This window comes from Kitasatospora sp. UYEF31, from assembly GCF_057291755.1.
Genome location: NZ_JBXAWK010000005.1, coordinates 1 through 55,912, shown reverse-complemented (window position 1 = coordinate 55,912; position 55,912 = coordinate 1). Strand labels below are relative to the sequence as shown.

The window sequence follows — 55,912 nt, the reverse complement described above, 5'->3', positions numbered from 1 at the left end:
ATGCTGCGCCTGGGCGCCCGCGAGCGCCACGAGTTCGACTGGTTCCCCGAACACCCGCCGGTCCGCGCGGGCGACGAGGACCTGGTGACGATACAGACGCGGCGCATCGTCCTCGAAGCCGCGTTGAGCGCCGCCGTGGCCCGCGAACCCAGTGTCGAAACCCGCCGGGGAGACCCCGTCGAAGGCCTCGTCGTCGACGAGAACGGGCCGGTCCCCAGGGTCAAAGGCGTTCGTACGGTTTACACCCGGCAGCCCGCCGAACTCGTCATCGACGCCGGAGGGCGGCGCTCCCCGGTCGCCGGGTGGCTGGCCGAAGCCGGCTGCCGTGACGCCGTCGTGGAGAGCCGTCGTACGGGGATCGCCTACTTCTGCCGCTGGTACCGAGTGCTACCCGGCGGTCCGCAGGACCCCGGGCACGTGAAGGCCGGCTCGGTGGCACCGTTTGCCGTCGGTGGGGTCTTCCCGTCGGACAACGGCGTTTTCGCGGTGGCACTCATCGTGTCCACCAGCGACCCGACCCGCGTTGCCCTGCGCGACCCGGAGGTGTTCGAAGCCGTCGCCCGGAGCTTCCCCGCAGCCGCGGCGTGGCTGGCGCTGGAACACGAAGTGCTCTCCGCGGTACAACCCATGGCCGGTCTGGAGAACCGCTGGACGTCGTACACGGACGACCAAGGTCCCATCGTCACCGGCCTCGTGGGCATCGGGGACACGATCACGCACACCAACCCCACCCTCGGCCAGGGAGCGGCCCTGGCACTGCGAGCCGCCCAACGAGTGGCCGCCCACGCTGCCGGTGCCGCAGCGGATCCGGAGGCGTTCGTCCGGGATTACCACGAGTGGACCGTACGGAATCTGCGCCCGTGGTTCGACATTCAGGTCGCTGTTGACAGTACGTATGAGGCCCGGCTCAGCGCGGCGATCGCCAAGCCGCCGGAACCTCTCACAGGTTCGGCGTGGCAGCAGGCGGTTCTGTCCGCCGCCGCGTACGACGACCCGGTGATCATGCGGGCCCGCGCACAGGTCCGGCATCTCCTGGTGACCCCGGATCAGGCGTACGGCACGGAGGAGATCAAGACCCACGTCCAGCGTTGGCTGACGGAACACCCGGACTTCACGCCGGTGTTCGACGGGCCGGACCGGGGCGAGTGGGAGTCGGTCGCCGCGCGCGACCAGGTTGCGGGGGCGCGGGAAGGGGGACCGGACCAGTGCGGTGTCCGGTGACCGTAACGCCGGAATTTGCCCGAACACCGTGTCAGAACAATGTGAAGATCTCCGCCAGCGCGGTCGGCCGCTGGTCCACCGGCAGGTGGTCCACAAAATGCAGTGGGCACCCCAATGCCGCAGCTCCGCCGTCCGCAGCGCGGTCGTCGCCGACCATCAGGACCTCGGCCGGCGCCAGGCCCAGTTGGTCACACGCGGACTGGAAGATCGTGGGATCGGGCTTGTGCGCGCCGAACTCGTACGAGAGCACGCACACGTCGATCAGCGAATCCACGTTGTGACCACGCAGAACCGCGCGCAGATCCCACCCGATGTTGCTCACCACGGCGACGGGCACGCCCCGGCTGCGCAGTTCCTTGAGTGTGCTCTCGGTGTCCGGGTAGGGCCGCCAGGAGGCGGCCGTCATGTGCCGGTCGTACAGCGCCTCGGCGAGTGCGGGAGAAGCCAGCGCCTCCCGGCCCAGTGCCGTGTACACGGCGCGGTGCTGATCTGAAGTCAAATCCCTTTCCTGCCATGGGATTTCAAGGTGCTGTGGCAGATGTGCCGGGGCTGGGCCGCCCGGTAGCGCACCGGCTGACTCCAAGCGGGCTACGCAGCCGGTGAGTTCGTCCTCCGCCATGTCCGGCCCAGTTTCGGCCAGTACCGCGCGCAGCCATTCCTCCGTCGACTCGATGCGGAAGAGCGTCCCGGAGAAGTCGAACATCACGCCTTTGACCATGGGAGTGATCCTTACATTCGGGTTGACCGTACGTAAGGCATCTTCTCAGCCAGGCGCGGGGAAGGCAGACTTGACCGGCTGGATCCAACCGCAGGTCAGGGGTTGGCAGGCCGGTTGTCAGGGGCTCCCGCGTCGGTAGGGGTAGTTGCGCGGAACCGGTCACCGCCGCACGATAGCGCCTCTTCGGGAGTACGGGAACAGGCTGCCCGACGGCCGCTCTTCGGGAGTACGGGAACAGGCTGCCCGACGGCCGGAAGCCGGGACGTCGCTCCGGAAACGCGCGGCCCGAAGCAGCTGACGGGCAGTCATCCCGCCCGTCAGCCTGCTCATTTCAGCGGCGGGACATATAGAGGTCGAGTGCCTTGTGCAGCACCTTGTTGAGCGGGAAGTCCCACTCGCCCAGATACTCGGCGGCCTGGCCGCCGGTACCGACCTTGAACCGGAGCAGGCCGAGATGGTGGTTGCCCTCCGCCAGAGTGTCGGTGATGCCCCGCAGGTCGTAGACGCTGGCGCCCATTTCGTGCGCGTCACGCATCATCTGCCACTGGATGGCGTTGCTCGGCTGGAGTTCGCGCTTGCGGCTGGTCGACGCGCCGTAGGAGTACCAGACGTGGTCCCCGACGGTGAGCATCGTCGCTGCCGACAACACCTCGCCGTCCTGCTCGGCCAGGTAGAGCCGCATGCGGTTCGGGTCCTCGGCGGTCAGCGCGGTCCACATGCGCTGGAAGTACGGCAACGGCCGGGGGATGAAGTGGTCGCGCTTCGCAGTCTCGACGTAGAGGTCGTAGAAGACCGGCAGATTCCAGTAGTCGCCCTGCACCACCTTCACCCCGGACTTCTCGGCCTTCTTGATATTGCGGCGCCACTGCTGGTTCAGGCCCAGTCGAATATCTTCCAACGACCTTCCCGCGAGCGGGACTTGGAAGACGTAGCGGGGCTGGCCCGCGGCGAACCCGTCCTCGTCGTCGGTCTCCGGCTGCTGCCATCCCATCCGGCGGAGCCGGTCGGCGATGTCGAAGGCGCGGGGTTCGAGTGAGGTGGAATCGACATCGCGCAGCCGGTTCGCCTCCGGGTCGGCGATGGCGGCCTTGACCGTCTCGGCGTCCCAGCGGCGGCCGATGACCGGCGGGCCGATCTTGACTGAGAAGGCACTGTGCGTCTTGAGATAGGCGAGCATCGGCTGCAGCCACTGTTCGAGATCCGGTGCGTACCAGTCGATGACCGGCCCCTCGGGCAGGTAGGCGAGGTACCGCTTGAGCTTCGGCACCGGCCGGTAGAGGACCAGTCCCACACCGACGAGTTTGCGGTCCTCGTCGAACCACCCGAGGTTTTCCGAGCGCCAGTCCGGCTTCACATCGCCCCAGGACGGGACTTGCATGTGGCTGGCCGACCCCCGGGCCGTGACGAAGGCCAGATGTTCCTCACGGCTGATTTCTCGGACGCGGTAGCGCACGGGCGGTCCTCACTTTGGTACGTACGGTTCGGCGGTAAGTCTGGCACTGCCGCCGGTTTGCGGTTTTGATCTTGGGTGAGGGCCGCCGCCGGCGGCGGAGTTCACCGCCCGGGGCGACCCTGGAGGACGAACTCGAAAGCGCCGATCCGCTCAAGCCGGCGCAGGAACTCCGCCGCGGGGTAGAACTCCGCGGGTGCGTGCACGCCGGGCTTGAGCGGGACCGTGGCGTCGAGGATGTCCTCAGCGGCCTCCACCGTGGCCAGCACGGCCGCGCGCCACAGGTGCTCACCGCGCACGTGGGCGTGCCGGATGCCGGAGGCCGCCTCAGCCCGGACCGCGATGGTGAAGCTGTTGCGGCTCCGGGTCTCGTCGTCGACGTGTTCGTTTTCGAAGATCTGCGGTTCGGCGAAGGTCGTGGCGGTGATCCGGGCCTCGACCTTCCGCACCGGGACGTGCCGGGGCACGGTGACCGGTTCACAGACGGGGAACGGCGCCAGCATCTCCTGCTCTCCGAGCGGCGGCGGGAAGGTGAAGCGTTCGATGCGCATCTCCTCAAGCCCGTCGTGCAGGACGCCGTCGGTGTATCCGATCCGCTGGGGTTCGGAGATGAGCAGGTCGTAGGTACGGTGCGCGCCGGACGTCATCATCCAGCCGGAGACGGCGTAGCCGACGGTGATCGACTCGATGTCGTCCAGGCCGTCCGCCACTGCTCCGGCAAGCAGGTCGCCGAGGCCGCCGTAGAGGCTGAACGCGGGCAGCATGACCACTCCGGCGGCTTGGGCCGGGGCCTGGAACTCCTCGAACACGCGCTTGACGTGGTGGTTCTCCACGGCGTGGTCGAGGTAGTGGCAGCCGCCCGCCACTGCGGCGGCGGCCAGCGGAACGCCGGTCTCGGCGAAGGGGCCCGCGCACTGGATCAGCAGCCCGGCCTTTCCGGCGAGGGCGCGCAGTGCCTGCGGGTCGTCCACGGTGGCGGGGTGCACCTGCGCTGCGGGTACGCCCAGTTCTTCGGCGACCCGGTGCAGGGCCGGGCCGTCGCGGCCGGAGAGGAGGACCTCCCGGCCCCGGGTGAGGAGTTCGGCGGCGACCAGTCGGCCGGTGTGGCCGGTGGCGCCGTAGATCGCGACTAGCGGTCGGGACATGATTACTCACTTCCATACCGAGGGTATGCAATCGCTGTGAATTGAACATACGTACCGTCGGTATGCTCGTCAAGTACCTTTCAGGGAGGCAGATATGACGGCCCGTCGGACCCAGTCGGAACGATCCGGGACAACAGCGGAGCAGTTGCTCGCGGCAGCTGAGCGATTGTTCGGCCGCGACGGATACGCGGCTACCTCGCTGGAAGCGGTGGCCGGGGCCGCGGGAGTCACCAAGGGGGCTGCCTACCACCACTTCAGCGGCGGGAAGACGGCCCTGTTCCGCGCGGTCTTCCTGCGCCAACAGGGGCGGGTGGCCGAGGAGTTGGAGCGTTGCGCGGCGACTGCGCCGGATCCTGTGACCGCTCTGCGGCTGGGCTGTCTGACCTTCCTGCGGCGCTGCCTGGACCCGGACTTCCGCCGGATCACCCTGCTCGACGGACCTTCGGTGCTGGGCTGGGAGGGCGTGCGTGAGCTGCAAGGTCCGCACACGCTGCGCGTGCTGCAACAGGGCCTGCGGGACGCGGCGGGTGCGGCCGGGGCGCGTCCGGAGGCTGAGGAGACACTGGCGCTCCGCGGTCAATTGGTGTTCGGGGTGCTGTGCGAGGCGGGAATGGTCCTGGCCCGCTCGCCCGACCCGGAGGCGGCGCTGCCCCGACTGGTGGGTGAGGCGGAGCGGCTGCTGGCGTCGGTGACCACCTGACAGGGCAGGCCGTCGCCTGGCACCACTCGGCCTGACCCACGTGCAGTTCGTGTTGCTCGCCTGCGCGTGGTGGCTGAACAACCAGGGTGAACATCCCGACCAGTTGACCGTCGCCCGTCAGGCGGGCACGGGTGTCACGATGACCTCCCAGGTGCTGTGCGCCTTGGCGGACTCCTTTGTACTAGTACGAAATCTGCTGTCGGACACCTACGCGTCAGACACGGACGCGGCGGATCGTACGGGCGTACACCAGACGGCCGAACAGCGTCCAGATGATCCGGCCCGGCAGTGGCAGACCGCCGAGGATCACCGCCCGCTCGTCCGCGTCCGCGTCCTCCAGGACCATGCCCAGGAGCAGGATCAGTTCCGGCTTCGGCGTGGTCTCCACGAAGTGCTCGCCCATCGCGTTCCACTCGGCGGCGGTCAGGTGCCGCGCGGCCAGCGGGAGGAGACCAACTCGGCGAGCAGCCGCGATTCCCGACGCAGTGCCCGGTGCACGACGACCCTCTCGTGGGTGTCGAACGCGGCAGCTGTAGTTCGTGAGGTGTAGGACGTCGTCGCTGGTCGGTGTGGCGGGTGGGGTGCCTGCGGGCATGGGTGCGGCCGCCCGCATCGTGATCGTTTGTGAAGACGAATCAAGAGGTGGTGGCCGCGCAGGCCACGGTAGTACCCGCCTTGTGGGGCGAGTCCTTCGAGGCCCTGATGGGCCGGATCGCGGGGTGCTTCTCACGCCGGGAGACGCGACTGACCTGCCGGAACGGCGAGCGGCTCTACGACTGGGCGATGATCGACGTGAACGCCGACGACACCCCGCCCGGACGCCCCGACGGGCACAGCCAGGTCCTCATCCGACGCCACCGCCGCACCGGCACCCTCTCCTTCTACCGCACCTGGCACCCCGACCCGCAACCGATATCGGTGCTGATCAGCTCGGTCTGCCGCCGGTGGCGCGTCGAAGAGGACTTCCAGGGAGCCAAGCGCCTAGCCCACCTCGACACAGGCCACCCCACCGCCAACCAGACAAGCACCAACCGCGCCCGCCGTCACCACCCCCGACAAGATCACCAACAGAGTCACCGGTGTTGGCACGGACCCCGTCACAGGATCTCCGGCTGCAGCACAAGCACACAGAGTGAGGCGAGTTTAACCAATTGTGTCATTCGTGTGAATCTACTAGAAAGGCCAGTCGATCAGTCAATTTCTTGAGGGTTTTGGTGACTGCCCTCGACGAGACCTGGCGGATGTACTTGCGCTATTCCGCATTAATAACAAGTGAACGACGTACGGAAGGGGCAGAGGGGGCCGCCAATGACCGCTCAGACCTGTCCCACCCGTGCCCCTCAGGACCTCAATGAGCCGTCCCCGGCGGGATCGGCGGCAGTCGGCTGCTCCCGGACGGGACGCTTGAGGTGGCCGGCTCCCGGCCACGCTGATTCTTCCGCGGGTGCCGCCACGGAACTGATCCGGGGGCGGCTCGCGCGGATCCTGCTTGTTATCCCCGAATGGTTTGCCCGTGCGGTGTCCCGCACCAGCAGTCTATTCGGGCGCCCACACTGTTTTGACAAAGGAGTCATCATGACCGCGTACGCCGTAGAGAAGGGTATCCAGGACTTGGAACGCACCTGGATGGACGAGGCCATCGGCCTTGCCACCGTCAGCGTGAAGAACGGCGGCGGTCCGTTCGGCGCGCTGATCGCCAGGGGTGGGGAAATTGTTGCGATCGGCAACAACAACGTCACTTCACAGCTGGACCCGACCGCGCACGGCGAGGTGAGCGCGATCCGTGCAGCCTGCCAGAAGCTGGGCAGCTTCTCCCTCGAGGGCTGTGTCCTGGTCACCTCGTGCGAGCCCTGCCCGATGTGTCTCTCCTCCGCGCTGTGGGCGCGAGTCGACCAGATCATCTTCGCCGCCGACCGGGACGACGCCGCGGTGGCCGGTTTCGACGACCGCAAGTTCTACGACCTGTTCGAGAAGCAGCCCGCGGAGCTCTGGCCGATGGCGATCAAGCGGGTGGACATGCCGAACCGTACGGCGCCCTTCGACGCGTGGCTGGCCAAGTCCGACCGCATCGACTACTGACAACCCGGTTCACCGCGCACGGGCGCGCCGGTTGAACCGAACCAGCAGACCGCTGACCCACGTCTGTAAAGCCTCAGGACTCACTCTTCCGTGACCTGGGGCTTTTGGTTTCCCCCGGGTGTCCAGGACCGCCGGCTCTTCACCGTCGCGATCTGAAGGGGGCCGGGCCCAGCCGTGCCGAAGGGGCGTCCGGGAACCGGTCATGCCGAAGGGGTGCCCCGCATGCGTGCGTTCGCACGAGATACAGGACACCCCTGGCAATCCGGGGGAGAATCAGTTCCCGTCGGCCTCGAAGGTGAGCAGCAGGTCGGCGGCGACGCTCACGGCGATCGTCGCGGGGTCCTTCCCGGTGATGTCGGCCAGTCCGATCGGGGTCTTGATCCGATCGATGGTGGCGTCGTCGTGGCCGCCCTCGGTCCGGAGGCGCTTGCGGAACCGTACCCACTTCGCCGCCGACCCGATCAGCCCGATGGAGCCGAGGTGGGTGGTGCGCAGGGCCGCGTCGCACAGGGCGGCGTCCTCGGCGTGATCATGAGTCATGATCAGGATATGGGTGCCGGGCGGCAGCCCTTCCAGCACTTCCTCGGGCAGCAGCGGCGTGTGATGCACATGCATCTGCGCCGCCGAGTCCGCCAGCACGTCGAGCCGCCCCTTGGTCAGCATCTCGGAGCGAGTGTCGACCAGATGGAGGTCGAGGTCCTGACGGGACAGGATTCGCGCCAGTTCCAGCCCGACGTGTCCCACGCCGAACACCGCGACCGCCCGTACCACCGGCAGGGGTTCGAGGAGCACCGAGACCGTGCCTCCGCAGCACTGCACGCCGTGTTGGTTGGCGACTTTGTCGTTCAGGGCGAAATCCATCAGCTCGGGCTCGGGCTTGGACGCGACGATCATCTCCCGGGCCCGATCGATCGTGACGGCCTCGATATTGCCGCCGCCGATCGAACCCCAGGTCTCGCTGCGCCCCACCACCAGTTTCGCACCGGCTTCGCGCGGGGCGTGGCCGCGCACGGCCGCGACGGTTACCAGCACGCCGGACTCCCGGCGTGCCCGCAACCGCGCGACCGCGGAGACCCATGCCATGTCAGGCACCGCTCAGCACTGCTGTTTCGGTTCGCGCCTGGCCGTTCACAGCGTGGCCGCCCGCGGCGAATTCGTCGCGGGCGGGGCCGTCCTGGGAGGCAGCACCCCGGCGGGCCTCCTCGATCGCCCAGTACACCGCTTCCGGCGTCGCGGGCGAGGCGAGCTCGATGCTGACTCCGCCCGGCCCGAACGCGGCGGCAGCCTGTCGCAGCGCCTCTCGCACCGAGAACGCCAGCATCAGCGGAGGCTCACCCACCGCCTTGGAGCCGTAGACCGCGCCCTCCTCGGTGGCGTTCTCCAGAAGCGTGACGTTGAACTCCTCGGGCATCTCCGAGAAGCTCGGCAGCTTGTAGGTGCTCGCGGCCTGAGTCAGCAGCCGGCCACGGTTCGGGCCGTCGGTGGAGTCCCAACGCATGTCCTCGAGCGTCAGCCAGCCCGCTCCCTGCACGAAACCGCCCTCGACCTGGCCGATGTCAATCATCGGGGACAGGCTGTCGCCGACGTCCTGCACGATGTCGACCCGCCGGATGCGGTACGCACCGGTGAAGCCGTCCACCTCGACCTCGGCCGCGGCGGCGCCGTGGGAGAAGTACTTGAACGGCGAGCCCTTGAACGCCTTGGCGTCCCAGTGCAGTCCCTCGGTCCGGTAGAAACCGGCAGCCGACAGCTGGACCCGCTGGAAGTACGCGGTGCGCACCAGGTCGTCCCAGGCCAGCACCTTGTCGCTGCCCAGGGCACGCGCGACCCCGTCGACGATGCGTACGTCCGAGCCGTTCGACCCCAGCTGCGAGGAGGCCACCGGCAGCAGCCGCTCGCGCAGCTGCTCACAGGCGTTCTTCACTGCGGCGCCGTTGAGGTCCGCTCCGGCACTGGCAGCGGTGGCGGAGGTATTGGGCACCTTGTCGGTCCGCGTCGGAGCCAGCCGGACCTTGTGCAGCGGGATGCCCAGGGTGGTCGCGGCCACCTGCAGCATCTTGGTGTGCAGGCCCTGGCCCATCTCGGTGCCGCCGTGGTTGATCAGGACGGAGCCGTCCTTGTAGATCAGCACCAGCGCGCCGCCCTGATTGAAAGCGGTGAGGTTGAACGAGATGCCGAACTTGACGCCGGTGACCGCGAGGGCCCGCTTGGTGTGCGGGTGCGCGGTGTTGAAGGCTGCGATCTCGCGCTTACGATCGGCGACGCCGCCGTTCTCCAGGGTCTTGCGCCAGACGGCGCGGATCCGCTCGTGCTGGACGACCGGCTGCCCGTACGGGGTCGCCTGACCCTCCTGGTAGAAGTTGCGCTCCCGCAGCACCATCGGGTCCAGGCCGAGCAGCGGCGCGCACCGGCCCATGATGTCCTCGATGACCAGCATGCCCTGCGGTCCGCCGAAGCCGCGGAAAGCGGTGTTGGAGACCTTGTTGGTCTTGGCGATGCGACCGGCGATACGGGTGTTGGGCAGCCAGTACGTGTTGTCGATGTGGCACAGCGCACGGGCCACCACCGGCTCGGAGAGGTCGAGGCTCCAGCCGCCGTCCCCCGTCAGGGTGGCGTCCAGTGCCCGGATCCGGCCGTCGGCGTCGAAGCCGATCTTCCACTGGGCGTGGAACCCGTGGCGCTTGCCCGACATGGTCAGGTCCTGCGTCCGGTTGAGCCGCACCCGGACAGGCCGGCCGGTCAGCTTGGCGCCGAGCGCGGCGACGGCCGCGAATCCGTGCGGCTGCATCTCCTTGCCTCCGAAGCCGCCGCCCATCCGCAGGCACTGCACGGTGACCTCGTGGCTGCGCAGACCGAGCACATGTGCGACGATCTCCTGCGTCTCCGAGGGGTGCTGGGTGCTGCTTTGGACGAACACCTGCTCGCCCTCGTCGATGTGGGCCAGCGCCGCGTGCGTCTCCAGGTAGAAGTGCTCCTGGTCGGAGAACTGGAACTCACCGGTGAACACGTGCGCGGAGTCGGCGAAGCCCGCGTCGACGTCGCCGGTCACCATCAGGGGCCGGGCGCCGTGGAAACTCTCGGCCGCGATCGCGTCCTGCAGGGTGACCACGGAGGGCAGCTCGTCGAGGTCCACCTCGACGGCCGCCGCACCCAGCCGGGCCGCCTCCAGGGTCTCACCGAGCACCCAGGCGACCGCGTGGCCGTAGAACATAACCTTGTCGGGGAACACCGGCTCGTCGTGCTTCATGCCGGCGTCGTTGACACCGGGCACGTCGGCACCCGTCAGCACGCGGACCACTCCCGGCACGGCGAGCGCGGGCTCGGTGCGCAGCGCGGTGATCCTGCCGTGGGCCTTCATGACCTGGACCGGATAGGCGTGCAGCAGGTCCTTGGCACGGTAGACCAGATCATCGGTGTACAGCGCGTGACCGGTGACGTGCTGGGTGGCACTCTCGTGCGGCATCGAGACGCCGACAACGGGCTTCTCGGGGCGTTGGGACAAATGACTCATGACGACACCGCCTCAGTGGTTTGCGCGTACAGCTTCAGCAGGCTCTGCCCCAGCATCGCGGAGCGGTAGCGGGAGCTGGCGCGATGATCACTCATCGGCGTTCCCTCTACCCGCAGCACGCGGGCCGCGGCCTCGACGGTCTCCGTCGACCACGGCTTGCCCTCCAGGGCCGCTTCGGTGGCGAGGGAACGGATCGGGGTGGCGGCCACGCCGCCCAGGCCGATCCGTGCCTTGCGGACGATCCCGCCCTCGATGTCGAATGCGAAGGCGACCGCCACGCTGGAGATGTCGTCGAAGCGACGCTTGGCGATCTTGTGGAAGGCCGTGACCGGCGACTGCGGCAGCGGGATGCGTACCGAGCGGATCAGCTCGCCGGGACGCCGCACGCTCTGCCGGTAGCCGGTGAAGTAGTCGGCCAGCTGGACCTCGCGCTCGCCGTCGGTGCCGACGAGGATCAGCGACGCCTCCAGTGCGAGCAGCACCGGCGGGCTGTCACCGATGGGGGAGCCGGTACCCAGATTGCCGCCGAGGGTCGCGCCGTTGCGGATGAGCCGGGACGCGAACTGCGGGATCAGCTCCGCCAGCAACGGGACGTCGCCGTCGAGACGGCGTTCGATCTCGGTGAGCGTCAGCGCCGCACCGATCTCGATGTAGTCGGACTCGACCCGCAGCTCCCGCAGCTCGGGCAGCCGGTCGATGCCGACCACGCAGTCCGCCCGGCGGGACCGGATGTTGACCTCGACGCCCCAGTCGGTGGAGCCGGCGACCACTACCGCGTCGGGCCGCTCGCGCAGCAGCTCCAGCGTTTCGGCCAGGGTGTTCTTCCGCAGGAACGCGCTGTCGTCCTGGACGTACTCGGTGGCGACCGCTGCGGGCGGGGACTCCTCACGACGGTGCGCCAACGGGTCCTCGTCCGTGGGCACACCGACGGCGAACGCGGCATCGCGAATCGGGCGGTAGCCGGTGCACCGGCACAGGTTTCCGCTCAGCGCGTGCAGATCGAAACCGTTCGGACCGTGCTCGGCGTCGGCGCTGTCGCCCGCGTCCGCACCGCCGTCCGGCTCCGCGTGCCCGCGGCGGTTGGGTCGGTAGTACTCGGAAGCCATGCTGCAGACGAATCCCGGGGTGCAGTAACCGCACTGGGAGCCGCCGCGGACCGCCATCTCCTCCTGCACCGGGTGCAGGGTGTCCGGTGTGCCGGCTTCGTTGGCGGTGGCGAGGCCCTCGGAGGTGATGATCTCCTGGCCGTCGAGAGCGGCGGCCGGAACCAGGCAGGCGTTGACCGCCACCCAGTCGGTGGGCTTGTCCACCCCGGGGCGGGCCACCAGGACCGAACAGGCGCCGCACTCACCCTCGGCGCAGCCCTCCTTGGTTCCGGTAAGGCCACGCTCGCGCAGGAAGTCCAGGGCTGTGGTGTGCGGCGGAGCCGGCGAAATCGGAGTTTCTTTCCCGTTGACCGTGATCTGCGCCGCTACCATGACAGGCCTTCAATTCGGTGCGTGATCGGTCGATTCATCATGTTCGCCAATTTTCAGGCAGCTTTCTGTGTTTCAGATGCGCCAGGTGCGAGGAGCGGGCGCAGCAGGGCACGCGACAGCGACGTGCCGGCAGGTGGTGACGGGAAACCTGTGATGTGCCACGAACGGGCACATCAGAACGGCGTGATCAGCAGCCGTGCGCGATCCGACCGGGGACCCAGACTGTGCATTGGGCGAGGCGACCGAGGTCAGAGCTGGTGTTCATCTGAGGATCGCCTCCTTCTGGTAGTTGTGGATAGACGACTGCCGAAAATTAGTGGCTCGCGACCACCGAGGTCAAGAGGCCGGTCTCCGCCGCTTGAGAACCGACCGGATTCAACCGGATTCAAGGCGGGGCGCCCCGGCAGAGTGGCCAAGCCCACCTGAGCTGCGGTTTTCGCGATGCGCAGTGCTCATTGACCATTATCCGGGCGGCCTGATTTTCGTAGAAACATATGAACTGCGGGTCTCGAGCTGCTGATACTTCGTGTTTTTCGACGCCTGGCTGAAACCCGCCTGCTGGCGATGTACTCCTTGGGCAAGCCGAACCAGCGAACTGGAAAAGCCTTGTCTGAGAAACTGCCTGCCCGTCAGATCGAGATCTCCTGGCCCAACTTCGGCATCACGGTCACCGCCGACCTTGACGACCGCAACCCGGCACTCGCCGACGCCCTGTGGGGGTCCCTGCCCTACCAGAGCCTCCAGGGACACGCCCTCATCGCGGGAGAACACCTCTACCGCGTAGCGCCGATACCCACCCTGCCGCACACCCCCACGCCACCCGTATCCCCGACCGGCGCGAGACCCCCAACGGCATCGTGTTCTGCTCCGGCTTGCAGCACCTGGGCATCAAGTACGGCACCCTGACCGAGCCGATGCCCGCCGCCCCCGTTGGCCAGATCCGTGAGACAGACATGCCCGCCCTGCTGTTCGTCAACGGCGAGACCCGGCCACTGGGTTACGCCGCCTACGGCGGACTCGTCCCCGCCACCTGAACCCCACACCGCAGCCCCCCTCGCCCTGAAGCGGCTCGGGTTCATGGTGCTGTTCACCGACATCCCGCCCTCCCCGCACCACGAGTTGCCCATGACGATGCACGCCACATCCGGCCTGCGGATCCGCTCATGGAAGGACCGCATCCTCCTCGCCGACCCCGGCTTCGCCGACATCAAGGACATCATCAACACCCGGGTCAAGCACCGCGAATCCTTCCGCCCGTTCGCTCCCTTTGTCCTCGAAGAGCAGGCGCCGAAGATCTTCGAGATGGGGCGTAAGACCAGCTCCCCGTACATGACGTTCGTCTTCGCGGTGCTGCGCCTGGCAGCGGTCGTCGGCCGGGAAAACGAGGTCCGCCGTACACGACGGTATTGACCCACGTTTCTGGTGCGGAAGTGCACCCCTTGCCGGGTCTGTCGCACTCCTAGATTGGTCTTCACCAGCCGGAACGAACAACTCGCAGGAGTCACCATGACCACCACCCCGCAGTTCCCCGTCCTCGTCCGCGCCGACGAAGCGGAAGCCCTCCAGGACGGCGCGCTGAGCCTGATCACCCTGCTCGCCGACTCCAGCGCCACCGGCGGCGCGCTCACCGCGAACCGGGCGACGTTCCAGAAGGGTTCGCCGGGTGCCCCGGCGCACTTCCACACCAAGGCCACCGAGATGTTCTTCGTCCTCAGCGGCTCGATGCGCATCCTGCTCGACGACCAGGTGCTGACCCTGGGTCAGGGCGACTTCCTCACCGTCCCGCCGACGGTGCCGCACGCCTTCGCGCCGTCCCCGGGTGAGGAGGCCGAGATGCTGGTGGTGTTCACACCGGGCATGCGGCGGTTCGACTACTACCGGCTCCTGGAGCAGGTGTACCGCGGCGAGGCCACGGTCCAGGACATCAAGGACAGCTCGCAGCAGTACGACAACCACTACTTCAACAGCCCTGTGTGGCAGCGGGAGTTGACGCAGCGCTGACCCGGTTCACTGTGCACCGCAGGGGTGCGGGGGGTAGCGTCCGAAGTGCCGTTCCCCGCCCTGCGGCACACCTGCCGTGGACCAGCTTCCGGAGGCAGAACGATGTCCGAAGTCACGTCTGTGTACGCGCCCGGCACGCCCTGCTGGATCGACCTGACGGTCCCCGACCAGCAGGCCGCCCTCGACTTCTACCGCGAACTCTTCGGCTGGCAGGGCGAAGTCGGACCGCCGGAGCACAGCGGCTACGCCCAGTGCTTCCTGGACGGCAAGCCCGTCGCGGGCATCATGTCGTCGCAGGGGATGGAGGGGCCGGTTCTGCCGCCGGCCTGGACGACCTACCTGGCGTCCGCGGATGCGGACGCCACCGCGAAGACGATCACCGACCACGGCGGGACGATCCTGTACCCGGCGATGGACGTCCCCACGCTCGGCCGGATGCTCGTCGCCGCCGACCCGACCGGCGCGGTCTTCAACGTGTGGCAGGCGCGGGAGTTCATCGGCGCCCAGGTGGTGAACGAGAAGAGCGCGTGGATCTGGAGCGAGGTCCTCACCCCGGACATCGCCGCGTCCGACACGTTCTACTCGGCGCTCGGCCTGCGTGCCGAACCCATGGAGGGTGCTCCCGGGGCCTTCATGCTGGCTGTCGAGGGCCGTACGGTCGGCAGCCTGGCGGACATCGGCACCTCCGCGCCGGGGATGTCGCCGCAGTGGCTGACGTACTTCGCGGTGGAGGACCCGGACAGCACCGTTGACGCGCTGATGCGGGCGGGCGGCTCGGTCAGCAAGGCACCGTTCGACATGCTGGCCGGACGGATGGCCGTGGTGCGGGACCCGCAGGGCGCTACGTTCGCGGTCATCAACCCGGCCAGCACGAGCTGACAGCACCCGGCGGCCGGGGCGGGCGCGTGGCCCCGGCCGCCACTGGGGGTGAACAATCCGATCGGTTAGTTGACAGATTCGAAAGCTAACGGGCCTCTTGCGATCTTGATCACACCCATCAGAATCACAAAAGCGCCAGCTGGCGCAAATTTCGCAGGAACTCCAAGAGGGCTCTCGAACGGCCCCCTGACGGCTCCCGTGACGTTGCCGACCGGGTGAACTCCGTACGGCACACGCGCTGACTCCACGGCACATCACCCGACCAATGGGATTGTGCGATAACCGCCGTCTGGTTTCTGGAGTCTGCATGCAGTGGAGTCGTCTGATCCGGGTCGTCCTCGCCGTGACGGTGGTGGCCGCCAGCGTTACGGTCGCGCCCGCGGCCCTCGCGGCGAAAACCGCAGACGACGCAGAAGTCGGCATCCGCAAGCGGGTCTCCGGGGCGACGATGCCCCTGGAGCCGGGCGTCACGTTCAACTACGAACTCACCGCCAGCTGCTCGTCGTTGACGACGGCGTGCGTCAACCCGGTGATCGAGGACGTGCTGCCGGCCGGGTTCGACGTCACGTCGCTCCCGCAGACCACCGCGCAGCGGAAGGTCACCTACGACCCAGCCACCCGCAAGGTCACGATCGCCTTCCGTGAGCCGCTGCCGAGCCCACCGGCCCCCACCGGTGCGGTCGGGCTGCCGGCCGGGGCCAGTCGCAACCTGGCGATCGGCATGCGGCTGCCGCAGGAGACCACGATCGCCGATGGGGCGAAACTCACCAACACCGCGACCATCGACGCCGACAACGCGGCTCCGGCGACGGACAGCGCGGATGTGACCGTACGGATTCCCCGGGTGATCAGGCCCACCGCGACGAAGAAGTGGACGGAGAGTTCCGCCGTCGCCGAATCCGACGCGGTGAGCACCGTGACCCTGGGCGTGCGCAACGGCTCCTCGACCTCGGCCGCGGTGGGCAAGCTGGTGGTGTCGGATACGACGCCGGCGACGTTCGAGCATTTTGATGTCACGTCCGTCGGTCCGGTGAAGCGGTTCCCCAAAGGGGCCGACCGGGTACGTGTCCTGGTCTGCACCAAGCCGCCGGGGTCTGTGTGCTCGGCGGCCGAGCTCATCCCCGGGCCACCCAGCCCGGGGCCCGGGATCAACCCCCCGCCGGGAGTCGCCATCGGGTCTGTGACCGGGGTGTACTTCGTGTTCTCCGCCGCTGACGGCAGCCCGCTGCCGTACGACCCGACCGGCGGTGAGGTAGACCTCGGGCTCAAGCTGCGCGACACGATCCGGACGACCGGCAAGCCGTACTCCCCGAGTGCCCGGGAGAAGGTGGAGAACTGCGCGGTGCCCGCTGCGCGGGACCCCGGCGCGGGGGATCTGTCCGGCGAACCGGCTTGTGCCACGTTCGACGTCCTGCCGCACATCGCGTCCGTGCGGGGCACGAAGTCCTTCTTCTCCGACAAGGACGGGGACTTCAGCGCTGACGGTGTGGCGGTCATCGGGACCAAGCCGCGCGTGTCGATGTCGATCACGGCGCGCAACACCTCCCCGTTCGCGGTCTCGACGCTCACGATCACCGAGCCTTCGCCGTCCGCCCGCAGCGAGTTCGACAAGGTCGACGCCGCGAAAATGGGCATCGAATTCCCGCAGGGGGCGACCTCAGGGACTGTGACAGTCGTGTGCCGGGACGGCAGCAAGCCGCCGCCGCGGACCTTCGCGCCCCCGCCGGTACGGCAGAGCCTGGGTTCCACCGGCTGCCCGGGCGGTGTGCTGCCCGCGAGTGTCTCCGTCACCTTCCAGGGGACCAAGGCGGCCGGTGGCGGTGCCATCGTGCCGAACGCGATCGCCGGTCTGGGGGTGCTCGGCACGCTCAACGACAAGGCCGATGACGCGGACGTCAGTGACGGGATCGCCAACTGCGCTTCGGTCGGCGCGACCAGCCCGATCGACGGCGCGGGCGCGGGCGGCGGGCTCGCCTGTGACGACCTGCGGGTGCAGCGGCCCACCGAGGACGTCCGGGGGTCGAAGCAGGTGAGCCAGAAGGAGATTCCACCGGACCAGCCGGTGACCTTCACCCTCGACCTGGCCAACGCGGGGAACACACCGATGCGCCAGCCGGCCATCACCGACCCGAGCGATCCGCGCGCGGCGGGCAACCCGTTCAACACGGTCCGGCTAACTGCGTTGAGCATCAAGTACCGGGCCCCCGCGGGTCTTCCAGTGATCCTGGAGGTGTGGGACCCGACAGCAGCCAACTGGGTGGCGTACAACGCCGCGGACGCCGCGCTGCTTGAGCGGGCCAAGGGCGTCCGGGCCCGGCTCGACGGTGATCTGCCGCCCGACGGCCGGATCATGGTCGAGCTGACGGTGCGCCGGCGCGACGGTGTCGCGGACGACGTGGCGTTCACCAACTGCGCGCAGATCACGTCGGCCGGCCGGCCGGTCGGCGGTCAGCACTGCGGGGACGGGGCGATCACCACCAAGCCGGCCCGCGCGGGCGGATCCGTACGCAAGAACATGTCGCCGTCCACGATCGCGCGGCCCATCACCGGGGTGCCGCCGCAGAGCGTGAGAGTGGACATCGCCGCCGCCAACACCGGCAACCTCAACCTGCGGCAGCTGGTCGTCACTGACTTCGACGCGGACTTCTTCGACGCGGTCGACTTCCAGTCCATCGCCGGGGTCAGCTTCCCGCCGGGGGCCGACCGGGTGCGGGTGGACGCGTGCACCACGGCGTGCGGGACCGGGGTGTGGATCAACGGCACCGCCGGTGGCCGCGATAGGCCGGGCCTGCCCGCGGGGGTGACCCCGGCAGGGGTACGCGGTCTGCGTTTTACATTCACCAACGCCGACGGCGACCACCGGCTCCTTCCAAGCGCCAACCATCCCTCCTCCGGTCCCTGCCCGTCGGCGACCGTCTGCTTCAAGGTCACGCCGCGTGTCGAACTGCGGTCCAGGCCGGGGACGCCCATCCCGGATGAACTGGCGGACACCGCGTCGGCCGGGGGAGAGAGCAGGCTCCAGCCGGCCGGCACCGTCTTCCCGTTCGGGGACAGCACCGCCACGCTGAAGATCAAGGAGGGCACTGCGCAGCTGGCCGTCTCCAAGTCGCCCGACTCGCGGATCGGGCCCGGGGAGGTCGCGCCGTTCACCCTGACGATCAAGAATTCGGGTACGGGACCGGTCCCGGCGTTGGTCGTCGCTGACCCGATCACGGACCGGCTGCGGTTCGATGAGACTTTCGCGGGCGATCGCGGTCTGCCGTTCAAGGTGGTCTCGACCGTCCCCGCGGGCACTCCGAAGGCGCCGGATCCGGTGTACGAGCCGGTGCGGGACGCGGACGGACGGATCGTCAAACTCGGGTGGAAGTTCCCGGGTTGGACGTTGCTTCCCGGTGCTGTTGTCACTATCGAGTACCAGGTGAAGCTGGCTCCCGGGGTGCCCGGGAACTCGGTGCTGCAGAACGTGGTCGGGGTGAGTTCGGAGTCCAGGCCCGATGTCACGTGTGTGGCGGACTCGTCGCGGGACGGCGAGGCAGTCGATGATCCGGCGTTCGGCAAGGGTCGTTACTGCACGTCGCGGGCTGAAGTCACGACGCTGCCCGGGTCGGCGTTCGAGAACTCGAAGTGGGTGACCGGCAACGCGTCACTGGCCTTCTACAACACGGTGACCGGTCAGTACGTGGCGCTGAACGCGCCCGGTTGCCCGATCCTGCGGTACCGGGGGAATACGTACACGCAGTACCCGTGCACGGCTCTGGTGCAGCCGGGGGAGAACTTCGAGTTCCTGATCCGGGTGGTGAACACCGGGACGGATCCGGGTAAGCAGGCCCGCCTTCTTGATGTGCTGCCGTACCTGGGCGACACCGGAGTGCTGCTCGGTGACCAGAAGCGCGGTACCGAGTGGCGACCGCGGCCGCTGCTGACGGGTCCGCCCGTACTGGAAGGTCCCGGTGTTCTGACGAACAGGTTCGCGACGGTGACGAGTCCGTGTTCCAACCTCGTTCCGACGCCGCGCCGGGACTGTGCGCCCGGTGACTGGGCGTCAGCTTTCACGAAAGACGCGAGTGCGGTGGAGATGAAGATCGACTTCTCGCCGCTGCTGCCGCCGGCCGGGGAGGTCTACGTCCGGCTGCCGATGTCGTCGCCGGTGGACCTGCGGGTGCCGGGGGATCCGTCGATCGCCTGGAACTCGTTCGCGGCGTCCGAGACCGTCGATCGCAACGGCAAGGTTGAGAGTCTGCCCGTCACCGAGCCGCCCAAGGTCGGTGTCGGCATGCGGTTCGGCAACCTGCGGATCGACAAGGCCGCAGTCAATCCGCCGGCCGGTGTCGAGCTCGGCCCGTACGAGGTGGCCTTCCGGTGCACGGTGACACCGCAGGGCGGTACGCCTGAGATCGTCCGCGAGGGTACGGCCACGGTGACGCTGTACACGCCGATGGCCCTCATCGGGGTGCCCGCGGGGGCCCGCTGCCTGGTGTGGGAGACAGACTCCAAGGGAGCGCAGAGCAGCAACCTCGGTGAGGCGAACGCGCTGGTGCGGACCATCACCCCGGCCAGTCCCAGCGAAAGGGGGGAGTTCGGGACCATCACCAATACGTACACCCAGGTTTCCCTCACGATCGACAAGGTGGTCACCGGGCCCGCCGCTGACGTCGGCCGTCCGGGTCCGTTCACCGTACGCGTGGCCTGCACGTTCAACGGCGCGCCCATCGTCGGATACCCGAAGGATCTGCGCTTCGAAGGACCCGGCGGGCAGTCGCTCGACGGTCTCCCGAAGGGGACCGTCTGCACCGTGACCGAGCCGGACGCGGGCGGGGCGACGAGCAAGGACATCACTGTGAAAAATTCGTCCTCGCTGTATTCCGCGGTTGTTGATTCCGTGCTGGGCAAGCGGGTCGGGGTGACGGTGACCAACGACTTCCAGACCGGTGGTCTGAAGGTCGTCAAGAAGATCAGGGGCCCGGGCGCGAAATTCGCCGACCGTACGTTCCGGTTCCGCGTCGCGTGCGACTTCAACGGGCGCAAGGACGTGGTCGTACGGACCTTCGACCTGCGCGCGCCGACTCTGGAAGGGGTTGTGGGCGGCCTTCCGGCCGGTGCGGCGTGCACGGTCAGCGAGGTGGAGACCGGCGGGGCCGACGCGCCACCGCCGCCGGTGGGCCCGGTGACCATCGAGGCAGGGAAGACCGACACGGTGATCGCGGACTTCACCAACACGTTCTCCGTCGGGTCGCTGTCGCTGCGCAAGATCGTCGACGGCGCGGCGGCCAACGACCCGGAGGTGCGCGCCAAGGACTTCACCTTCCGGGTGACGTGCGTCCGGGAGGGTGAAGCACAGTCAGGCGGCGCCCTGGTGGCGTTCGTGGTCCGGCAGCGCTACAGCATCAAGGCCGGGGAGACGCTGAACATCCCGACGGCGCTGCCGATCGGCGCGCGGTGCTGGGCGGAGGAGACGGACAACGGAGGAGCGGACACCGTGGCGGTCGACCACGGCTATCACGGCGGTGCGGTGATCGTCACCACTGCGGTGCCCGCAGTCAGCATTACGGCGAAGAACACCTTCGACAGTGGCCGGCTCACGGTGACGAAGAAGGTGGTGGGGACCGGTGGCGGTACTTACAAATTTGCGGTCGGGTGCGTGACCGTCGATGCCACCGGTAAGGATACTCCCGTCGAACTGGCCGATGTAGACCGGGCTTTCGAGCTCAAGGCCGGTGCGAGCCGGACGATCGTGGTGCCGGTCGGCGCGGTCTGCACGGTTCGTGAGGTGGACCCGCCGCCGGGTGCCGTCGTACAGCTCGAGGACACGGACGGAGTGCCGGGCGACGGCATGGTCCGGGTCGGATACCGGGAAACCGTGACGGTGACGAACACGTTCAAGCCGGTCGATCCGATTGTGCCGCCGATTGTTCCGCCGGTCGATCCGATTGTGCCGCCGGTCGTTCCACCGGTCGTTCCGCCGGTGGTCCCGCCCAGCCCCGGTCCGGGGCCCAAACCTGAACCGACTCACCCGGGTGGCGGCAAGGTCGTTCCGCCGCGCCCCGGGGCGCGTGGCTCGTCGAAACTCGCCGAATCCGGCCTGGCGGTCGCCACGTGGATCCTGCTCTCCGCTGCCGGGGGGTCGCTCGTGCTGGGTCTGACGGTTCTCCGGACGCGGCGGCGCAACGGCTGAGCCGCGTTGGGCGCCGCCCTCGACGGGCTGTTCCCCGGACGGGTGACGCGGAGTCGCGGGCGGGGCGGCTCCGAGTTGTAGAGTTCACCGCCTGGTTCACGCCGGGCAGCACACGGAGGGCCCTGGCGTGCACCGGGGCCCTCTTTCCATGGACCCACAACGAAGTCCCCAGCCCGGGGGCACCTCGTCATGGTCGCCGAGCGGGAGGCGCGGCGCTCCGGCTGGACCGGCTTGATCAACTACATTCAAGGCATGTCACGGCGGCGCTTCGCGCGGATCTGGTTCGGCTTCACCGCACTCGTGGTGACCGTCGGCTTGATCGTGCAGGTCATCGTCAGCGCGGGATTGCAGGGCACCGTGTTCCACACGACGTTCAGCCGCGTCGTGAACGTCTTCTGCTACTTCACCGTGCAGTCGAACGTGCTTGTCGCCGTGACCTGCGGTCTCCTGGCACTCCGGCTGGACCGCAGTTCCACCGTCTTCCGGGTGCTGCGCCTGATGGGCGTCCTCGGAATCACCGTGACGTTCCTTGTCTTCCACATCGCACTGTCCGGGTTGCAAGACCTCACCGGCAAGGCGAAGTTCGCCGACTTCCTGCTGCACACAGCCTCTCCGGTATTGTGCGTCGTGGGCTGGCTGCTGTTCGGGCCACGTGGTTATACGACATGGCGAACTGCCGTGTGGACGCTGGTTTTTCCGTTGCTCTGGCTCGTCTTCGCGCTGATCCGGGGGGCCGCGATCACCTGGTACGCGTACCCGTTCATGGACGCCCACGGCCTGGGTTACCTGCGGGTGGCTGCGAACTGCCTCGTTGTGGTGGTGCTGTTCCTCGCGCTGGCCGCCGGGATGCTCGCCGCCGACCGGAAACTCACCGCGCGGGGCGCAGTCCAAGCTTGATGTCAGGTGGCGTCCTGGAGGTCGGCCCAGACCCGGTGGAGTCCGGACGGCGGTCCTCCGTCACCCCGCGCCCGGGTCAGCGCGGTCCCGATCATCAGTCCCCGGCAGGATTCTGACGAGGCCTAGGCCGCCGGTTCCTGACGGGGTGTGGCGGAGGGCGTTCGTGGCGAGTTCGCGCAAGACGATCTCCGTGTCGTCGGCGAGCGCGTGTCCAGCGAGGATCGTACGGATGAACAGGCGCGCGGCGGGGACACTGTCGAGCAGACCGGGAAACGTGCGCGTGGTGGTGCTGGCCATGGACGGTAGCCCCCTGAGTTCCTGGGTGCGCGCCCGAAGCAGTGCCTGCTGGTGTGCCATGAGTGACAACGCAGAGTATTAGCTAACAATGCAGCTTGAATCTGATAATACAGCTCGTCAAGTCGTACGGGCACAATGTCAGTCGACGTCGGCTCAGTCGACGTTCCCTCAGGAGGAGGACAGCCGGTGGCCGCACGCGAACACGGGTACCAGAAAGTCGCCGCCGATCTACGCCGCCAGATCCTGGGCGGCACCCTCGCGCCGGGTGCGGTTGTGCCCTCCCGCGCGCAGATCGCCCAACGGTACGAAGTCTCCCCGGTGCTCGCCGCCCAGGCCGTCGACCTGCTGAAAGCCGAAGGGCTCATCGACACCCGCCCGGGTGCGGGCGCGTACGTCCGGCTCCGCGGGGCGATCCGCCGGCTGACCGACGCGCGGTACCGGCAGCCCGACTCGCCCTTCGCCTCCGGCGCGGTGGCCGCCGGCGCCGTCCCGGACTGGGACTTCACCTCGCACAAGGTCAGCGCCCCGTCAGAAGTCGCCGTCCGGCTGGGTGTTGAGCCCGGGGCGCCCTGCACACGCACGACGTACATCTTCCGTGCCGACGACCAGCCGGTGCAGCTCTCCACGTCGTGGGAGCCGCTGTCCATCACCGCGGACACTCCCGTGCTCCTGCCGGAACGCGGCCCGCTGGCCGGGCGGGGCGTCGTCGCGCGGATGGCTGAGATCGGCATACGGGTGACGCATGTTGAGGAGGAGGTCTCCGCACGGGTACCCACCGCGGATGAGTCCGTCACGCTGCGGATGGCCTCGGCGCTACCGGTTCTGGTGATTGAACGCACCCACTACGCGGGGGAGTTGGCGGTGGAGACGGCGAAGCTGGTGCTGCCGTCGGACCGGAACCGGATTGTGCACCGGATCGCGCTGTAGCGGGGGCGCCGACCGGCTGGTCTCGCTGGTGCTACTGCTGCGCCAGCGCGGCCGGCTGACCGCGGACACGCTGGCCCGCGAGCTGGGGGTGTCCACCCGCACCGTGCTGCGCGACATCGAGGCGCTCTCCGTGGCCGGCGTCCCGGTCTACGCCGAACGCGGCCGGCACGGCGGTTTCGCGTTGTTGCCCGGTTTCCGGACCGAGCTCACCGGACTGAACCACGACGAGGCCCTTGCCCTGCTGACCGCCGGATCAGCGCGCGGCGAGCAGGTGTTCGGGCTCAGCGCGGCGCTGGCTTCGGCCATGCGTAAGGCAGCCCTTCCCCCGCTGTCGCCGCCCCGCACCGCTGACCGCCGGCGACCCGGCCGTGGGGGTCAGGGTGCGGACCGTGCGCACGGCAGGCTCAGTTGCTCAGCCGCCGTACCTTCAGCACGTTGTCCGTGCGGGTCGTCGGCTCCCCGTCGGGCCCGTTCTGGATCCGCTCGTGTTCGTCGCTGAGCAGCACCTCCCACTGCCCGTCCGGGAGGTTGAGCGAGTCGAGGACTTCGTCCGGGGTGGGGAAGTGCGTCTGGTGGTGCGGGTTCTGCTCCCAGGCGGGGAATCCCGCATGCCCGACGATCAGGAGCACACCGCCGGGGGCGACGGCCGCGGCGGCGGCCCGCAGGATCTCCTCGCGTGGCAGCTCGGCGCGGGAGTGCAGGAACTGGGCGGAGACGAGGTCGAAGGGCCCGGTGGGGAAGGTCTCTCCGAGGTCGTGCCGCTGCCAGTCGACGCTGTCGACGACTTTGGCCTGCGCCGCGTGCTTGGCCGCCCTGTCGAGGGCGACGCGGGAGATGTCGGTGGCGGTGACCCGCCAGCCTTGCTGCGCGAGCCAGATCGCGTCGGCTCCTTCGCCGCAGCCCAGGTCCAGGGCCCGGCCGGGCTTCAGCCCGGTGACCTCCCGGACCAGGATGACGTTGGGGTTGCCGCTCCAGATCTTGTCGCTCTCGCTGTAGCGGGCGTCCCAGAACTCTTTGTTCGTGGCGGTGTCGTCGGTCATGGGTGTGTCCTCACCTGTGCTTCGGGGTCACGTGGAGTACTTCCTTCTGAGGAGATGGTCCGCCCGCACCCTGCAACTTGACAAACTTTGTTGCCGGTACAGCAAATAAGTGAATGGCTGACACTGACTTCACGACCGTGCTGACCGCCGTGGGCCCGCGCCTGCGGGCGCTGCGCAGTGACCGCGGCATCACCCTGGCGCAGCTGAGCGAGACGACGGGGGTCTCCTTGAGCACCCTTTCCCGCCTGGAGTCCGGGCAGCGCAAGCCCACGCTGGAGCTGCTGTTCCCCCTGGCCAAGGCGTACGGCGTGCAGTTGGACGAATTGGTGGGCGCACCGCCGACCGGCGATCCGCGGGTCCACGCGCAGCCGTTCAGCAGGAACGGCAGGACCTTTGTGCCGCTGACGCGCAATCTCACGGGGCTGTCTGCGTACAAGTTGGTCATCCCTGGCGAGCCGGTGGGGGACCGTGTGCTGGAGCAGCGGACGCATGAGGGCTACGAGTGGCTGTACGTCCTGTCCGGCCGGTTGCGGCTGGTGCTGGGTGAGCACGACCTTGTCCTCGGACCGGGGGAGGCGGCCGAGTTCGACACCCGTACCCCGCACGTCTTCTTCAGCGCGGGCCCGGAGCCGGTGGAGATCCTCAGCCTGTTCGGGCCGCAGGGTGAGCGGCTGCACGTGCGGGCCCGGCCGACGGGTAAGTGATCAGGTTCCCTCTGCTTGCGTGCTGCGCAAGCAGGCGGAGTCTGGAATCTGGAGTCAGGGCCGGTCTCGCCCCGTCCCCGTCCCCGGCGCCCTCACCCCGTCCCGTCCCCGGCCGATCAGCCGATCAGTAGCCGACGGTGAACCGCTCGTGGACGAAGGAACCGTCTTCGAGCGCGTCGAGGACGGCGGAGGCGTAGTCGCCCACACTGATCCGGCTCTCCCCGTTCTGGTCGGTGATCGGGGTGTCGCGCGCCTCGGCACGGTAGGTCCCGGTCTTCTCGCCGGGGACCAGGTGGACCGGGGGCGGGCTGACGTAGGACCACCGGACGGAGGTGTCGGCCGTGCGCAGGATCTCCAGGGCTTCGCCCTGGTCCCTGGCGGTCTCCAGGTACTGCGGAGGGAAGTCGGGGGAGTCGACGATCCGCCGGCCCGGGGCGTACTCCAGGCTTCCGCCGCCGCCGAGGAAGACCAGCCGCGGGACGTCGGTCAGTGCCTCCAGCAGGGCCTGGGCACCGCGCGGCACAGACCCCACCCGCACCCTCCCGGCCGAACTCGCCGATGCCGCCACCGACCTGCTCACCGGTCCGTCGATCCGTGCGGTCCAGCCGATGCGAGGGGCCGGGGTGCCAGCTGCTGTTCCTGCCCCTCAACCCCCGTCGGCGCTGGTGCTCACCGGCGCTGTGCGGAAACCGGGTCCGGGTCGCCCGCTCCTACCAGCGCCATAAGACCGGCGGGCCGGGGCCGGCTCAGGTTTGAACCTGGTGGGCGGGGATCCGCGCACTTTCCCCGCCCCGCAGCCGGGCAACGCGATTACCGTTGACGCATGACCGGAAAATCAGGCTTCGACCTCATGGGAAACGCCCCCGCGCGGTACGAGCAGTACGTCGCACCTGTCATGGCTCCCTTCGTCGAGGCGGTCTTGGACGCTGTCCAGTTGCACCCCGGCGACGCGCTGCTCGACATCGCGTGCGGCACCGGCTTCGCAACCCGCGCCGCAGCCGTCCGCGTCGGGCCCGCCGGCCGGGTCTCGGGTGCGGACAGCAACCCCGGTATGCTCGCCGCCGCCGCGGCGGCCTACCCGCTGACGGAACAGCCCCCCATCGGGTGGCAGACCGCCGCCGCTGATGAACTCCCGTACGCGACAGCGTCTTTCGATGCGGTCGTCTGCCAGCAGGGCATGCAGTTCTTCCCCGACCTGGACGCGGCGGTCGCCGAAGCGGCCAGGGTGACCCGCCCCGGCGGCCGGATCGCCGCGACCACCTGGGCGCCGTTCAGCCGCTCCCCGTACCTCGAGGCGCAGTACCACGCCATCGACGCCGTCGCGGGCCCCGCCGTTTCCGATTCCAACGCCGCCGCCTTCGCCTGCACCGCGGAGCGCCTGTCCGGGGCATTCCGCGCCGCCGGGCTGCGTGAGGTGACCGTCGGTGAAGTCACCGCCGGGGTCCGGTTGCCCCGGCTGGCGGACTTCGCCCCGGCTTTCCTGTCCGCACTGCCCTGGGGTCAGGCGATCGCCGCCACCCACCCCGGCGGCATCGCCCTGGCGGGCCACCTGATCTGCAAGGCACTGGCGGCGCGCACCGGACCCGACGGCACGGCGACGGTTCCCTTCACCGCGGTCCTGGTCACGGCCACCCGTTGAGCTGGCTGGTCCGGCCGACGGGTGCGTCCGGAGGGAACCTGATCAAGAAACGGCCGTCCGCCTACGCCACCAGCACCGCCGGTCGTACCGCACCCGCGCTCCCGAACCGCGCCACCGCCTTGTCCGTCGCCACTTCCAGGCGCCTGGCCCGTTCCGCGTGGCTGTCCAGGGAGATCTGCACCGGCGCGTCCGCCGCCGACAGCAGGTCCTCGGCGCGCAGCGACACCGCCCGCACCCTGGCCCGTTGCAGGCCGAGCCGGTCGTACAGCCCGCTCACCGCCCGGACCAGCACCGGCGTGTGGCAGCTGGGTTCCGGCAGCGTCCGGCTCCGGGTGGTCGTCGAACGGTCGGCGTAACGGACCGTCAGGACCAGTGAGCGCGCGGCCTGGTCCTGCGTCCGCAGGCGCAGTCCGAGCTCCTCCGCCAGGGACAGCAGCGCGCGGTGGTGCTGGGCGGGGTCGAGGGTGTCCTGCGCGAACCGCCGTTCCGCGCCGCAGGACTGCGCCGGTGCGTGCGGCACCACCGGGCGGGGATCACAGCCCGTCGCATACTGGCTGATCCGGCGCCCGGCCGTCGCGCCGAGCAGGCGCTGCACGGTGGGCAGCGGGGTGTCCGCGAGCTGGCCGATCGTCTGGAGGCCGTGCCGCTGCAGCGTCTTCGCGGTGGCCGGGCCGACGCCGAAGAGTCCGGCGACGGGTCGGGGCCGGAGAAAGACCATGACGTCGTACGGATCGTCAGTTACCCGGGCGATGCCCCCGGGCGCGGTGCCGAGGGCCGCCATGGCGGCGAGCATGCGGTTGCCGGCGATACCCACGGTGGTGTTGACCCCGTACAGGGCCAGCACCCGCAGGCGCAGCAGCTGGGCGAGTTCGTACGGAGTGCGGCCGAAGTAGGCCAGCGCTCCGGTGACGTCCAGGTCGGCGGCGTCCGGCGGCAGGGCCTGCACCAGCGGGGTGATGTCGTGCAGGAGTTCGAGCAGCAGGGGGTAGACCTCCGGCTGGAGGTCGGGGGAGAAGCCGGGGGAGAAGCCGGGGGAGAAGCCGGGGGAGAAGCCGGGGGAGAAGCCGGGGGAGAAGCCGGGGGAGAAGCGGACGTGCAGGATGTGCCGCCCGGTCATGGTGGTCACCCCGCACTTCCGGGGCTGGTGTAGCCGAGTGCGGTCAGGTCCGCGGAGCGCGTCCCGGCCGGCTGGAGGTCGGCCCAGCGGTGCAGGACGGCGCCGTTGGGCATGGGGATGACCAGGCGCGGGCCGGAAACAGCGTCGGGCGTTTCACCTTCGGCCAGGCGCGGGCCGGAAACAGCGTCGGGCGTTTCAGCTCCGGTGGGCGAACCGCCCACCACCGGTGTGTCCCCGGCCCCGGGCCCCTGCGGTACGGGGCCCGCGAGCAGCCGGTGCACCGCGTCAACGCCCGCGTCCCGCCGCGCCGCGGCCAGCACCTCCAGGTCCCAGCACATCGTCCCGGTCACCGTCGCCCGCGGCCCGCGCCGCTGCACGGTGCCGCGCACCAGCAGCAGACCGGAGTGGAACACCGTGTGCGCGCACGCCGCGTGCGAGTCCTCGAAGAACGCCAGGTCGACCAGGCCGGAACCGTCGTCCAGTGTCACGAAGATGATGCGTTTGCCGCTGGCGATCGGCGGGGTCTGGGTGGACGCGCGGACGCCCGCGACCAGCACGCTGCGCCCGTGCGCCAGACTGGCCAGGTGCCGGGCGTCGGTGGCGCCGAGTTCGCGCAGCACCGTGTGGTGGCGCTCCATCAGGTGCTCGGACACGTCGATGCCCAGTGCCTGGATCTCCGCGCCCAGCGCCTCCTGACCGGTCATCTCGGGCAGCCCGCTGGCCGTGCCGGCGTCGGCTCCCGTGTCGAGGGAGAGCTGGCCGCCGTGGACGGGGCGGCCGCGGTGCTGCCGGTGCAGCTCGGCGGTCTGCAGCAACAGGTCCCGGCGGGTCAGCGGGCCGCGCAGGGCGTCGAGCGCGCCGATGGCCACCAGGTGTTCGGCGACCGGCAGGGCGGGGCGGGCCCGGGTCCACCAGTCCTGGAGTGAGGCGTACGGCTGCCCGGCGACCAGCCGCGCGGTCTCCTCGGCGGTGATGCCGCGCACCGCGGACAGGGCCAGCCGTACGCCCCAGGTCCCGTCGTCGGCCTGTTCGACCCGGTGGTCGGTGCGGGAGTGGTTGACGTCCACGGGCAGCACGGGGACGCCGTGGCGGCGGGCGTCGGCGACGATCACCCGGGACGGCCACATGCCCGGGTCGTGCTCCAGGAGCCCGGCGTACAGGGCCGCGGGGTGGTGGGCCTTGAGCCACGTGCTCTGCAGCGCTGGCACGGCGAACGCCACCGCGTGGGCCCGCGCGAAGCCGTACGCCCCGAACGCCGAGACCACCTCCCAGACGCTGTCGAGCACCGCGCGGGAGTAGCCCCGTACGGCGGCCTGGTCGAAGAACCACCCCCGTACGCGGTCCTGACGTTCCTTGTCGGCCAGGGCCCGCCGGGCTTCTTCCGCGAGGGCCCGGTCGCAGCCGGTCAGCACCGCGAAGACACCGATGATCTGCTCATGGAAGATCAGCACGCCGCGGGTGTCGCGCAGCACCGGCTCCAGGTCGGGGTGCAGGACGGCGGGCGCGCGGCCGTGCCGGGCGGCGACGTACTGCTCGGGCATGCCGCCCTTGACCGGGCCCGGCCGGAACAGGGAGATGTCGGCGATCACGTCCTGTACGGACTCGGGCTGCAGCCGGGCCAGGAGGTCCTGCTGGCCGGGTGACTCCAGTTGGAAGCAGCCGACGGTGTCCGAGGCCTGGAGCAGGGCGAACGCGGCCGGGTCGGCCAGCGGCACCTGGCCGCCGTCGTCCAGGTCGATCCGTACGCCCGTCGTCCTGGTTATCTCGGCCACGGCGTGCGCCATCGCCGACTGCATCCGCACCCCCAGCACATCGAGTTTGATCAGCCCGAGGTCCTCGACGTCGTGCTTGTCGGCCTGCACCATCGGGAAGCCGCCGGCGGCCGTCGGCATGACCGGAAGCCGGTCCAGGAGTGAACCGTCGGTGATGATCACGCCGCAGGGGTGCATCGCGATCCCGCGCGGCAGCCCGTCGAGCGCTTCGGCGAGCTCCCACAGCAGGCCGTACGAATCCGCCCGCGCGGCCAGCGGACGCAGCTCCGGCAGCTCCCGCAGCGCGGAGCTGATGTTGGCCGCCCGGATGTGCGGGAAGGACTTGGCGACCTTCCCGATGTCGTCCGGCGCGAGGCCCAGGGCCAGGCCGGTGTCCCGCAGGGCGTGCCGGGCCCGGTAGGTCTCAGGCATCGCGGTGACCGCGACCCGCTCGTGGCCGAAGCGTTCGAAGATGCGCCGGTAGACGTCCAGACGGCGGGCGGACTCCACATCGATGTCGATATCGGGCAGGGACGTACGGCGCAGCGACAGGAAGCGTTCGAACACCAGCCCGTGGTCCAGCGGGTTGGCGGTGGCGATCCCGAGCGCGTGGTTGACCAGGGAGCCCGCGCCCGAGCCCCGTGCCGCGACTCTGATGCCCATCTCCCGGATGTCGTCGACAACCTGGGAGACGGTGAGGAAGTAGGTGTCGTAGCCGAGCCGTCCGATGACGGCCAGCTCGTCGGCCAGGCGTTGCCGCGCGGGTTGTGAACCGTCCAGACCACGGCGTACGAGTCCGGCCTGCGCGCGTTCGCGCAGGGCCCGCGCGGCGTCCCCGTCCCTGACGCCGACGGTCTGCGGTTCGGGGAAGTGGGCCTGCCCCAGGCCGAGGTCGGCGACGGGGTCCAGGGTGCAGTCCCGGGCCGTTTGTACGGTGTCCTCGATCAGCCGCAGCGCCCGCCCGGGGCCTTCGCCGGCGGCGTGGGCGATGCGCTCGGCGGCCTGGTGCATGAGGGCGGGGGTCTTGAGCCAGCGCTCACCGGGGTCGAGCCTTCGGTGGTCGACCGGCCGCAGCAGCCGGGCGGCGTCGAGGACGTCGGCCACCTTGTGCTGCCCGGCGTCGGCGTAGCGGACGGCACCGGTCAGCACGGCGGGGATGGCGAACTGGTCGGCGAGCTGCACGGTACGGACCGCAAGGCGCAGCGAACCGGGCTCCAGGCCCTGGAGCCCGTGCCAGACCGCCTCGAGGCGGAGATTGTCGCCGAACAGGTCGTGCCAGGGGCGCAGGAGGCGTCCGGCGACGTCGGGGCGTCCGGCGGTCAGCGCGCGGACGGGTTCGGAGGCGGGGCCGAGCAGTGCCACCAACTTGTTGTTCAAACGGGCGCGCAGCATCGCCCAGGTCACGACCGGTGCGCCCGCGGCGGAAGCGTGCGCGTCGGAGACCAGGCGGCACAGGGCCGCCCACCCCGCCTTGTCCCGGGCCAGCAGGACCACCCGCAGCGGCGGCTCGACGACGTGGGCCCCGCCCCGGACCGGCGCGGGCTGCCGCTGCGCACGGGCCGTGGGCAGGACCGAATCGACGGCGACGTCCACGCCGAAGACCGGCCGTACGCCGTGGTCCGTACAGGCCTTCGCGAACCGTACAAAACCGCTGACGGTGTCGCGGTCGGTCAGCGCGAGGGTGTCCATGCCGCGCGCGGCGGCGCGCTCGACGAGGCGTTCGGGATGCGAGGCGCCGTAGCGCAGCGAAAACCCGGACGCCACATGCAGGTGGACGAACGGGGGCATGGCGGTGGCTCCGGTGTGCTGGTCCTGTCCGCCCCCGATCGGCAGATGGGATTACTTCACAGCAAGCACTGTAGACCGTGTTCGAAAGTTTGTGCGAATCGAATTCCAGGCAGGGTTCGGGCGATGATTAGTACAAATGTTCGGAATCGAATGGGGCGGGGCCGGAATCCGCTGGGGGGTCTTCTTGGCGTATCCGGTTCTCTGTCGGAATGATCTAGGTATGTCACGCACCTTCGACGAGCTCGTAAACGAAGCTGATTCCGTCTCCGTGGACGGCTGGGACTTCTCCTGGCTGGACGGCCGCGCCACCGAACAGCGCCCCTCCTGGGGCTACCAGCGCCAGATGGGCGAGCGGCTGGCCCGCGCGTCCGCCGCGGTGCGGCCGACACCAGGTTTTCGCGTACGGTTTTCCCGAGGTCGAGCGTGTCGTGTTCTTGTGCGAAGTAGCCCAGACGCAGCCCGTGGCCTGCCACAACGCGACCTGTGTCGGGCGCGGACGGATCCACAGCACCGCCGGGTGATCACCCTCCGGCCAGTCCAGCTGCCAGTCCAGCTGCCAGTCAAACGCCGTCAGAACAGGTCGTGGCCCAGTGGCCGGCCGGGGCGGGGTCCGGGGAGGACAAAGCACACCGCCGAGGCGGGGTGTTCGAGGAACGGGGTCAGCGCGTCGGCGGCGGCAAGGCGCCGTTGGACGCGGGCGAACAGCGCCGGGTCGCGCATGAACGCGAGGAAGACCAGCCCCTGGTCGGCCGGGTCCGTGTCGTAGGAGTACCCGCGGCGGAGCATCCGGGCGCCGCCGTCCAGGCGCGGATGGGCGACGCGGACGTGGGAGTCGGCGGGCAGGACGTAGGTGCCGTCGGGGTTCTTCGCGTAGAGGTCGGGATCGTCGTGCTCACGGGTGCGGCCGAACGCCGCACCCGTGTCGAGCCGGCGGCCGACGGCGGCTTCGCGACGGGCCGGGGGAAGGGCCGTAAACGGCGCGGTGCGCATGTGGATCCGGCGCATGACCAGGAACGTGCCGCCGCGGTGGGGACCTTCGGGCAGCCAGATCCAGCGGCGGATGTCGTCGTCACCGGGGTTCGCGGTGCCGTCCTTGAAACCGAAGAGGTTGCGCGGGGTCTCGCCGACGGGGGTGGGCGGCAGGAATCCCTCCTGTCGCCAACGCGGTCGCAGAACCGCGGCGGACTGCCGCTCCAGTGCGTCGGCCGTCGCGGTCGCTGTGTCGGCGTCGTCCGCGCACACCTGCACGAGGATGTCGCCGCCGCCGCGGTGCGGGTCGAGCCGGTCGCCGGGCAGCGCCGGCAGTTCACGCAGCGCGGCGGGCACGGTGAGCGGCGTCTTGCCGGCCAGCAGCGGGCCGATGCCGACCGTCGCGGTCAGCCGGGCCCGCGCACCGTCCCCCGCGGTCAGCGCGGTCAGCGTGCCGGTCCAGGCGGCGAGGAGCGCGCGCAGCGCCGGGCCGCCCGCGGGCCCGGCGAGTTCGGGCCGCAGGTCGTAGGCCACCAGAACCACCCGGCGTTGTTGCGGTGTCGTCACGCCTGCCTGGTGTTCGCCGTGGAAGCCCACGGGAGCCGCACCCCCGGCGGCCGTCAACCCCGTGGGGCGGTCCGCACCGCACCCCGCACCGCCCACGAGCAAGGCGGTCGCGGCCAGCAGTGACCTTCGTGTCATGGCGTTGTTCACAGCGCTGGTCACGGCGTTGTTCACGGCGTTGTTCACGGCGCCCCCCGCATACTGCCGACCGCGTCCGTGCCGCGAATAGGGTTCATAGCCTCGGTACGGTACACAAGGATTCGTGTACGCAATGCGATGGTTCGCCAGAGATATCCCGGTTGGTGCCCGGGCGCGGTGTCGGCGGTCCCGGCGGTTCCGACTCCTGGCGGCGTCCGTCGTGCTGACCTGCGGTGTCGGCGCTTCGGGGTGTGGGCCGGGCCAGGGCACGAGCGCGGATTCCGCCCGTTCGGAGCATTCGGTCATCCGGGTGCCGCAGCAGCAGCGGACCATCCAGAAGGCGGTGGATTCCGCTCGTCCGGGTGACCTGGTGCTGGTCTCTTCGGGTGTATACCGCGAGAGTGTCCAGGTCCGCGGCAAGCGCATCGTCCTGCGCGGCGTCGACCGCGACGGTGTCGTCGTGGACGGCGAGTTCAAACGGGCGAACGGGATCACGGTCACCGGTGCGGAGTCGGTCGTGGAGAACCTGACGGTGCGCAACAATCTCGCCAACGGTGTGCTGTTCACCGGTGTGACGGACCGGCAGTTGCAGGGCCGGGGGGCCGGGGGCGCGGGCTACAACCCACTGGACGTGGCGAAGTTCCCGCCGCTGCGCGGCTTTCGCGCGTCCCGGGTCACCGTGTACAACAACGCTCTTTACGGGGTGTACGCGTTCGACGCGCGCGACGGTGTCATCGAGCAGGTGTACGCGTCCGGGCAGGCCGACTCGGGCATCTACGTCGGGCAGTGCATGCCGTGCAACACCGTCGTACGGGACAACGCCGTCGAACACAACGCGGTCGGCATCGAAGTCACCAACGCGTCCGAGGAGTTGTACTTCCTCGGCAACCGCGTCACCCGTAACCGGGTGGGGATGACGGTCAACTCCAACGATCTGGAGGCCCTCGCGCCCCAGCACGCCGCGGTGTTCGCGGGCAACACGGTCACGGACAACAACGACGACCGCAGCCCGGCCCAGGCCGACGGCGGGTTCGGCATCGGGATCGGGATCGGCGGCGGTACGGGCAACACCCTGACGCGCAACCTGATCAGGGGCAACACTTCGGCCGGGGTACTGGTCACCGACGTCGCGGGACACCCGGCGACCGGCAACCGGACCACCGGCAACAACGCGACCGGCAACGGTGTCGACCTGGTCCTCGCGGGGGGAAGCCCCTACACCCCGGACAGTCAGCACAGGGCGGTGCGGGTGCACGCGCTTGTCCAGCGGGCCACTCGTGAGCAGCTTCCAGCGGAACGCTTCCAGCGGCTGGCGAAAAGCACGGCGGATGCCCTCGATGAAGCCTGGCCCGAGGTCGAACGCGATACCGGCCTGGCTCAGGCACTGCGGGCGAACACCGAGGTGCTGGCCGACCGGGCTGCGGACGCACTGTGGCAGCCAGGTGGGCACGGTGTGCTCTTCAGAGTCGGCCGCAGTCTCGGCGGATCGGGACTGGTCGCTGCGGCTGTTGAGTACTGGCGAAAGTTCTGTGAAACCGCGGAACACAAGTTGGGCCCCGACCACCCCGACACCCTGGCCGCCCGGAGCAACCTCGCCTCCTGGCGGGGCCAGGCCGGTGACGCGGCCGGGGCGGCCGCGGCCTTCGCCGAACTGCTGCCCGACTATCTGCGGGTGCTGGGCCCCGACCACCCCCACACCCTGACCGCCCGGAGCCACCTCGCCCACTGGCGCACCCAAGTGCGGTAACCTCGCCGCCGAGTCACCCCAGCCCCCGCGTAGTGTTCTCCTCCCACTTCACCCGCACCTTCACATATCGCGTAGCGAACGACCGCGACCGCGGCGCGTGCCGCGAGTGCACCGCGACCTGTTCGGCCGAATGCCCGGCGTCCAGCGCGGCGTTGATGTACCCGTGCCGCATCGAATGGCCCGTCACCCGGAGCTTCCGCTTGGCCTCGGCGCGCAACCTGCGGCGGCGCGCGGCGTAGACGGCGTCGATGTCGGAGTCGTCCACAGCCAGCGACAACGCCTCCTGCTCAGCGGCATAAGACTCGGCCGCCGCCTGTAGCTCCTCTTCAGTGGGCGGGACCACCAACCCCGCGGCAGTCGCCGCCGACTTGATGACCGTCCGTACGGTCCGATCGCTCACCCCACCGGCCCGACGGGAGTCCACCGGCGCACGGCCGGCCGCCGAAGCGCCGACCCGGCCGTGCCGGTCGATGCGCTGGAACAGCGGGCCCGACGCCGCACCGCCGGCCTTCAGCAGCGCCCCGCGCCACGCGGTGAGCGCCAGCACGGGGCACACCCCGGGGTCGTCCTGGGCCAGCAGCCGGACCGCCGTGCCGCGTCCTTCGACGTCGGTTTTGGACGTCCGTACGATCACCTGCAACGCCGGAACGGTCACCAGCCGGCCCGACTCGCGGAAACGGGCGACGGTTTCGGTGACGTCGTGCCAGTTCAGCGCGGCCGTCTCCGAGCACCGGGCGGCGAGGAAAAAACCAAGGAGCAGTACGGCCGCGTCCCGCGTCCCGCGCAACGTGCCCCGGTCGCAGGTCGCGACCATCGTACGGAGGTCCCCGACGGTCAGCGCGTGCGCCTGCACGGGGCCGGGCTCCACGTGTGGATCGTTGGCCTCCTCCCGGGCGCGGGCGGTGACGACCAGGCGCGCCAGCCTGCGGTCGGCTACGTCCAGCTCCTGGGCCATCAAGGCCAACGCCCCGGACAGTGTGCCCAGATGCGCCCGCAGCGTGTCAGCCGGGTGCGCGCGGTCGGCCAGGTGTGACAGGTAGTCAGGAACACTGCCGGGCTCCCCGGGCGCACGGCCGTGCGCTGCGCACCAGCGCGCGTACTTCGCCCAGCGCGAGGCCCGCGCGCGCCGCGAGTTGAGGGGGATTCCGGAGGCGGCCCGGCGGGCGGTGGACTCGTCGATGCGGCGTCCGGTCCGCGCGACGGGGAAGGGCGGGTGGACCTGCGTTACGAGTTCCGACTCACCCATCGTGAACATCCACCTCTCGCCGAACTTGAACCGTGGAAACGACTCCAGGCTAGGGCGCGCGTGTTCGCTACGGAACGCGGCCTTCTCCGCCCGCATCCACTACTCCGGTAGGAGGCGGGATCCGCCCCGCGTGCGTGATGTGGGCTACAAGATGGCGGGACTAGCGTCCTGAGTATGACGATTCGACTGTACGCCTGTGTACCGGACCTGGCCGCGAACTCCTTTTCGCCCCGCCTGGGCGCTGCCGGCCGCGCTCCTGGGATGTGCACTCGGCGTACTCTTCGTCTTCGCCTTCCTGCACCAGCTGTCGTAACCACTCACTGTGATGACCTGCCGAATCAGCGTGTCCGAACGGCGGGTTCCGGCAAGGAAGGTGTTCGGGCGCCGGCGCGGAACCCCGGCTGTAGCCTCGGCTCTTATGACTTGGCTGCCTGACGACTTCGTCCATCCCGACTACGTGCCCGTGCCCGACACCGCGCTTCACCTGCGGCCGATCCGGGAGGCGGACACCGTGCTCGACTACCCCGCCGTGATGGGCTCCCGGGAGCGCTTGTGGGAGATCTTCGGCCCGGCCTGGTCTTGGCCCAGGGAGACGATGACCTCTGAAGAGGACCGCATCGACCTGCTGCGGCACGAGAAGGAGATAGCAGCGCACCAGTCGTTCAACTACGCGCTGCTGGACGAGGAGGAGACGGCGATCCTCGGCTGCGTCTACATCGACCCGCCCGAGCGCACCGGCTCCGACGGCGAGGTCGCCTGGTGGGTGGTGGACGACCTCGTCGGCGGTGCGGCGGAGCGCGCGCTCGACGCGCTGGTGCCGCAGTGGATCGCCGCCGACTGGCCCTTCCAGCAGCCTCGTTATCTGGACCGCGACATCACCTGGCAGGACTGGCTCGCGCTGCCGCGCGCCTCGTGACACGTCCGAGGCGGTGCCTGGATCGTGTCTGCCGGATCCCGTCCGGGGAGGAGCCCGGCTCCTCCCCGGCCGGTGGTCAGGCGGATTCGATCGGCAGACCGGCACCGGCCCAGTCCTCGATGCCCTCGCGGTACTTGCGGACATTGGTGTAGCCCAGCGCGGTGAGCCGGTCGGCGACCTGCCCGCTGTTCGGGCACGCCGCGTTGGAGCAGTAGGTGACGATCGCGGCGTCGCGGCGGGGGAGCAGGGTGGGTGCCAGCTTGTCGACGTCGTCCCTGACCAGCGGGACGGCGCCGGGCAGGTGCTGCTGTGCGTAGTAGTCGCCGCCCAGTGCGTCGAGCACGGTCACGGTGCCCGTGTCGATGGCGGTCTTCAGTTCGTTCCGGGTGATGAGCGCGGTCATGTCGCTGCCTCCAGAAGAATCGGACTATAGTCCGATTGTGCCTCATGACACTAACGGACCGCGGTCCGCTTCCGCAATTCCCCTGGAACTGCTGCGCGAGCCGCCCGCCAGGGAGCGGGCGGACGCGGCCCGGAACCGGGCCGCGGTCCTGGCAGCCGCCGCCCGGTTGTTCGCCGAACACGGCGTCGAAGCCGTGTCCATGGATCAAGTGGCCGCCGCCGCGGGCGTCGGCAAGGGAACCCTGTTCCGCCGGTTCGGCGACAAGTCCGGGCTGGCCGTCGCCCTCCTGGACGCCCGGGAGCGGGCGCTCCAGGAGGGAATCCTGCACGGCCCGCCGCCGCTCGGCCCGGGAGCGGCGGCCGGTGAACGGCTCGCGGCGTTCATCGACGCCTACGTCGACTACCTCCTCGAACACCTCGAACTCGTCCGGATGTCGGAGACCGCAACACCCGGCGCCCGCTACCGCATCGGGGCCTACCGGTTCTGGCACCGCCACCTGGCGATCCTGCTCGACGGCACGCCCGACCCCGAGCACACCGCCCACGTGCTGCTCGCCGGACTGGCGGCCGAGCACGTGGCCGCGCTCCTGCCGGAACTCGGCGAGGCGCGGATGCGCGCGGGACTCCGCCGCCTCGCCCGCGCGGCACACCTGACAGGAACCGGCACGTACGGCACCTGACGTCTATACGAACCCGCAGGTCAAGTCCGCCACAAGCGGAACCGGCCACGTTGAGGTGCCCCGGAGTCTCCGGTTACTCCAGTCACCTCGGTTACCCCGAAGCCTGCTGTGCCGCCTGTCACCCCGAGACCGCCCGTACTCCCGAAGCCTCCGACCTTGGCCAAGGCCGGAAGTTCGGTATTGCTGCCCCTGGCCGCAGCCTGCGGGTCGCTCGCTCTGGGCGGCCTCGCCTGGGTCGCCACCCGCCGCCGGACCCGCCGCAGCTGAAATGACCCCGGCCCGGGCAGCCCGGGCTGGTCACCACGCGCAAAGAGGAGCACCGGGCGGTCTGCGCACTACCCGGCAGTCACCTTCGGCGCCTGGTGGCCGAGGCCCTGAAGCTGGCCGACTACCGGCGGTCCCCGCACACGCGCTACGCCGGGTCGCCGGTCAGTTCCGCGACCAGGGTGCGGACCCGCTTCTCGATCTCGTCGCGGATGGGCCGGACCGCCTCGACGCCCTGCCCGGCCGGGTCGTCCAGGGCCCAGTCGAGGTAGCGCTTGCCGGGGAAGACCGGGCAGGCGTCGCCGCAGCCCATGGTGATCACGACGTCGGAGTCCCGCACGGCCTCGGTCGTGAGCACTGTGGGCCGGGCGGCGGAGATGTCGATGCCGACCTCGTCCATGGCCGCGACGGCGGCGGGGTTGACCTGGTCGCCGGGGACCGACCCGGCGGAGCGGACCTCGATCCGCCCGGCGCCCAGGTGCCGGAGGAAACCGGCGGCCATCTGGGACCGCCCGGCGTTGTGGACGCAGACGAACAGCACGGAGGGCTTGTCGGACATCGGGGGGCTTCCTCGTCTGGTGGAACGGCCGGGCGCACAAGACATCAGCACCCGCTGGTGTCAGTCAGCACTGATGTGAAAGTATCAGCCCATGATGACGTCAGTCGACACTGACCTGGTCCGGGTGCTCGCGGACCCGCTCAGGATGCGGATCGTGACCCTGCTCGCCCGCGAAACCCTGTGCACCACCCACCTGGTGGCGGAGACCGGCGCGCGGCAGACCAACCTCTCCAACCATCTCAAGGTGCTCCGCGAGGCGGGCGTGGTGGACACCGAGCCCTGCGGCAGGTTCACCTACTACCGCCTGCGGCCCGAGGTCCTGGACACCCTGGCCGGCTCCTTCGCGGCGCTGGCCGCCACCGCCCGCGCCACCATCGCGGCCGACACCAGGAGGTCCTGCCCGTGACCCCCGCCGAACCTTCGACCGTCCCCGCCGCACCGCCCACGACCGGCGGCGCGGTCGTGGCGAAACTCTCCACGCTCGACCGCTTCCTGGCTGTGTGGATCCTGGCCGCCATGGCGGTCGGCCTGGGCCTGGGCCGCCTGATCCCCGGTCTGGACAACGCCTTGAGCAAGGTGGAGGTCGGCGGCATCTCCCTGCCCATCGGGCTCGGTCTGCTGGTGATGATGTACCCGGTCCTGGCCAAGGTCCGCTACGACAGACTCGACGCGGTCACCGGCGACCGGAAGCTGATGGCCTCCTCACTGGTCGTCAACTGGATCGTCGGCCCGGCGGTGATGTTCGCCCTGGCGTGGATCTTCCTGGCCGACCTGCCCGAGTACCGCACCGGCCTGATCATCGTCGGCCTGGCCCGCTGCATCGCCATGGTCGTCATCTGGAACGACCTGGCCTGCGGTGACCGCGAGGCCGCCGCCGTGCTGGTCGCGCTGAACTCGGTGTTCCAGGTGGTCATGTTCGGCGTACTGGGCTGGTTCTACCTCGACCTGCTGCCCCAGTGGCTGGGCCTGGGCGACGGCGAGCACCTGGACGTGTCGTTCTGGAAGATCGCACTGAACGTCGTGGTCTTCCTGGGTGTGCCGCTGCTCGCCGGGTTCCTCACCCGCCGCTTCGGCGAGCGGAAGCTGGGCCGCGAGCGCTACGAGACGCAGTTCCTGCCGAAGATCGGTCCGTGGGCGCTGTACGGCCTGCTGTTCACCATCGTCATCCTGTTCGCCCTCCAGGGCGACACCATCACCGGCGAGCCCGCCGACGTCGCCCGGATCGCCCTGCCGCTGCTGGTGTACTTCGGCGTCATGTGGTTCGGCACCTTCGCGCTCGGCAAGGCGATCGGCCTGAACTACGACCGCACCGCGACGCTGGCGTTCACCGCCGCGGGCAACAACTTCGAACTGGCCATCGCGGTGGCCATCGGCACCTTCGGCGTCACCTCGGGCCAGGCCCTGGCCGGGGTGGTCGGGCCGCTCATCGAAGTCCCGGTGCTGGTGGCCCTGGTCTACGTGTCACTGGCCTGGCGCCGGAAGTTCACCACCGCGCCGGCGGCCTGACAGTCCGCGGCCGACGGCTGCTGCTGATCCGCTCCCGCGCGTGGGGGCCGGGACGCGTCGGGGTCCCGGCCCCGCCGATCCTTTCCTGGCCGGCCGGCCGGCGGCGGCCGGCCAGGACCGGTGGGCGCTGTCAGTCCCGGACGGACCGCAGCACCACGAACTTCGCGTCGCTCGCCATCACATCGCAGTTGCCGAAGAGCTTGTTCAGCTTCACGTGGTAGCCCAGGTGCCGGTTGCCGATGACCCACAGTTCGCCGCCGGAGCGCAGTGCCGCGCGCGAGCCGGTGAACATCCGCCAGGCGATCGCGTCGGTGGTCGCCTGGTGGCTGTGGAACGGCGGGTTGGTGAGCACGAGGTCCACCGAGCCGCGCGGCACGTCGGTCAGGCCGTCGCCGACGACGAACTCGGCGGCGCCGTCGGGGACGTTGTCCCAGAACGTCGCCTCGGCCGAAGCCACCGCCGGGTAGGACTCGTCGATGAACAGGATCTCGGAGTCCGGGCTGGCGAGCGCCGCGGCCGTGCCGATGACGCCGTTGCCGCAGCCGAGGTCGACGATGCGGTCGAAGTTGTGGCGCTGCGGCAGGTTGTTCAGCAGGAACCGGCTGCCGATGTCCAGGCGGTCGGCGCAGAAGATTCCCGCGTGGTTGGTGACCGTACGACCCGAAACGATCCCGATGTCGTCGGGCAGGGCGTAGCTGCGGGGCCACGAACTGGGGACGTGGTCGATCGTCAGGTCCGGCGTGCTGAAGATCAGCCGGGCCTTCTTCTCCGCCAGGGACGTCCGGGTCGGCCCGATGATCTGCTCGAACAGGGCGAGCGTCGAGGTGTGGATGTCCTTGACCATGCCGGTGCCGACGACGACGGTGTCCGCGTGGATGCCCGGGGCGAGGCGGCGCAGCTGGTCCTCCAGGAGGGCCAGGCTCTTGGGGACGCGCACCAGCAGCACGTCGATGCGTTCCGGCGGGGTGTCCAGTGTGGACAGGAGCTGTACGGATTTCCCGTCGGTCCCGTTGCGCTCCAGGTTGGCGACGGTGGCCTGCCGGGCGAGGTACGAGTCGGTGATCTGGACCGGCCCGTGGGCGGCGAGCGCGGTGGTCAGCGCGCCCCAGCGGTCGCCGACGATGACGACGGTGCCGGACACACTGCCTTCGATGTGCCGCAGGAGGTACTCGTCAGAGGCGTCCCAGGCGCGGTTCTGGTCCCGCGGGTCGGCGGGGAAGCGGGCGAGGTCGAACTCTCCCCATGACGTGGTCAAACAGTTCATCGTGCCCTCAGGTCGGCTTGGTGCGTGTGGGGCGATTATCTCGGAGGCCACTGCAAAAGCCCCAATCCCCAATCCCCAATCCGCGGGCGAGGTCGCGCAGCTCGACCGCGGAGAACCTGGCCGGGTCGGTGGTCTGGTGCCTGGCCGACGGTGCCGGACAAGGTGGAAACCCGTACGACGTAAGGCTGTTGGCTGGTTTGCGCGGATCACAACGTCGGCCCCAGGGGCAAGTCCCGGGGCTGACGTTGTGGTCGACGCGCAGGTGCGCCCAGTGTTCGTGCTGGTGGGTCAAGGCGGGCCGTGCGCAGCTGCGCACGGCCCGCCTACCTGCTACCTGCTGCCTACTCCTACCGCCGTCAGGCGCGGGTGCCGCCGGCGAACTTCCGCGCAGCCTCGTCGGCCTGCTCCTCGCTGACCGGGAAACCGGGGAAGCGGGTCAGCCGCTCCAGCGGGATCGCGCGGATCATCTGGCCGTTGTGCGGGTCGTTCAGGATCGCGCCGAAGCCCTCGTCGCCGATGACGTCGCGCAGCCACGGGCCCGCCTCGGGGTGAGACAGCCAGGCTTCGGTCGTCGACTCCAGGGTCAGCGGCAGGACGATGTCCTCGCCCGCGAGCTCGACGGTCGCCCCGGCGCGGATGTCGCGGGAGGACGCGCCGACGTGGAGACCGAAGGCGCCGCCCTCGACGGTCCAGCGGTCCGCCGGGGTGTGCCAGAACGCGAACGCCCGGTGGCCGAGGGACAGGGTGACCGGGGCGCTCTGGCCCGGCTCAAGGGTGACGCGCGCGAACGCGCGCAGTTCCTGTTCGGGGCGGTAGACCGTCGCGGTGGGGTCGGTCACGTACAGCTGGACCGTCTCGGTGCCGGCGACGGCACCGGTGTTGGTCACCGTCACGGTGACGTCGACCTGCGGTTCGACGCCGTCCTCGCGGACGTCGACCGTGAGGTTACCGTACGAGAACGTCGTGTAGGACAGGCCGTGGCCGAACGGGTAGGAGACCTCGGTCTTGTGCGCGTCGTACCAGCGGTAGCCGATGAGCAGCCCCTCGCCGTAGCGGACGGTGCCGTGCTCGCCGGGGAACGCGCCGACCGTCGGGTTGTCCTCGTAGCGCACAGGGATGGTCTCAGCGAGCTTGCCGGACGGGCTGACCGCACCGAGCAGCAGGTCGGCGACGGCGGAGCCGCCGGCCTGGCCGAGCAGCCAGCCCTCAAGCACCGCCCGGGCGCGGTCCTGCCACGGCGCGAGCGTGACGACCGAGCCGTTGGACAGGACGACGACCACGTTGGCGTTGGCGTCGGCCACGGCGTGCAGCAGCGCGACCTGCTGGGCCGGCAGGTCCATGTGGGAGCGGTCGTAGCCCTCGGACTCGTACGAGGCGGGCAGGCCCAGGAACAGCACCACGACGTCGGCTGAGGCGGCGGTTTGTACGGCTTCCGCGACCAGTCCGGCGTCGGCGTCCTCGGACTCGACGACAAAGCCGGGCGCGAAGGTGACCGCACGCCTGCCCGCGAACGCGGCCGTCAGCGCGTCGAGCGCGGTGTCGACACTTGTCGGGTTGACCTGCGAGGAGCCCGCGCCCTGGAAGCGCGGCGTACGGGCGAACTCGCCGATGACGGCGACGGTCCCGCCTTCGGCGGCGAGCGGCAGGACGCCGCCGTCGTTCTTCAGCAGTACGGCGCTGGCGGTGGCCGCCTCGCGGGCGAGGGCGTGGTGGGCCGCGACGTCGTAGGTCTGGCCGGGGCGCAGCGCCGGGCGGGCCCGGTTGATGAGGGTGAGGACGTTGGTGACCGCCGCGTCGACGTCGGCCTCGCTGACCTCGCCGGCGCGGACTGCCTCGACGAGGATCTTCGTACCGCCGCCGCCCGAGGACGGCATCTCCAGGTCCAGACCGGCCGGGACGCTGACCTGACGGCGGCCCGCGCCGCCCCAGTCGGACACGACCAGGCCGTCGAAGCCCCACTCGTCGCGCAGGATCCCGGTGAGCAGGCGGTGGCTCTCGGCGGCGTACTGGCCGTTGATCCGGTTGTACGAGCTCATCACGGTCCACGGCTGGGCCTGCTTGACGACCGCCTCGAACGCCGGGAGGTAGATCTCGCGGAGCGTACGCTCGTCGATCTCGGCGGAGACCGTCATGCGGTCGGTCTCCTGGTTGTTGGCGGCGAAGTGCTTGACTGAGACGCCGACGCCCTGGCTCTGGATGCCGTTGACGATCGCCGCGCCCAGCTCGCCGGCCAGTTTCGGGTCTTCGGAGAAGTACTCGAAGTTCCGTCCGCACAAAGGCGAACGCTTCATGTTGACGCCCGGGCCGAGCAGCACCGCGACCTCGTGGGCGCGGCACTCGCGGCCGAGCGCCGCGCCGACGCGCTCCAGGAGCCCGGTGTCCCAGCTGGAGGCCAGCCCGGCCGCCGGGGGGAAGCAGGTGGCCGGGACGCTGTCGAGCAGGCCCAGGTGGTCGCCGCTCTCCGGCTGCTTGCGCAGGCCGTGCGGGCCGTCGGTCACCATGATCTTCGGGATGCCGAGGCGCTCGACCGGCTGGGTGCGCCAGAAGTCCGAGCCGTCGAGGAGGGACGCCTTCTCCTCCAGGGTGAGCTCGGCGAGCAGGGCCGGGATGTCGAGCAGGGCCGGGATGTCGAGCTGCGGGTCTGCGTTGGTCATGGGGATTCTCCGGGGTGCATGGGACTGAGGGTCCGTCAAAGAGCCGGGTGCCGCAGCCTGACGGTGGACCGTGTGCCGGACCTGGTACGGATGCCGCCGCCCGCCGTCGGCGTCCAGGGGAGGCGCGTGGCTGCCAGACCCGGTTACCCGGGACCCGGTCATCCACGGCTCCTCTCCGCGCCGGAGCGGCCTTCGTCGGCTGCGGCCGCCACTATAGGCACAATACCGACCATCTGGTAAGTATCTGTCGGTGTGAGATCCTGTCCACCGGCAAACCCCGAGGTCAGGAGAACGGACAGTGACCGGCGAGGTGCGACGCGGCTACGCGAAAGGCCGCGCTAAACAGCGCGAGATCATCGACCAAGCCGTGGCCCTGTTCGGCGAGGTCGGCTACCGTGGCGCGTCACTGCGCGAGATCGCCGCCCGGTGCGGCATCTCGCACCCCGGGCTGATCCACCACTTCCCGACCAAGGAGGCACTCCTGCTCGCCGTGCTGGAACAGCGCGACGAGGCGGACGTGCAGTGGCTGACGGCGGACGGCGCGGTCGGCGTCGACCGGCTGCGCCGCCTGGTCGGCATCGTCGCGCTGAACACGACCCGCCGGGCCATCGTCGAGATGTTCACCGTGCTGTCAGCGGAGGCCACCTCCACCGGCCACCCCGCGCACGCCTACTTCGCCGAGCGCTACCGACTCTCGGTGACCGCCGCGACCTCTGACTACGAACACGCCCGCGAAGCTGGGGTGTTGCGCCCGCAGATCAGCCCCGGGACGGCCGCACGGCAGCTGATCGCGTTGATGGACGGACTCCAGGTGCAGTGGCTGATCGACGGGACCACCGACATGGCGGGCATCGTGCGGGCGCATGTCGAAGCGCAGCTGACAGTGGGGTTCTGAGGGTCTGCGTGGATTTCCGCAGTTCCCCGGTCGGTCCGCACAGGTGCGTTGCGGCCGGGTGGGCCGCAGCCCGGCGGTGAACCGGTTCAGGGGACATTCCGGGGGCGCGTCGTCGCTGCTCCGCCACTCTGCCGCCGGTATTTCCCCGGAGCGGTCCCGTACTGCCGCTTGACGGCGTTCGCGAACGCGAACGCGAACTCCGAGCTGCAGCCGATCTGTTCGGCGAGCACGTTGTCCTGGCCGACGTCAGGAGCCCGTGAGGACGACGAGTTGCCGGGTCGCCCTGGTCATCGCGACATAGCGGTCGACCGCTCCTTCGATTCCCTCGCCGAACGCCTCCGGGTTGATGAGGACGACCAGGTCGAACTCGAGCCCCTTCGAAAGCTGCGGGGTCAGCGACCGGACGCGGGACGTCGCCCGGAATGCGCCGACCCCGATGTCACCGGTGCCGATGACGCAGTCGGTCCCGTCGGCATGCGCGGCGAGCCAGGTGTCGACGACCGCGGCCAGATCCGGTACGGATCCGTGTACGACGGGGATGCCGCTGCTGCGGATGGAGGCCGGCACGTTGGCGTCCGGGAGCACGGACCGGATGACCGGCTCGGCTTCCGCCATGATTTCTTCCGGTGTCCGGTAGTTGATGCTCAGGGAAGCCAGGTTGATCCGGTCGAGTCCGATCCGCTCAAGCCGTTCCTGCCACGACTCGGTGAACCCGTGCCTGGCCTGTGCGCGGTTCCCGACGACGGTGAAGCTCCGGGACGGGCAGCGGAGCAGCAGCATCTGCCACTCGGCGTCGGTGAGTTCCTGCGCCTCGTCCACGACGATGTGCGCGAACGGGCCGGCGAGCAGGTCCGGTTCGCTGCCGGGCAGTACGGTCTCGTCGACCAGGTTGCTCTGCATGTCCTCCCTGCGCAGCTGCGTCATCAGACCCTCACCGTCGTCATCGGCCTCGATCAGGTTGTCGACGACCATGGCCATGTGCTCGCGCTGGGCGGCGCGGGAGACGTCGCGCCGACGCTTGCGTTGTGACGCCTCCGGGTCGCCGAGCCGCTGTCGTGCCGCGTCCAGGAGCGGCAGGTCGGACACCGTCCAGCCCTGGACGTCCGCGCGCCGCAGCTTCCGAACGTCAGCGGGGCTGAGCCAGGGAGCGCACTTCCGCAGGTAGGCGGGTACCGACCACAGGTCTCCGACGAGGTCCCGCAGGGTGCAGGTCCGCACGCCCTCCTCTCCGAGGCTGGGGAGGACGTCGGCGACGTAGGCCAGGTAGGGCTGGTGCGGACCGACGAACAGCACGCCGCCCCGGCGGTGACCCAGGAGAGGGTCGGCGTAGAGGAGGTAGGCGGAGCGGTGCAGGGCGACGACGGTCTTCCCCGTACCCGGACCGCCGTCGACGACGAGGGCACCGATTGAGCAAGGCAAGGAGTGGTTTTTCTCCTTGCCTTTTTTCGTCCGCTGCGGTTGTTCGAACGCAACACCCCCCGGCAGGTGCGCGCCCATGGGCACGGGTCTGCCCAAATTTCAGGCCCTGGCCCGCAGCCGACGCAGCATCCGGGCGTCCACGAACCCGACCACGCGGGCGGCGGCTTCGACGGTGGAGCCGTGCGAGATGAGGTGTTCGGCGCGCTCGACGCGCAGTACGTGCTGGTAGCGGAGCGGTGTGAGGCCGGTGGCCTCGCCGAAGCGGCGGGTGAGGGTGCGTTCGCTGATGCCGGTCGCGGCGGCGAGTTCGGCGAGTCCCAGGTGTTCGGCGAAGCGGCCGTCGATGAGGTCCTGGACGCGGTGGACGGCGTCGCTGAGGTGCGCGCGGTGCCGGAGCATCGCGCTCGACTGGTTTTCATCGCCGTTGCGCCGGGCGTAGACGACCATGTTGCGGGCGACGCGGGCGGCGACCCCCGGGCCGTGCCGGGTCGCCACGAGGTGCAGGGCCAGGTCGATGCCACTGGCGATTCCGGCGGAGGTGACGACGCGGTCGTCGACCACGTAGAGCACGTCGCGGACGACGGTGGCCAGCGGGTAGCGGCGGGCGAGCGCGTCCTGGACGTTGTGGTGGGTGGTGCAGCGGCGGCCGTCGAGGAGTCCGGCCCGGCCTAGGGCGTCGGCGCCGGCACAGACGCTGGCGACGACGCCGCCCGCGGCGTGATGGTCGCGCAGCCGCTGAAGCGTGGCCGCGTTGAGTTCCCCGTTCCGCACCAACTCGCCGGAGCGCCAGCCGGGGACGATCAGCAGATCGTCCGGGGCGAGGTCCGGCCAGTCGGTGCGGGCGCTGAGCCCGAGGCCCTGGGCGGTGGGGACGTCTTCCTGCTCGGAGACGAAGTCAGTCTCGTAGGCGTAGCCGAAGTCGGCAGCCGTCGAGAACACCTGCGCGGGCCCCGCGAGGTCCAGCAGGTGCAGGTGTGGGACGAGCAGGAAGACAACCCGGGTCACGTTCCGGTCAGCTCTTTCACAGTGGCTACCAGTGCGAACCGGCCAGCGAGCGCGTATTCGGTGCGGGTGATGATGTCGGCGGTGGAGAGGGTGCGGGGGTCGGCGAGGATCTCCTCCACCGAGCGGCCCTCGGGCGCGTCCCAGTGCTCGCACGGAGTGGTCGCCGTCGCGTCGGTGACGAAGGTGACGTGGTAGCCGAGGTCGGAGGCGAGCCGTGTTGTCGTCTCGACGCACTGCTCGGTCCGGATGCCACAGGCGATGACCTCGGTCACGCCGTGCAGGGTGAGCAACTGCTGGAGGTTGGTGGTGGTGAACGCGTTGTGCGAGGTCTTGGTGAGCAGCGGCTCACCGTCGAGTGGCACCAGCCCGTCCATCAGCCGGACGTAGCCGCTCTCCGGGTCGAAGGGCGTGCCGGTGTTCGGTTCCGCGTGCAGCACCCAGACGACGTGGTTGCCCTCGGCCCGGGCGTGGGTCACCAGCCGGTTCACCTGGTCGACGATGCCGGGGTTGGAGGAATGCTGCCACAGCGGGTTCTGGCGGAAGGATTCCTGGACGTCGATGACGATCAGTGCTTTGTTCATGCCTCGATCCTGGTCCGTGGGGGGGCCTGCCGACAGACATCATTATGCCTGGGTGCGGACCGATCCGGTCACGGATCACTGCGTGCAGGGCAGGGTCGTGCGGTGGCGACCCAAGCGTCGCGAAGATCCCACTCACGGTGCCGCGTCGGCCGAACTGGGAAAGGCTTTGCGGGCATGGCGGATCAGTACACGTCAGGCACTGAGCAGGACCGCGCCGATGCCCGGCGGCAGGCCGCCGAAGCCCGGCGGCTTGCCCGGGCCGACCCCGATCGCCACCTCATCGCACGTACGACCGGAAGTCGGGAAGCCGACGATGAACTCACCTCATCCATGGTCGACTTGGGTGTGAAGCTGGGCGAGTCAGGGCAGCGCGAGGAGGCGGTGCACCTCCTGGAGGACAGGCACGACATCCACCCGACGAGCAACATTCCAGGCCTCGTGGAAGCCCTGACCTGGCTGGGCGGCCAACTCACCCGGCAGGGCCACCGCAAGGAAAACCGGGCCGTGACCCGAACAGTCAAGAGGCTGCGCCGCCTGACCACCGCAGGACGCTGAACCAACAGTTCGAGGCGAGCGGCTTTGTAGGTGACAGCTGGGTCATGGGACATTCCGTGGGTTCGTCATGGCCTCTTCGCGTCTTCTCCGCACATTCAGCCGAAGAACGCGACCAGTTCATGCAGTTGAGCGGTGGTGTCAAAGTGCTGCCGGAAGTCGCGTACGGGTCCGCCGTACAGTGGGGGCATGGATGCGCTCCCTCAGCCCGACGTCGACCGGTTCGACTCGCCGACGCACTCGCGGCTCTCGGGCACCCGGTGCGCCTGGAGATCGTCCGCGCCCCGGCCTCCGGCGAGGAGACGTACTGCGGCGCGATCCTCCCCGATGTTCCGAAGTCGAGCCTGACCCACCACTGGCGCACGTTGCGCGAGAGCGGCGTCCTCCATCAGCGCCCCTCCGGGCGCAAGCTCTACATCACGCTGCGCCGCGGCGACCTCGATGCCCGCTTCCCGGGGCTGCTCGACCTGGTTCTCGAAGGCAGAAGCTAAAGCTTAAGTTCAGGTTGAGATTTTAGGGCGACCGCGGCCTGTGTCCGTGCAGACGCCTCACCGAACGAGGTTCCTCAAACAATCGCGCGGGGTCTAACCCACCGTCACGCCCGCACAATGCGGGAGAGGATCCGTACGACATCCGGATATCGTACGGATCCGTTGAAATTTTCAGCAGATTCCGCCTGAATCAGCCACAGCGGCGCTCAGGAGCGGACGTACGGGGCCGAAGTCGGCATTGTTCGGTTTGCGAAAACGTGGACAGCCCTTGCCTACGTCCTGTCGGGTCTGTCGACCGGACAGTCGGACAGGTGTTCACCACGCTTCGATCAACTCGACTGTGTCCGGTGATGGATCTCTCCTGCCGGAGTCCCTCAAGCTGAACTTGAGGGACTCCGGCAGGATCTCGCGAGGCCCGCGAATGCGTCAGCCGGTCGTGGTGGCGAATGGGCCGCCGGCGCCGAAGGCGAGCCGCGCGAAGTTCTCGCCGATGCGGCGGTGTCCTGCGGGGTCGGGGTGGACTTCGTCGGGCAGCGGCAGTTCGACGTAGTCCTTCTCGCCGTAGAGGTCGCGACCGTCGAGGTAGTGCAGGTTCGGGTCGTCAGCCGCTCGCTGCTCGACGATCCGGGCGAGCGCGTCGCGGATGACGTTGAGCGTCAGGCGCCCGGCGGCGCGTTCGGCCGGGTCGCCGGTGGCCTTGAACCGCAAGGTCCCGCCGTCGAAGTCGGGCGCGAGCGGGCCGGGGGTGTCCTCCTGGATCGGGCACAGGATGGAGGACACCACCAGCAATGGCGTGGTCGGATGCCCCTCGCGGATGGTGTCGAGGAAACCGTGGACCGCTGGCGTGAAGGCGCGCAGGCGCATCACGTCGGTGTTGACGATATTGATGCCGATCTTGACGCTGACCAGGTCCGCAGGAGTGTCCCGCATCGCGCGGGCGGTGAACGGGTCAAGCAGTGAACTGCCGCCGAATCCCAGATTGATCAGCTCCACCGCGCCCTGGGCGGCGGCCAGGGCCGGCCAGATGGCGGTCGGGTGGGCGGCGTTCGAACCGTGGCTGATGGAGCTGCCGTGATGCAGCCACACCCTGCGCCCGCTGTCCGGCGTCGGCTCGACCGGGGCGTCGGTGCGCAGGGCGATCAGCTCGGTGATCTCCGCATGCGGGAGCCAGATCTCGACATCCTTGTCACGCGCGGGTAGATCGGCGAACCGGGCGGTGCCGGGCGGGCCTTCGGTCAGTTCGACGGACTGGGTGGCCATGTCGATCGTACGGACGTTGCCGCCGGTCACCGTGGCCTGGGCGGCGAGACGGCCGTCGACCAGCAGGTCGTATACGCCGTCCGCCGGGGTCGGCAGACCTCGGTAGGCCCTCTTGCTGGGCAGCGTGTCCAGTTCGATGGTGGTGGCCCGCGTGCGGAAGGCCAACCGCACGCCGGACGGCTGGGCCTCGGCTATCGCCAGTTGGTCGTCGGGGATCTGCCGACGAGCTGGCGCGGGCAGCCGGTGCGGCAGTAGGCCATGTGCGGTGCGTTCCAGCTCGAGGGCGCCGCGCAGGATGTCCGCGGTGACGGGTGTGGTGATCCAGTCGTGTCCGGTGTTCATTGCCTCAGCCTTTTGCTCAAGATTTCCGGTTTGTTCAAGTGTTCCGGTGTTCAGGTGTTCAGGTGTTCAGGTGTTCAGGTGTTCCGGTGTTCCGGTGTTCCGGTGTTCCGGTGTTCCGGTGCGCGACGCGGCCGACCGCCTCCGGCCCCTGACGGCCAGGGTTTGGTCCAGCTCGCAGCAGGGCGTCGAGGGAATCCACGATCCAGGACCAGGACTCCTGCGGGTCGACAGCGGTGTGGCTGAAGCCTCCGCCCATCTCCAGGCTGATGTAGCCGTGGAAGACACTGCCCAGCATTCGGACCGCGTGTGTCTGGTCCGGCTCGGTCAGGTCGTAGCCGCGCAGGATCGCCCGCGTCAGCTGCGCGTGTCTGACACCGGCGCTGGCCGCAGCCGTGTCGGGGTCGAGCCTCAACTGAGCGGCGGCGTAACGGCCGGGGTGCTCACGGGCGTAGTCGCGGTAGGCATCCGCGAAGGCGGCAAGGGCGTCCTTGCCGGCCCGCCCGGCCAGGGCGGTGGCGACCCGGTCGGCGAGTTCCTCAAGAGCGAACAGGGCGATCCTGGTCTTGAGGTCCTGAGAGTTCTTCAGGTGCGAGTACAGACTCGCGACCTTGACGTCGAACTGTCGGGCGAGCGCCGAGACGGTCACCTGGTCGAAGCCGACCTCGTCGGCCAGTTCCGCCCCCGCCTGGGTCAGGCGTCTCGTGGTCAGTCCTGCTCGAACCATAATCTCACCCCCATCTAGGGGCATTAATTATGCAATTGCCTAACACCTTTAGGCAACTGAGTTGACGACGCCCCGGGATCAGCTTTCCGTACGCAGAGAATCGAGCACGTTGAGGCGTGAAGCACGCCGGCCCGGCCAGATCGCGGAGCCGACGCCGACGAGGAGGGTGAGCCCGCCCAGAAGAGCCATGGAACCCCAGGGAAGAAGGAGCGGGAGGGGGCGCGGAGCATACCGATTTCCCGTACACGCTCCAGCACGGCAAGGCCATCGGGCTTCCGTACGACCGGACCTCGACCCTCGCCTTCACCGCGGCGGGCAACAACTTCGAGCTGGCCTTCCCGCTGTCCGGAGCGGCACAGCGGGCCTCACCCGGCGGCAGCGCCGAGCAGCTGCCCCATCCCGACCAGCACCGACGGCTCGACCTTGTAGTAGACCCAGCTGCCCCGGCGTTCGCCGGAGATCAATCCGGCGTCGCGCAGCTTCTTCAGGTGGTGGCTGACGGTGGGCTGGGAGACGCCGACGTCCTGGATGTCGCAGACGCACGCCTCCCCGCCCGCGTACGACGCGATCTTCGAGAACAGGCGGAGCCGCACCGGGTCGCCGAGCGCCTTGAACATCGCGGCCATCGTCACCGCGTCGGGTTCGGACAGCTCCGCCGAGGTCAGCGGCGGGCAGCAGGGCACGACTGCCGCTTCGGACTGCTCGGCCATCTTCAGATTCGACATACGTCGATATTGACAGACGTCGATGACGACGCCAAGCTTCATCGCATAGACAAACGTCGAATCCAAGGAGAACCGCCATGTCCCGCGCCCAGCTCGCCCTTCGCGTCTCCGACCTCGAAGCCTCGATCACCTTCTATTCCAAGCTGTTCGGCACCGAGCCCGCCAAGCTCCGCGACGGCTACGCCAACTTCGCCATCGCCAGCCCGCCGCTGAAACTCGTGCTCATCCAGGGCGAGCCCGGCCAGGAGACCGTCATGGACCACCTCGGTGTCGAGGTGGAGTCCACCGACGAGGTCACCGCCGCCACCGACCGGCTGAAGGACGCCGGACTGGCCACCTTCGAGGAGAACGACACCTCCTGCTGCTACGCGGTGCAGGACAAGGTGTGGGTGCACGGCCCGGGCAAGGAGCCGTGGGAGGTCTACGTCGTCAAGGGTGAGGCCGACACCCTGAGCAAGGCCGAGGAAAGCGCCTGTTGCCTGCCGTCGACCGACTCGGGTGTCCCGGTCGCCGCGGGTGCCGAACTCCCGCAGGCCACCTCCGCCTGCTGCTGAACGACTTCGTTTACGGCCCGGCACACCTCACGGTGTGCCGGGCCGCGGTCTTGTCGGCCCGGTCGTGGCGGCCCGGTCGTTCGAAGTACGTCTGGAGCGAAGGACGGAACGCCCGACCGCGGCGGCGACCAAACCGTTGTGATGGACTGTCAGCTATGATCGACATAACCATGCGCCGTGCCATCGCCGTCGATAATCCCTGCCATCGTCGCCCTCCTCGCCGACGACGCCCTGGGTGCCACCCGCGAATCCCCGGACGACCTGCGGCCGCACGAGACGGCGTTCGCAGAGATCGACGCTGATCCGCAGCAGCTCCTGCTGGTGGCCGACCGCGAAGGCGCCGTCATCGGCACCGCCCAGCTCACGTTTCTGCCCGGCCTGGCCCACAAGGGCGCGATCCGGGCCCGGTTGCTGCGCGCCGTCGCGTTACCCGTCGCACCAGGCTTGATGTCTTTCGCGTTCACGACCACCGAGTCGAGCGGATTGCCGCCCTTGTCCCGGAAGTTCACCTGGATGGTGTAGTCCGCTTCCTTGTCCGTCTTATTGACGACCGTCAGCGGGGCCGTCGTACGGTCGCCGTCGGCACCCGTGGCGTCGACGGTGACGTCGCCCCCGGCCCTTACTACGGTCGAACGCTTCGACTGCGGGCGGAACGAATCGTGCGGCATGGTGCCCCGGTGGTTGACGTGTGCTGGTGATGCTTCTCCTCCCATGCTTGGTGACGATCCGCGACGACGCACGTCGGACCAAGCGGGATTAGCCCAACCACGTCACGGTGTTCCGTAACGGTCAGCGACCGCCACGGCCCGCTCGTGCAGTGCGTCGCGCAGCCACGGCGGAGCCAGAACCTCCCCGCCCGGAGCGAGCTGCCACAGCGCCCACTCCGCGTGCCGCGCGTCCTGGAAGTTCACTTCCAGGCGCACCCGCCCGTCCACCTCGACATCCTCAGCGAGGACCGCCAGCGCGGTGCCCGTCAGCTCCGGCCGCCGCGCCGGATCCAGCCGCACCACCACCGTGACCAGCTCCCCACCGGCCCGGAACCGCGTGCCGCGCTCCCGCCACGCCCGCTCCAGGTCGACGCGTTCCGGCCGCTCCGCCGCCGAGGCGAGCTCCTCGGCCGCCAGGATCCGGGACAGGCGGTACGTCCGGTCCTCGCCGGACCGCGCGGCCAGCAGATAGCCCTGATCGCGTACGGTCACCAATCCGATCGGGTCCACCGTGCGCCACTTCGACGGCTGGTCCACCGCCGCATAGTGGATGCGCAGCTTGTGTCCGGCGAGCACCGCGCGGCGGATCTCGACCATGACGCAGTCCGGCACTTCGTCAGCGACGGCGCGGCGGGAGAGAAGGTCGGTGTCCGGGTCGATGAGCAGCCGCTGCGCCGCGTCGGCTGCGGTGTTCCGGTAGCTGTCCGGCAGTGCGTCGATCACCTTGAGCATGGCCGAGGCGAGTGCCGAGCCGAGGCCGAACGCCTGGGCGCCGCGCCGCGATCCGGCGATCAGGAGGGCGAGGGCCTCGTTGTGGTTGAGCCCGGTGAGCTCGGTCCGGAAGCCGGGGAGCAGCGCGAATCCACCGAGGCGGCCGCGTTCGGCGTAGACCGGGACCCCGGCCACGGAGAGCGCCTCGATGTCGCGCAGCACGGTGCGGGTGGAGACCTCCAGCTCGCGGGCCAGCGCGGTGGCGGACAGCCGGCCGTGCTGCCGGAGCAGCAATACCAGGGAGACCAGCCGGTCAGCGCGCATGGGAAGACCGTAGGGGAAATCCGTACGTGAATACACGACAGAGGGTGTCGTGATTCGTTGGGATGCTGATCACTAAGGCGTCAACGAGGGTTTCCACCTTGCCGGTTGGCGTTCGTACTCCCCTCGAATCGATTGGATCTGACATGACAGTGGAACGAACGGCCGTCAACCCGGTGAAGTGGTCGCTGGAGATGGGGTTCAACCAGGGCGAGGTCGTCTCCGGGCATACCCGGACTCTGTACTGCTCCGGGCAGACGTCGATGGGTGAGGACGGCAGGCCGCTGCACGAGGGGGACATGGCGGCGCAGCTGGCGCTGAGTCTCGACAACCTGGAGGCGGTGCTCAAGGAGGCGGGGATGTCTCTGGCGAATCTCGTCCGGCTCAACGTCTACACGACCGATGTCGATGTGCTGTTCCAGCACTACGGGGTGCTGGCGGCGCGGCTGGGTGCGGCGCAGGTGGCGCCCGCGACGACGATGCTCGGGGTGACGCGGCTGGCGATTCCGGGGCAGACGGTCGAGCTGGAGGGGACCGCCGTCGCGTGAGGTGACTTCGTCTGACCGGCTGCCCGTGCCGGTTCAACCGGCACGGGCAGCGGCACAGGCAGCGGTGCGGGTTGCCCCCTACCCCCACGGCTTCACCATGGACAACCGGATCACCGCCGCCGACGTCGCAGAAGGCCACTACCAACTCGCCCAGCGACGCGACCGCTTCGAACGGCGCCTCGGCGCCGACGACATCGGCCTCGCCACCCCGCCGAACAACTGATCACCACACCACGCGCACACGGACACCGGTACAGCGGCATCGGCCTGCATACCCCGGCCTCCGTCCACTTCGGCACCGCCGACCTGGTGCGCGAACAATGCGCCGCCACCTTCGCCGAGGCGTACGCCCGCCACCCTGAACGCTTCGGCAGCCGACCCCGGCCACCCGAAATACCCAGGGCTGATGCAAGAAGCTAATTGCTGAGAGTTTCCGCAGGTCGGGGCGGTAGACCGAGAAGGTCCAGGGGCGCGGTGAACGGGTGGTAGGACTGCTCGCGGACCGCCTGAGCGATGTTGACGGCCCCGTTCTTCCGCAACAGGTTCATCGCGATGTTTTGGAGCGTGGCCATATTCTCGGGTCCGTGGCCGGTGCGGACGCGGGAACGGTCCTCGGACCACACTTCGTCCCGAACGTAGTGGATCTTGTTTTCA

At 69.5% G+C, this 55,912-nt stretch carries 47 protein-coding genes and 7 pseudogenes (1 of these 54 cut by a window edge); 28 read left to right on the top strand and 26 right to left on the bottom strand.

Going from position 1 to position 55,912, the window contains the following annotated elements; all coding sequences use genetic code 11:
* A protein-coding gene (locus AC0Z36_RS03865) for an NAD(P)/FAD-dependent oxidoreductase (protein WP_485461225.1) crosses the window boundary here: on the top strand, positions 1–1,221 show its 3' portion. Its footprint begins 240 nt before the window's first position; only the last 1,221 of its 1,461 coding nucleotides appear in the window; its start codon lies beyond the left edge, outside the window; it ends in the stop codon at positions 1,219–1,221.
* Positions 1,222–1,252: 31 nt separating this feature from the next.
* On the opposite strand, the gene AC0Z36_RS03860 is transcribed toward AC0Z36_RS03865, so the two are convergent.
* From AC0Z36_RS03860 to AC0Z36_RS03850, 3 genes are all read right to left on the bottom strand, one after another.
* The gene (locus AC0Z36_RS03860) at positions 1,253–1,939 is read right to left on the bottom strand and encodes an HAD family hydrolase (RefSeq protein ID WP_485461224.1); all 687 of its coding nucleotides are present in this window, start codon (positions 1,937–1,939) and stop codon (positions 1,253–1,255) included.
* Between the two features lie 331 nt (positions 1,940–2,270).
* The gene (locus tag AC0Z36_RS03855) at positions 2,271–3,392 is read right to left on the bottom strand and encodes a lipid II:glycine glycyltransferase FemX (protein ID WP_485461223.1); all 1,122 of its coding nucleotides are present in this window, start codon (positions 3,390–3,392) and stop codon (positions 2,271–2,273) included.
* Between the two features lie 101 nt (positions 3,393–3,493).
* On the bottom strand, positions 3,494–4,534 hold the full coding sequence (locus tag AC0Z36_RS03850) for a saccharopine dehydrogenase NADP-binding domain-containing protein (protein WP_485461222.1): 1,041 nt from the start codon (positions 4,532–4,534) through the stop codon (positions 3,494–3,496).
* Positions 4,535–4,628: 94 nt separating this feature from the next.
* Between AC0Z36_RS03850 and AC0Z36_RS03845 the strand changes: the two genes are divergently transcribed.
* Positions 4,629–5,234 (top strand): TetR/AcrR family transcriptional regulator, encoded by a 606-nt coding sequence (locus AC0Z36_RS03845; RefSeq protein WP_485461221.1) that lies wholly within the window; start codon positions 4,629–4,631, stop codon positions 5,232–5,234.
* 214 nt (positions 5,235–5,448) lie between these two features.
* Here AC0Z36_RS03845 and AC0Z36_RS03840 read toward each other — a convergent pair whose 3' ends face one another.
* Positions 5,449–5,637 (bottom strand): hypothetical protein, encoded by a 189-nt coding sequence (locus AC0Z36_RS03840; RefSeq protein WP_485461220.1) that lies wholly within the window; start codon positions 5,635–5,637, stop codon positions 5,449–5,451.
* A gap of 1,172 nt (positions 5,638–6,809) precedes the next feature.
* Here AC0Z36_RS03840 and AC0Z36_RS03835 point away from each other — a divergent pair.
* The gene (locus tag AC0Z36_RS03835; protein ID WP_485461219.1) at positions 6,810–7,313 is read left to right on the top strand and encodes a nucleoside deaminase; all 504 of its coding nucleotides are present in this window, start codon (positions 6,810–6,812) and stop codon (positions 7,311–7,313) included.
* Positions 7,314–7,586: 273 nt separating this feature from the next.
* On the opposite strand, the gene xdhC is transcribed toward AC0Z36_RS03835, so the two are convergent.
* The 3 genes from xdhC to AC0Z36_RS03820 are packed head-to-tail and all read right to left on the bottom strand — an operon-like array spanning position 7,587 to position 12,302.
* A complete protein-coding gene (gene xdhC, locus AC0Z36_RS03830; protein WP_485461218.1) occupies positions 7,587–8,396 on the bottom strand; it encodes a xanthine dehydrogenase accessory protein XdhC in 810 nt (269 codons plus the stop codon).
* 1 nt (position 8,397) lies between these two features.
* Complete coding sequence (xdhB, locus tag AC0Z36_RS03825) at positions 8,398–10,824, bottom strand: xanthine dehydrogenase molybdopterin binding subunit (protein ID WP_485461217.1); 2,427 nt, start codon at positions 10,822–10,824, stop codon at positions 8,398–8,400.
* On the bottom strand, positions 10,821–12,302 hold the full coding sequence (locus AC0Z36_RS03820) for a xanthine dehydrogenase small subunit (RefSeq protein WP_485461216.1): 1,482 nt from the start codon (positions 12,300–12,302) through the stop codon (positions 10,821–10,823). Before AC0Z36_RS03820 ends, xdhB begins: the two co-directional genes overlap by 4 nt.
* Positions 12,303–13,159: 857 nt before the next feature.
* Between AC0Z36_RS03820 and AC0Z36_RS03815 the strand changes: the two genes are divergently transcribed.
* The 6 genes and pseudogenes from AC0Z36_RS03815 to AC0Z36_RS03790 all read left to right on the top strand — a co-directional run bounded on the left by AC0Z36_RS03815 (position 13,160) and on the right by AC0Z36_RS03790 (position 22,251).
* Entirely contained in the window at positions 13,160–13,336 is a 177-nt protein-coding gene (locus AC0Z36_RS03815) for a hypothetical protein (protein WP_485461215.1), read from the top strand.
* Positions 13,337–13,475: 139 nt separating this feature from the next.
* Positions 13,476–13,652, top strand: a pseudogene (locus AC0Z36_RS03810) (carbamoyltransferase C-terminal domain-containing protein); the annotation flags it as partial.
* Positions 13,653–13,808: 156 nt separating this feature from the next.
* Positions 13,809–14,303 (top strand): cupin domain-containing protein, encoded by a 495-nt coding sequence (locus AC0Z36_RS03805; protein ID WP_485461214.1) that lies wholly within the window; start codon positions 13,809–13,811, stop codon positions 14,301–14,303.
* Positions 14,304–14,405: 102 nt separating this feature from the next.
* Entirely contained in the window at positions 14,406–15,182 is a 777-nt protein-coding gene (locus tag AC0Z36_RS03800) for a VOC family protein (protein WP_485461213.1), read from the top strand.
* A 307-nt stretch (positions 15,183–15,489) separates the two neighbouring features.
* Positions 15,490–21,354, top strand: coding sequence for a DUF5979 domain-containing protein (locus AC0Z36_RS03795; protein WP_485461212.1), 5,865 nt, complete (start codon positions 15,490–15,492; stop codon positions 21,352–21,354).
* Between the two features lie 252 nt (positions 21,355–21,606).
* Positions 21,607–22,251, top strand: coding sequence for a Pr6Pr family membrane protein (locus AC0Z36_RS03790; protein ID WP_485461211.1), 645 nt, complete (start codon positions 21,607–21,609; stop codon positions 22,249–22,251).
* 60 nt (positions 22,252–22,311) lie between these two features.
* Here AC0Z36_RS03790 and AC0Z36_RS03785 read toward each other — a convergent pair whose 3' ends face one another.
* Positions 22,312–22,548: a hypothetical protein gene (locus AC0Z36_RS03785; protein ID WP_485461210.1), complete on the bottom strand. Its 237-nt coding sequence runs from the start codon at positions 22,546–22,548 to the stop codon at positions 22,312–22,314.
* A 186-nt stretch (positions 22,549–22,734) separates the two neighbouring features.
* Here AC0Z36_RS03785 and AC0Z36_RS03780 point away from each other — a divergent pair, with 186 nt between their 5' ends.
* Together AC0Z36_RS03780 and AC0Z36_RS03775 are read left to right on the top strand one after the other, a co-directional pair.
* Positions 22,735–23,475: a GntR family transcriptional regulator gene (locus tag AC0Z36_RS03780; RefSeq protein WP_485461209.1), complete on the top strand. Its 741-nt coding sequence runs from the start codon at positions 22,735–22,737 to the stop codon at positions 23,473–23,475.
* Positions 23,453–23,800, top strand: a pseudogene (locus AC0Z36_RS03775) (helix-turn-helix transcriptional regulator); the annotation flags it as partial. The gene AC0Z36_RS03780 and the pseudogene AC0Z36_RS03775, both read left to right, overlap by 23 nt.
* Positions 23,801–23,879: 79 nt before the next feature.
* Here the strand turns inward: AC0Z36_RS03775 and AC0Z36_RS03770 are convergent.
* Complete coding sequence (locus AC0Z36_RS03770; RefSeq protein ID WP_485461208.1) at positions 23,880–24,515, bottom strand: class I SAM-dependent methyltransferase; 636 nt, start codon at positions 24,513–24,515, stop codon at positions 23,880–23,882.
* Between the two features lie 113 nt (positions 24,516–24,628).
* Here AC0Z36_RS03770 and AC0Z36_RS03765 point away from each other — a divergent pair, with 113 nt between their 5' ends.
* A complete protein-coding gene (locus AC0Z36_RS03765; RefSeq protein WP_485461207.1) occupies positions 24,629–25,219 on the top strand; it encodes a helix-turn-helix domain-containing protein in 591 nt (196 codons plus the stop codon).
* A gap of 124 nt (positions 25,220–25,343) precedes the next feature.
* Here AC0Z36_RS03765 and AC0Z36_RS03760 read toward each other — a convergent pair whose 3' ends face one another.
* Entirely contained in the window at positions 25,344–25,751 is a 408-nt protein-coding gene (locus AC0Z36_RS03760) for an NAD(P)-dependent oxidoreductase (protein WP_485461206.1), read from the bottom strand.
* A 26-nt stretch (positions 25,752–25,777) separates the two neighbouring features.
* Here AC0Z36_RS03760 and AC0Z36_RS03755 point away from each other — a divergent pair, with 26 nt between their 5' ends.
* On the top strand, positions 25,778–25,975 hold the full coding sequence (locus AC0Z36_RS03755; protein ID WP_485461205.1) for a CGNR zinc finger domain-containing protein: 198 nt from the start codon (positions 25,778–25,780) through the stop codon (positions 25,973–25,975).
* Between the two features lie 67 nt (positions 25,976–26,042).
* Positions 26,043–26,858 carry a class I SAM-dependent methyltransferase gene (locus AC0Z36_RS03750; RefSeq protein WP_485461204.1) on the top strand — a complete coding sequence of 272 codons (816 nt, stop codon included), beginning with the start codon at positions 26,043–26,045 and terminating at the stop codon, positions 26,856–26,858.
* 61 nt (positions 26,859–26,919) lie between these two features.
* On the opposite strand, the gene AC0Z36_RS03745 is transcribed toward AC0Z36_RS03750, so the two are convergent.
* Together AC0Z36_RS03745 and AC0Z36_RS03740 are read right to left on the bottom strand one after the other, a co-directional pair.
* Positions 26,920–27,975, bottom strand: coding sequence for a DNA polymerase Y family protein (locus AC0Z36_RS03745; protein WP_485461322.1), 1,056 nt, complete (start codon positions 27,973–27,975; stop codon positions 26,920–26,922).
* A gap of 5 nt (positions 27,976–27,980) precedes the next feature.
* Complete coding sequence (locus AC0Z36_RS03740) at positions 27,981–31,514, bottom strand: DNA polymerase III subunit alpha (protein WP_485461203.1); 3,534 nt, start codon at positions 31,512–31,514, stop codon at positions 27,981–27,983.
* A gap of 220 nt (positions 31,515–31,734) precedes the next feature.
* Between AC0Z36_RS03740 and AC0Z36_RS03735 the strand changes: the two are divergent.
* Positions 31,735–31,893: pseudogene (locus AC0Z36_RS03735) on the top strand (SAM-dependent methyltransferase); the annotation flags it as partial.
* Between the two features lie 191 nt (positions 31,894–32,084).
* On the opposite strand, the gene AC0Z36_RS03730 reads toward AC0Z36_RS03735, so the two are convergent.
* A complete protein-coding gene (locus AC0Z36_RS03730) occupies positions 32,085–33,233 on the bottom strand; it encodes a Dyp-type peroxidase (RefSeq protein ID WP_485461202.1) in 1,149 nt (382 codons plus the stop codon).
* A 262-nt stretch (positions 33,234–33,495) separates the two neighbouring features.
* Here AC0Z36_RS03730 and AC0Z36_RS03725 point away from each other — a divergent pair, with 262 nt between their 5' ends.
* Entirely contained in the window at positions 33,496–34,932 is a 1,437-nt protein-coding gene (locus tag AC0Z36_RS03725) for a right-handed parallel beta-helix repeat-containing protein (RefSeq protein ID WP_485461201.1), read from the top strand.
* Positions 34,933–34,945: 13 nt separating this feature from the next.
* Here AC0Z36_RS03725 and AC0Z36_RS03720 read toward each other — a convergent pair whose 3' ends face one another.
* Entirely contained in the window at positions 34,946–36,178 is a 1,233-nt protein-coding gene (locus AC0Z36_RS03720; protein WP_485461200.1) for a hypothetical protein, read from the bottom strand.
* Between the two features lie 418 nt (positions 36,179–36,596).
* Here AC0Z36_RS03720 and AC0Z36_RS03715 point away from each other — a divergent pair, with 418 nt between their 5' ends.
* Positions 36,597–37,094 (top strand): GNAT family N-acetyltransferase, encoded by a 498-nt coding sequence (locus tag AC0Z36_RS03715; RefSeq protein ID WP_485461199.1) that lies wholly within the window; start codon positions 36,597–36,599, stop codon positions 37,092–37,094.
* A gap of 76 nt (positions 37,095–37,170) precedes the next feature.
* On the opposite strand, the gene AC0Z36_RS03710 is transcribed toward AC0Z36_RS03715, so the two are convergent.
* Positions 37,171–37,497 (bottom strand): rhodanese-like domain-containing protein, encoded by a 327-nt coding sequence (locus AC0Z36_RS03710; protein WP_485461198.1) that lies wholly within the window; start codon positions 37,495–37,497, stop codon positions 37,171–37,173.
* 37 nt (positions 37,498–37,534) lie between these two features.
* On the opposite strand from AC0Z36_RS03710, the gene AC0Z36_RS03705 reads away from it, so the two are divergent.
* Positions 37,535–38,176: a TetR/AcrR family transcriptional regulator gene (locus AC0Z36_RS03705; RefSeq protein ID WP_485461197.1), complete on the top strand. Its 642-nt coding sequence runs from the start codon at positions 37,535–37,537 to the stop codon at positions 38,174–38,176.
* A gap of 412 nt (positions 38,177–38,588) precedes the next feature.
* On the opposite strand, the gene AC0Z36_RS03700 is transcribed toward AC0Z36_RS03705, so the two are convergent.
* Positions 38,589–38,999, bottom strand: a complete 411-nt coding sequence (locus tag AC0Z36_RS03700; RefSeq protein WP_485461196.1) for an arsenate reductase ArsC — start codon at positions 38,997–38,999, stop codon at positions 38,589–38,591.
* A 91-nt stretch (positions 39,000–39,090) separates the two neighbouring features.
* On the opposite strand from AC0Z36_RS03700, the gene AC0Z36_RS03695 reads away from it, so the two are divergent.
* Both AC0Z36_RS03695 and arsB read left to right on the top strand, forming a co-directional pair.
* Positions 39,091–39,405: an ArsR/SmtB family transcription factor gene (locus tag AC0Z36_RS03695; RefSeq protein WP_485461195.1), complete on the top strand. Its 315-nt coding sequence runs from the start codon at positions 39,091–39,093 to the stop codon at positions 39,403–39,405.
* Positions 39,402–40,505, top strand: coding sequence for an ACR3 family arsenite efflux transporter (arsB, locus tag AC0Z36_RS03690; protein ID WP_485461194.1), 1,104 nt, complete (start codon positions 39,402–39,404; stop codon positions 40,503–40,505). Before AC0Z36_RS03695 ends, arsB begins: the two co-directional genes overlap by 4 nt.
* A 130-nt stretch (positions 40,506–40,635) precedes the next feature.
* Here the strand turns inward: arsB and AC0Z36_RS03685 are convergent, their stop codons facing one another.
* Both AC0Z36_RS03685 and AC0Z36_RS03680 read right to left on the bottom strand, forming a co-directional pair.
* Positions 40,636–41,769: a methyltransferase gene (locus tag AC0Z36_RS03685; protein ID WP_485461193.1), complete on the bottom strand. Its 1,134-nt coding sequence runs from the start codon at positions 41,767–41,769 to the stop codon at positions 40,636–40,638.
* Between the two features lie 356 nt (positions 41,770–42,125).
* Positions 42,126–44,423 (bottom strand): glycoside hydrolase family 3 C-terminal domain-containing protein, encoded by a 2,298-nt coding sequence (locus AC0Z36_RS03680; RefSeq protein ID WP_485461192.1) that lies wholly within the window; start codon positions 44,421–44,423, stop codon positions 42,126–42,128.
* 298 nt (positions 44,424–44,721) lie between these two features.
* On the opposite strand from AC0Z36_RS03680, the gene AC0Z36_RS03675 reads away from it, so the two are divergent.
* The gene (locus AC0Z36_RS03675; protein ID WP_485461191.1) at positions 44,722–45,318 is read left to right on the top strand and encodes a TetR/AcrR family transcriptional regulator; all 597 of its coding nucleotides are present in this window, start codon (positions 44,722–44,724) and stop codon (positions 45,316–45,318) included.
* Positions 45,319–45,564: 246 nt separating this feature from the next.
* Here AC0Z36_RS03675 and AC0Z36_RS03670 read toward each other — a convergent pair.
* From AC0Z36_RS03670 to AC0Z36_RS03660, 3 genes and pseudogenes are all read right to left on the bottom strand, one after another.
* Positions 45,565–46,728: pseudogene (locus tag AC0Z36_RS03670) on the bottom strand (helicase domain-containing protein); the annotation flags it as partial.
* A gap of 108 nt (positions 46,729–46,836) precedes the next feature.
* Positions 46,837–47,742, bottom strand: a complete 906-nt coding sequence (locus AC0Z36_RS03665) for a GlxA family transcriptional regulator (RefSeq protein ID WP_485461190.1) — start codon at positions 47,740–47,742, stop codon at positions 46,837–46,839.
* A complete protein-coding gene (locus AC0Z36_RS03660; RefSeq protein ID WP_485461189.1) occupies positions 47,739–48,323 on the bottom strand; it encodes an isochorismatase family protein in 585 nt (194 codons plus the stop codon). The genes AC0Z36_RS03665 and AC0Z36_RS03660 overlap by 4 nt, the downstream gene beginning before the upstream one ends.
* Positions 48,324–48,497: 174 nt before the next feature.
* Between AC0Z36_RS03660 and AC0Z36_RS03655 the strand changes: the two genes are divergently transcribed.
* Together AC0Z36_RS03655 and AC0Z36_RS03650 are read left to right on the top strand one after the other, a co-directional pair.
* Positions 48,498–48,878 (top strand): hypothetical protein, encoded by a 381-nt coding sequence (locus tag AC0Z36_RS03655; RefSeq protein ID WP_485461188.1) that lies wholly within the window; start codon positions 48,498–48,500, stop codon positions 48,876–48,878.
* A 257-nt stretch (positions 48,879–49,135) separates the two neighbouring features.
* Positions 49,136–49,366 carry an ArsR/SmtB family transcription factor gene (locus tag AC0Z36_RS03650; RefSeq protein ID WP_485461187.1) on the top strand — a complete coding sequence of 77 codons (231 nt, stop codon included), beginning with the start codon at positions 49,136–49,138 and terminating at the stop codon, positions 49,364–49,366.
* Between the two features lie 426 nt (positions 49,367–49,792).
* Here AC0Z36_RS03650 and AC0Z36_RS03645 read toward each other — a convergent pair whose 3' ends face one another.
* Entirely contained in the window at positions 49,793–50,968 is a 1,176-nt protein-coding gene (locus AC0Z36_RS03645; protein WP_485461186.1) for a GDSL-type esterase/lipase family protein, read from the bottom strand.
* Between the two features lie 157 nt (positions 50,969–51,125).
* A pseudogene (locus AC0Z36_RS03640) lies at positions 51,126–51,692 on the bottom strand (TetR/AcrR family transcriptional regulator); the annotation flags it as partial.
* 257 nt (positions 51,693–51,949) lie between these two features.
* On the opposite strand from AC0Z36_RS03640, the pseudogene AC0Z36_RS03635 reads away from it, so the two are divergent.
* Positions 51,950–52,066 (top strand): annotated as a pseudogene (locus tag AC0Z36_RS03635) (ACR3 family arsenite efflux transporter); the annotation flags it as partial.
* Here AC0Z36_RS03635 and AC0Z36_RS03630 read toward each other — a convergent pair.
* The gene (locus tag AC0Z36_RS03630) at positions 52,058–52,417 is read right to left on the bottom strand and encodes an ArsR/SmtB family transcription factor (protein WP_485461185.1); all 360 of its coding nucleotides are present in this window, start codon (positions 52,415–52,417) and stop codon (positions 52,058–52,060) included. The pseudogene AC0Z36_RS03635 and the gene AC0Z36_RS03630 sit on opposite strands and share 9 nt — an antisense overlap.
* 77 nt (positions 52,418–52,494) lie before the next feature.
* Between AC0Z36_RS03630 and AC0Z36_RS03625 the strand changes: the two genes are divergently transcribed.
* The gene (locus AC0Z36_RS03625) at positions 52,495–52,971 is read left to right on the top strand and encodes an ArsI/CadI family heavy metal resistance metalloenzyme (protein ID WP_485461184.1); all 477 of its coding nucleotides are present in this window, start codon (positions 52,495–52,497) and stop codon (positions 52,969–52,971) included.
* A 177-nt stretch (positions 52,972–53,148) separates the two neighbouring features.
* Complete coding sequence (locus AC0Z36_RS03620) at positions 53,149–53,493, top strand: hypothetical protein (RefSeq protein ID WP_485461183.1); 345 nt, start codon at positions 53,149–53,151, stop codon at positions 53,491–53,493.
* A gap of 248 nt (positions 53,494–53,741) precedes the next feature.
* Here the strand turns inward: AC0Z36_RS03620 and AC0Z36_RS03615 are convergent, their stop codons facing one another.
* Positions 53,742–54,713, bottom strand: a complete 972-nt coding sequence (locus tag AC0Z36_RS03615) for a helix-turn-helix transcriptional regulator (RefSeq protein WP_485461182.1) — start codon at positions 54,711–54,713, stop codon at positions 53,742–53,744.
* A 143-nt stretch (positions 54,714–54,856) separates the two neighbouring features.
* Between AC0Z36_RS03615 and AC0Z36_RS03610 the strand changes: the two genes are divergently transcribed.
* Both AC0Z36_RS03610 and AC0Z36_RS03605 read left to right on the top strand, forming a co-directional pair.
* Positions 54,857–55,258, top strand: coding sequence for a RidA family protein (locus tag AC0Z36_RS03610; RefSeq protein WP_485461181.1), 402 nt, complete (start codon positions 54,857–54,859; stop codon positions 55,256–55,258).
* A 97-nt stretch (positions 55,259–55,355) separates the two neighbouring features.
* Complete coding sequence (locus AC0Z36_RS03605) at positions 55,356–55,481, top strand: hypothetical protein (RefSeq protein ID WP_485461180.1); 126 nt, start codon at positions 55,356–55,358, stop codon at positions 55,479–55,481.
* Positions 55,482–55,674: 193 nt separating this feature from the next.
* Here the strand turns inward: AC0Z36_RS03605 and AC0Z36_RS03600 are convergent.
* Positions 55,675–55,912 (bottom strand): annotated as a pseudogene (locus AC0Z36_RS03600) (hypothetical protein); the annotation flags it as partial.

Coding starts and splice junctions, on each gene's coding strand:
- AC0Z36_RS03860 (WP_485461224.1), bottom strand. CDS start 1,939: ATGGTCAAAGGCGTGATGTTCGACTTCTCCGGGACGCTCTTCCGCATC.
- AC0Z36_RS03850 (WP_485461222.1), bottom strand. CDS start 4,534: ATGTCCCGACCGCTAGTCGCGATCTACGGCGCCACCGGCCACACCGGC.
- AC0Z36_RS03845 (WP_485461221.1), top strand. CDS start 4,629: ATGACGGCCCGTCGGACCCAGTCGGAACGATCCGGGACAACAGCGGAG.
- AC0Z36_RS03840 (WP_485461220.1), bottom strand. CDS start 5,637: ATGGGCGAGCACTTCGTGGAGACCACGCCGAAGCCGGAACTGATCCTG.
- AC0Z36_RS03835 (WP_485461219.1), top strand. CDS start 6,810: ATGACCGCGTACGCCGTAGAGAAGGGTATCCAGGACTTGGAACGCACC.
- xdhC (WP_485461218.1), bottom strand. CDS start 8,396: ATGGCATGGGTCTCCGCGGTCGCGCGGTTGCGGGCACGCCGGGAGTCC.
- xdhB (WP_485461217.1), bottom strand. CDS start 10,824: ATGAGTCATTTGTCCCAACGCCCCGAGAAGCCCGTTGTCGGCGTCTCG.
- AC0Z36_RS03820 (WP_485461216.1), bottom strand. CDS start 12,302: ATGGTAGCGGCGCAGATCACGGTCAACGGGAAAGAAACTCCGATTTCG.
- AC0Z36_RS03805 (WP_485461214.1), top strand. CDS start 13,809: ATGACCACCACCCCGCAGTTCCCCGTCCTCGTCCGCGCCGACGAAGCG.
- AC0Z36_RS03800 (WP_485461213.1), top strand. CDS start 14,406: ATGTCCGAAGTCACGTCTGTGTACGCGCCCGGCACGCCCTGCTGGATC.
- AC0Z36_RS03795 (WP_485461212.1), top strand. CDS start 15,490: ATGCAGTGGAGTCGTCTGATCCGGGTCGTCCTCGCCGTGACGGTGGTG.
- AC0Z36_RS03790 (WP_485461211.1), top strand. CDS start 21,607: ATGTCACGGCGGCGCTTCGCGCGGATCTGGTTCGGCTTCACCGCACTC.
- AC0Z36_RS03785 (WP_485461210.1), bottom strand. CDS start 22,548: ATGGCCAGCACCACCACGCGCACGTTTCCCGGTCTGCTCGACAGTGTC.
- AC0Z36_RS03770 (WP_485461208.1), bottom strand. CDS start 24,515: ATGACCGACGACACCGCCACGAACAAAGAGTTCTGGGACGCCCGCTAC.
- AC0Z36_RS03765 (WP_485461207.1), top strand. CDS start 24,629: ATGGCTGACACTGACTTCACGACCGTGCTGACCGCCGTGGGCCCGCGC.
- AC0Z36_RS03755 (WP_485461205.1), top strand. CDS start 25,778: ATGCCGCCACCGACCTGCTCACCGGTCCGTCGATCCGTGCGGTCCAGC.
- AC0Z36_RS03750 (WP_485461204.1), top strand. CDS start 26,043: ATGACCGGAAAATCAGGCTTCGACCTCATGGGAAACGCCCCCGCGCGG.
- AC0Z36_RS03745 (WP_485461322.1), bottom strand. CDS start 27,975: ATGACCGGGCGGCACATCCTGCACGTCCGCTTCTCCCCCGGCTTCTCC.
- AC0Z36_RS03740 (WP_485461203.1), bottom strand. CDS start 31,514: ATGCCCCCGTTCGTCCACCTGCATGTGGCGTCCGGGTTTTCGCTGCGC.
- AC0Z36_RS03720 (WP_485461200.1), bottom strand. CDS start 36,178: ATGGGTGAGTCGGAACTCGTAACGCAGGTCCACCCGCCCTTCCCCGTC.
- AC0Z36_RS03715 (WP_485461199.1), top strand. CDS start 36,597: ATGACTTGGCTGCCTGACGACTTCGTCCATCCCGACTACGTGCCCGTG.
- AC0Z36_RS03710 (WP_485461198.1), bottom strand. CDS start 37,497: ATGACCGCGCTCATCACCCGGAACGAACTGAAGACCGCCATCGACACG.
- AC0Z36_RS03700 (WP_485461196.1), bottom strand. CDS start 38,999: ATGTCCGACAAGCCCTCCGTGCTGTTCGTCTGCGTCCACAACGCCGGG.
- AC0Z36_RS03695 (WP_485461195.1), top strand. CDS start 39,091: ATGATGACGTCAGTCGACACTGACCTGGTCCGGGTGCTCGCGGACCCG.
- AC0Z36_RS03685 (WP_485461193.1), bottom strand. CDS start 41,769: ATGAACTGTTTGACCACGTCATGGGGAGAGTTCGACCTCGCCCGCTTC.
- AC0Z36_RS03680 (WP_485461192.1), bottom strand. CDS start 44,423: ATGACCAACGCAGACCCGCAGCTCGACATCCCGGCCCTGCTCGACATC.
- AC0Z36_RS03660 (WP_485461189.1), bottom strand. CDS start 48,323: ATGAACAAAGCACTGATCGTCATCGACGTCCAGGAATCCTTCCGCCAG.
- AC0Z36_RS03655 (WP_485461188.1), top strand. CDS start 48,498: ATGGCGGATCAGTACACGTCAGGCACTGAGCAGGACCGCGCCGATGCC.
- AC0Z36_RS03645 (WP_485461186.1), bottom strand. CDS start 50,968: ATGAACACCGGACACGACTGGATCACCACACCCGTCACCGCGGACATC.
- AC0Z36_RS03630 (WP_485461185.1), bottom strand. CDS start 52,417: ATGTCGAATCTGAAGATGGCCGAGCAGTCCGAAGCGGCAGTCGTGCCC.
- AC0Z36_RS03625 (WP_485461184.1), top strand. CDS start 52,495: ATGTCCCGCGCCCAGCTCGCCCTTCGCGTCTCCGACCTCGAAGCCTCG.
- AC0Z36_RS03615 (WP_485461182.1), bottom strand. CDS start 54,713: ATGCGCGCTGACCGGCTGGTCTCCCTGGTATTGCTGCTCCGGCAGCAC.
- AC0Z36_RS03610 (WP_485461181.1), top strand. CDS start 54,857: ATGACAGTGGAACGAACGGCCGTCAACCCGGTGAAGTGGTCGCTGGAG.
- AC0Z36_RS03605 (WP_485461180.1), top strand. CDS start 55,356: ATGGACAACCGGATCACCGCCGCCGACGTCGCAGAAGGCCACTACCAA.